The organism is Brevibacillus fortis, assembly GCF_046196545.1.
GTDB classification, from domain to species: Bacteria; Bacillota; Bacilli; order Brevibacillales; family Brevibacillaceae; genus Brevibacillus; species Brevibacillus fortis_A.
The window spans coordinates 6,060,515-6,118,185 of record NZ_CP176370.1 but is presented as its reverse complement, the minus strand read 5'-3'; the positions used below and the strand labels follow the sequence as shown (position 1 = coordinate 6,118,185).

Sequence of the window (57,671 nt, the reverse complement as noted above, 5' to 3'; positions counted from 1 at the left end):
GAAGAATTAAAAGCAAAATTTATGTAGGGGGAGACCATATCATGCAGAACGAGAATAAGAACAAGTTAGATTTGATCTTTCATGGGGCAGTGAATGCTACGGGTGGCGTATACAACAAAGTAGATGTGCAGGGTTACGGCAAGATTAATGGCGACGTAGAGTGCGAGTCGCTTCATTGTGCGGGACATGTCAGTATCACGGGAAATCTCACTGGCTCTTCGGCAAGAGTAGAAGGCAACGCGTCGATTAAAGGCAAAGTGAAAATGGATACGTTATCTGTATACGGTCAGCTTGATGTTGCGGACGATTTGAATTTTACGAGTCTAAAAGTCGGTGGCAATGTCAAAGTACAGGGCAATATGGCAGGAGAGGATGTAAAGGTTCACGGATCATTGAAAACCGCAGGCGATTGCGAAGCCGAAGTGTTCCGGGCAAACGGCGCGTTTAGTATCGGAGGACTGCTGAATGCGGGGCGAATCGAGGTACTTCTGCATGGCAGCTGTGAAGCAAAAGAAATGGGTGGAGAGCACATCGAGGTGCGTCGAACTGGAAATAGCACTTTGGGCAAGTTGTTGAAGCATTTTCTCAACAATACCTTGTCTGTAGAGACGATTGAAGGAGACGAAATCTATCTGGAAAACACAAAGGCCAAGGTCGTTCGCGGCAACAAGATCGAGATTGGGCCCGACTGCGAAATCGACCTGGTCGAATACCGCACAGAATGCAAGCAAGACCAAAGCTCGCAGATCAAGACGATGACACAACGGTAAGGCTGACAAGAAAAAATTCACATTCAGAACTGCATGCAAGTATTTACATGCATGCAGTTCCTATATATAATGAGCTTGGAAAAAAATGAAAATGCAAGTAATTGCTTGCTTGGCACGGAGGTGCTTTATGGATCACCCAGATATAGAACAAAAGCTGGGGGGGAGAGGCGAAGAGGAACAGGAGACCCGTGAGCGAATTTTATCAGCCGCACGTCAGCTAATGGCACAAAAGGGATACAAAGGAGCGACTACACGCAAGATTTCTGAGCTAGCAGGGGTTAATGAGGTGACGGTATTTCGTCACTTCAAGAACAAGGTAGGCATCTTGAAAGAGCTCCTGAAAGAAATCATGGATGTCCGAGAGCAGCTGGAGCAAGGGTTGCAAGGCGAGTTTTCTGATCTCAAGCAAATGCTAGTCAGCTACGCACGTACATATTACGGCTTATTGGTCGAGCGCAAAGAAATTTTCATGATCTGCATGATTGAAGCGGATAACCACCCGGAAGTCGTGCAGATGTTCAGCAGCCTACCGATGACCGCAGTCGAGGTATTGTCCACCAAGCTCCTAGCGTTTCAGGAGCAAGGGCATTTGCCAAAGGCAGATCCGTTCACGGCAGCTCTTATGTTCGTCTCCACTTTCTTCTATGCCTTTATGGCGAAGTATCGGGTCAATCTCGATCTCGAAATGGTAGAAGAAGAGCTTTTTGAAAATGCTTCTGAAATCTTGCTACAAGGCATCAAGGGACTCAAATAAACAGCATAGCTACATAGGGCGGGGGAAGTCATGAAGAGAAGATGGCTTGTATCTGTAATGATGATTGGACTACTGGCAACGACGGCTTGCAGCGAGCAACAGCCTGCTGCGGCACCCCAGAAGGAAGTGAAGCATGTCGTCGTTGCACAAGTGAAGAGGGAGCAGGCTGTGACAGTCACGGAGTTGTCTGGTACGCTGGCTCCTTTGGAGGAAGCACTCGTCTCTTTTGAAGTAGGCGGTCGTATCGTGGAGATGAACCGTAAAGAAGGAGACACGGTCAAAGCGGGAGATGTGCTCGCCCGGGTGAACGCCACAGATTACTCGCTCCAGGTTGCTTCGTCCAACGCTGCAGTGCAGCAGAGTGCAGCAAATCTTAGCAAGGTAAACAATGGCGCGAGAGAGCAAGAGGTGACGCAGGCGCGTTTGCTTGTGGAGAAGGCAACAGTAGGACTGCAAAAAATGCAGGATGATTTCCATCGGATTGAAAAGCTCTACCAGCAAAACGCCATTTCCAAAAGCGAGTATGAAAGTGCACAAAATGGACTGACGATTGCACAAAAGGATTTGCAAAACGCACAGCAGTCTTACTCACTGGTTACTCAAGGGGCTCGTACGGAAGACAAACAGTTGACGCAGGCTGTCTACAATCAGACGATCATCGCCAAAGAAGTGGCAGCCAATACACTTGCCAAAACGCAGCTTCGTTCGCCGATTAACGGGACGATCATCGCCAAGCTCTCGTCTGCGGGCAATTTGATCGGTTCAGGTAGCCCTGTCTATCAAGTCGGCAACATCGACACATTAAAAGTCGTATTGCCCGTTCCTGACCGTGAAATTTCTGCATGGAAAGTAGGCGAGACGATCTCCTTAGACCTGTATGGACAAAAACGGGATGGCAAAGTGACAAAAATATTTCCTGCCACGAACCAAAATACCGGAACGATTGGCGTAGAGGTCCAAATCGCCAACCTAGCACGTGACTGGTTTGCTGGTCAGGTGGTGAAAGCGACCAAAACGGTAACGGGGCAGGAAGGTGTCTACGTACCAGTAGAAGCAGTCATCAGCAGAGGAAAAGATGAAGCTCATGTCTTCGTCAATACAGGCGGCAAGGCTGTCAAAACAAGCGTAGTCATCGGGCAGATTGTAAGTGACAAGCTCGAGATCAAGAGCGGACTAAAAGAAGGAGACCAACTGATCGTCAAAGGGGTGGACCGTTTGTTTGACGGTGACCCAATCGAGGCGGCAGGAGGTACACAACCGTGATCAAGTACATCGTACAAAAGCGCAAAATCACGCTCCTGTTTTTCAGCATGATTGTACTTGTAGGCTCCCTCAGCTTTTTTCAGCTGCCCAAGCAAGAGATGCCGGATATTATCGTGAACATGGCGACGATCACGACGGTTTACCCGGGAGCTTCGCCGGAAAAGGTCGAGCAGGCTGTTACGAAAAAGCTGGAAGAAAAAATCAATGAATTGCAGGGACTTAATTATATATCCTCCTCCTCTTCCCTCGGAGTCTCTTTTATCATGGTGGAAGCAAAGAGTGACGTAGACCCGAAGCAAAAATGGGATGAATTGCGGAAGAAGGTAAAGGACGCAGAGGCTGATCTGCCAGCCGATGCGAAACAACCGATCATCAATGATGATTTGAACCGTACGTTTGTCCAATCGTTTGCGGTCACCGCTGACACGCGTGAGGAATTGTACAGCATGCGTACCATGCTGAAATCGTGGAAAGAACAGCTGCGCACAATTCCGAACGTGGCGGATGTACTGGTGGAAGGTCTACCGGAGCAGGAAGTCCACATCGAGGTTGATACGCAAAAGCTGAGCGAGTACGGGATCACGTGGAGTCAGGTGATGATGGCTGTCAAAAAGGAAAATGAAAAAATCCCGCTTGGCGACCTGACCACAGAAAAACGGACCTACCAGCTCAAGCTGGCGGAAAATACAGATGTCGAAGAACTGAACAAAGTCATTATCTCCCGTTCAAAAGAGGGCTTCCCGATCTATCTGAAGGACATCGGATCGGTCAAAATGACGACGGAGACGGTGAAAACGACTTCGTATTTCAATGGAAAGCCTTCGATCACGATCAGCGTCAATGCAGAGACAGGAAGTGATGTGCCGTCCTTGCAGAAGCGCGTAGACGAGATGATGGTTACCTTGGATAAAACACTTCCGGCAGGGGCCGAGAGACACTCGATTTATAGTCAAAATGAACGAGTGGATGAGCTTTTTAGTGACCTGACCCGGGAAATGATGATTGCCATCATCGCAGTTTTGGTGGTGTGTGCGCTCGGATTGAACCTGATCACATCGTTGGTAGTAGCGATGGCGATTCCGATTTCCCTGGCTGTGGGGCTTATGTTCCTGCCATCTCTGGGTATTTCACTCAACATGATCTCGATCGTTTCCTTGATCATTGTGCTGGGGATCTTGGTCGATGACGCCGTAGTGGTCAATGACAATATCGAGCGGAGACTGTCTGTCCTGGGCGAAAAACCGATGGCTGCGGCGGTTAATGGTGCCAAGGAAGTATCGATTTCAATCACGACCGCTACGCTGGCAACGATTGCGTCGTTTGCTCCTTTGATGTTTTTGAGCGGCAACGTCGGGCAGTTCATTCGTCCAGTTCCCGTAATTATTTCGATGACGATGCTGGCGTCAATGGTCATGTCGCTGACGATCATCCCGATCTTTCGTCAATGGTATGAGCAACGTAGAAAGGCTGGCGTAGAAGGGTATCGTAAGCCCGCTGGACTGTTGGGGAAACAGTTGTTGCAGCTGACCAAGTGGTATGCGAGCAAGGTCATGCCGAAAATTTTGAAGCGACCGCTTTTGGCAGGAATGATTGGCGTATTGATTGGAACGGCAGCATATGGATTGATACCGTTCACTCCGGTGGAATTGTTCCCGAACGATGATCGCCCGCAGTTTCTCATCGATATCCGTCTCCCCGTGGGCAACAGTCTGGAGGAAACAGACCGAGTGGTGCGTGGGACGGCAGACTGGGTGTTGAAGCAGCCTGGCATCGAGACAGTATCTGCGTACGCGGGAGGCAGTGCACCGAAAATGTTCGGCGGAGATACAGCTGCCGGAAGCGGCATTACCGTCGGACAGCTAGTGGTTCGTTATAATGAAAAAGAGACCCATCTCGAGAACATGCTTGAGCCGTGGACGGAGGAATTCAAAAAGCTGTATCCGGAAGCGAGTATCTTGACGAAGCAGCTGGAGGCAGGTCCTCCGGTTGGAAAACCAGTCGTGATTCGTTTTTATGGAGAGGATATTGAGACGCTGCGCTCTCTTTCTGCACAAGCAAAAGAAAAGGTTGCTGGATTAGAGGGAACGTACAATGTCCAAGACGATTTCGGGGTAGAACGCTATACCTTGGAATTTGTCGTCAATAAAGAGCTGATGGAGCAAAAGCTCGTTAACTACACGGACTTGTCCACGACATTGCGTCTGGTGAGCGAAGGCATTACAGTCAGCGAGTTTGATACGGGCTCAGACCTGATAGATATGAAGCTGTTCTTGCAAAAAGGCGAGGAAGACCCTGCATTGCTGTTTCAACGACTCAGTATCGCCAATGCGCGTGGAGAGCTGATTCCGTTGTCACAGCTCGCGGAAGTAAAACCGACCTTCAGTACACAGACGATCCCACATCGCGATTTGTCGCGGAGTGTGACAGTTACCAGTGACCTGAAAGGTAGAACGGCGACAGAAGTAATGGCAGAGATCAAGCCGATGCTCGATAGTATGTCCTTGCCTGAAGGATACCGCTATGAGATTGGTGGCGAGACTTCCGAGCAGACTGATATTTTTATCGATATGGGCAAACTCTCGATTCTTGTCGTTTTCCTGATCCTGATTTTGATCGCGATGCAATTCTATTCCTTGACCATTCCTGTACTGGTTACCAGTACGATTTACCTCGCTGTATCAGGGAGCTTGATTGGCTTGTTCGTGACCCAGACACCACTTGGCTTTATGACAATGATGGGGGTTATTGCTTTGGCGGGCATCGTGGTGCGTAACGGGATTGTTTTGATCGAGTTCATCGAGGAGGCACGCCATACAGGCATGGAGCTGAAGCAGGCGGTTATTTCTGCGTGTGAGGCACGACTACGGCCTATTCTTTTAACCTCGCTTACAGCGATTGCAGGTATGATGCCCCTAGCCATTTCGGGTGACGTTTTGTTCAAACCGCTTGCAGTCACCATTATTTCCGGCTTGGCGTTCTCGACACTTTTGACCTTGATCGTCGTACCGTCCTTCTATACGGTTTTGACGCAGCACAAGATCAAAAAGCTGGCGAAAAAAGCCGCGAAGCGCCCGGATTTGTATGGGCCTGAGGCAGAAATGTTGTAGGTTTGAGAGCAGCGACGACCTTTTGGGAGGTTCGTCGCTGTTACTTTTTTCTCTCTATGCTGTCGTATGATATGATAGAATCAAAATTCACTGTCAGTAATAGATAGAAAGCAGTACAGGAAGGGAGTGTCCAGGATGCAACAGCCACAGCTTCTTCATGAAGAAAAGGTATTCAAAGACCCTGTCCACCGCTACGTCCACGTGCGTGACAAGTTCATTTGGGATTTGATCAACTCGGCAGAATTCCAACGTTTGCGCAGAGTCAAGCAACTGGGCACCAGCTTTTTTACGTTTCACGGTGGAGAGCATAGCCGCTTTAACCACTCGCTTGGCGTGTATGAACTGATGCGCAGGATTTTGGAGACGTTCGAAGGCCGTATTCAGTTGACGTACGAGGAAAAGCTGCTGTGTCTATGTGCGGCTTTGCTCCACGATGTGGGCCACGGTCCGTTTTCCCATTCGTTTGAAAAGGTGTTCAAGTATCACCACGAGGATTGGACGCGAGCCATTTTGCTTGGAGATACACAAATCAACCGAATTCTTCGCCGGTTTGATGATAGCTTCCCTAAGAAATTGGCAGAAGTGATTAATAAGACATATGACAATAAACTGATCGTAAGCCTCATTTCCAGCCAGCTCGATGCCGATCGGATGGATTACTTGCTGCGTGATGCCTACTATACGGGCGTCAATTACGGCAATTTCGAGATTGAGCGAATCTTGCGTGTCATGCGGCCGCAGGAGGATGGCATTGTCTTTAAATTCAGCGGGATGCATGCTGTCGAAGACTACATCATGTCTCGCTATCAAATGTATTGGCAGGTCTATTTCCATCCCGTCACACGAAGTGCGGAAGTCATCTTGTGCAAGATTTTTCAACGGGCAAAGCTCTTGTTCTCCCAAGGCTATCCGTTCATGCAGGAGCCTGTCATGTTGTTGCCTTTCTTGCAGGAAAAGGTAGAGCTCGCTGACTATTTGGCGCTCGATGAGTCCATTATTCTTTTCTATATGCAGCTCTGGCGCAGAGAGCAAGACCCTGTGTTGAAAGATTTGTGCGCCCGTTTTTTGGACAGGAATCTCTTTAAATATGTCGAATATAATCCGAGGGATTTCCGCTTGCTGTCTGAGCTGAAAGAACTATTTCAATCTGCCGGAATTGATCCGATGTATTATTTGGAGGTAGACACGACCTCCGATCTTCCGTATGATTTTTACCGTGCCGGAGAAGAAGAGGAGCGCATTCCGATTATGCTCCAAATGCCTTCAGGCGAACTGGTCGAGCTGTCACAGAAGTCAGAAATTGTACAGGCCATTAGTGGAAAGCGGCGCTTTGATTACAAGCTGTACTTTCCATTGGATAAAGTCATGGCTTTGCCGGGGGATCTCTCCCGTAAGATTCGAGAACGTCTGGGAGTGATGGAGGATGCTTAATCGTCACGCCAAGATCATACGCCTGATTGAGATAGTCGGCGAAGTGAGCGGGCGAAAAAAATTACAAAAGATGGTGTACATAGGAAAACATCTGGAGATGGATTTCGATGAGCGCTACGAGTTTCACATGTACGGTCCATATTCGGAGGAACTGACGCTCAGAGTAGATGAGCTGTGCAACATGGGGCTTCTGGATGAGCAAATGGAGAGTAAAGGTGCCATTCATATGTATCGTTACTCTTTGAACGAAACCGGTCATGATTTTCTCAAGTTTCATGAGGTTGACTTCGGTAGTGGAGAACGTGCGATTTTGCGTATGAACGAGGAGAATTCTCGTTTTCTCGAGCTGGTTTCTACGATTCTGTATTTCAACCACCTGCCGTATGAGGAAATGAAGGGCAAAATCTTTACGTTTAAGAGCAAGCAACGCTACACCGAAGAAGAGATTCAAAAAGGGCAGGCGTTTATTGAAGAACTGCGTGCGCTGATGAAGGAAGACGGCGGCACTGCAATTATGTAATAGGGAACATCATACGAGGACAAGCACGGCGTACGAACTTGCAAGAGTTGTGGTACGTCTTTTTTTTATACATGGTCAGCCAGTCCAATGGGGCTGGCTTTTTTTGTCTCAGTTCGGAGCTGCATAATACGGGCATCGTTCTTTGACAAGTGCATAGGTATGAAACATTTTGATTAGCGAGAGGGAGATGGACGTGAGTAGAAGCATGCGATGGTGGCTGTGGATCGCGCTCGGTGTTGTTATGCTTGCTGTCGGTATAAGTGCGTGGGGGACAGCCAGTGCACATGAAGTAAGAGTCGTGTACGTCTATAGTGATAGCTGCGGATATTGTAAGGAATTCGGCCCGACATTCGAGAAAGTTGTGAAGGCGTATCCACCGGAAATGATCCAACGACTGGATATTCATAAGCAGAAAGAGCTGGATGAAGCATCGCGCCTCGGGGCAAAGGCAACCCCCACTGTTTTTGTCGTCGAAAAAGGTAAGGTAGTCGATAAGCTGGAAGGAGCGGTACCCGAGAATGCGTTGCGAAGCTTTTTGCAAAGGAACCTAAATCAGACTCTTTCTAAAAATGGATAATATAGGTAAAATATCCGGTGAAGAGGGGGTCATTCCATGAACGAACGTGCAATGATGTCGTACCTACTAGCATCTGTCCTTGTAATGGCAGGGGTTACTGGAGTTGCTGACAGTCCTACCGTACAAGCTCAAGCGTCAGCGAAGGATTATGCTTCACATACAGCAAAGGCAGCTATTGATTTCGGTGTACAGAAGAAATACTTATGGCTGGATAGCAAGGGGAACTTTTATCCGAATAGTCAAATCACGCAGGGGCAGTTTATCGCGAGTTTAGTAGCCATTCGCGGGTTGAAGGAAGTGGCACCCGTACCGCAGCTCCCGGCAGGGCACTGGGCGAAGATGAGTTATGAGAAGGCGCAGAAAGCGGGGATTTTGGATAATTTGAAGATTGATCCAAACCGTTTTCTGACTAAAGAAGAAACAGCATTGCTTGTTTTTAATACGTGGAAGCCATATAGAGGTGAAAAAAGCCCAAATCTAACTAATACTGGTGCGTTGATTACTTGGGGATGGATGAAGCCAGCACCAAATGGTCAACCAAGATTCCGCGAGGATTTGCCAGTGCTTCGAAGTGATGCTGCTGAAATTTTACAATTTATGTGGCTAGATAAATGGCAGCTTGAGCAAGGTAAAAAATATGCAGATGAATTCCATAAAAGCTTGAAATTGGCCAATGGGAAGATTACCGGAAAAGTCCCGAAAGGGGACGGTAACTTTAAAATTAGAGCAATGTTTATCACTAACAATGATGGAAGAAGTGGTTTTTTAAATAACGAATCATTCTCAGTTCCTGTCAATACAGTGAATTCCCTTTCTTTTGAAGTAATCAACTCGAAAGACTCCGGAATGGCAGGAGGTTATTGGTATCCCAAACTTCCTAAGTTTGATCGGGAAAATCGCACAAAAAGATTCTATCGCTAGTTGAGGTACTAATATGAATAATAAAATTTACAAGCATAGTAAGGTACTATATCCTGTGCTTTCTTTCTGCCTTTTGATAGGATTGGTCGGTGTGCATCCACAGATTACTGAGGCTGCTCCCAATTTACATGGAATCAAAGTCGCGAGTATTGATTCCTACAAGAGACTTTCGCCTGAGAACGGATTTGATTCAATGTCTATCGAAACGATTCCTGCAACTCTGGGGACGACAATAGCACAAATCGAGATTGATAGAAGTATTGATGGACAGCGAGTTTTGTTATTTGCAGATGAAGATGAAAAAGCGGATAAAGGATGGTACTTCGTAGATGGTGAGGAGGCTTCTTATTGGATCAATCGTTTTGGTGGAAATTCCAACTTTATTCTCGGTGGTTCTGCTAATGCCTATAGTAAAGAAGTTGCCAATCTAACGAATCATAATAATCCACCATACCAAGCCTACAACCTCGCAGAACTAGCCACCGCCTCAGGTGGCGCAGGCTACACCAAAGGAGACAACCTCGTCCCAGACGGCAAAGGCGGATACATCTCAGTAGGCCACTTCCGAACAACCCCACAACCCAGCGGCAGCATAACCACCGACAAAACCAAATACAACCTCAACGAAACAGTTGAGATCCATGCAAATGCCACGGACTTTTCTTACTATGACCGCGGCATTTTTGTATGGTCTTTAAATGTGATCAACAAGACGACAGGGCGTGGATACAAAAGCCTCTTGTCTAATCGACCATTCAACGATCCCAGTACCGCCGTTCCCACGGTAAACGAGACAAGTAGTCCCCCAGGCTACAAGTGGACTTATAAAAATACCGAATATAAGCCTACCGAGCCAGGGGTGTATGAAGTATCGCTAATAATCACTGACCTGCACCAAAGAAGCCGCCAAGGATCAAGTAGCATAAGCGTTTCGACACCTTACACAGCACAATTCACAGTAGGTGATGTAACCCCACCGGAAAAACCCGATCCCGAAAAGCCTGATCCAGGTCCAGCCTGTTCAATCGGATCAACAAAAACCAAACTGAACATTCAAGTCGTTGGCGACAAGGGTATAAAAGACCACAATGCTGTTGCCAGCGGTGGTTCAGATATCGCTGTTGAAAAAAATGCCGATATCACCCTTTACGCCAATAAACCAGGAAAATACACGATGAATGGTTATGACATGAAGCCTGGAGCAAATGGGAATCGGAAGGTCGCAACAGGTAGAATGGGTAGCTCTGGACGGGTAAAAGTCGTCTACGTCAGTGATGATGGAACAGAATGCTGGGAGAAATATTTGAGAGTCGAGTCGCCAGACGGCGAAGACTCATGCCCCATCGTTACGCTGTCGGCATCTGCAGTAAGAAATGGTGAAACGATTGAGATTATGCCGTTCGATACGCTTACGTTCCGAGCCAAATACACGACCAAATACGGAGATAGCTCGGAGGCATCGCTCAAGTGGGATGTATCACTTCCAAACGGAAAAATCTATACCTTGCCAGTCAAGGAAAAGGACAACGGCAGATGGGGACCCTATGATTCCTCCAGTTTAAAGCTTCCGTACGAAAATGCTTATAACCCGTACTATTTTCCATTCGAACGAGGAAAAACGTACAAATTGAAGCTAAACTTCGATGGGACAAAGTGGAGGGAGCGACCTGAATGCAATTGGGAAATAACGATCGTCGTAAAAGATGCTTTCTGCTCAATCGCTGATCAAAAAAAGGTTGCGTTTTTAGTGCATAGCGAACCACCTCTGCCATTTTCTCCGGAAGGGGAAAGCATGAATGGATCAGTCAGCTCAGGCTTTACATTGAAAGATCCCGTATATATCAAGTACTTTACGGAGGCTGGAGATCAATACGATACCAATCTATCGTTTTCCTCGAAGGTATCTGGTACTTGGTATTGGAAGACCCCTGGAGGAAAAACAGCGTTAACCGACAAGCTTGCGGCGGACGAGCCATTCAGGCTCTTGTTGCCGGCAAGCGTAGATGTTGGCGATGAAATCGTACTGCTGTTCGAGTCCGAGACGGGCTGTACGGGTGAGGTGCGATTCACCATTGAATCTGACCAAAAATGCTGGGATATTCTAGCGTCAGTAGAAATTGATCGAAACAACCAAAAGTGGAGCAAGGATATTCAACGTGGAGAAACCATTGAAATAGCAACAGATGAGATGCCAGACAAGTATCGGTTTCGTATGTTTTTGTCGGATAATAGTCACTTTTCTATGAGATGGTTCGATCCTGCGTCAGGCTCCTGGGAAAGAAAGCGAAACGGAGAGGCACTCGATAGCTCAAACACCTCCACAAATAGCCACTGGGTGTATTTCCTAAGGGACGAAAATGGTCTTCTTTTAGAAGGGCTGTACAAGGTGCAATTTTATTCAACCCAGAGTGATGGCTGCGACGGTCATTTTTTTGTGCAAATCGGCAAAGGTGTTCCCACACCGGATGGAGAGAATTTACTTATTGTGAAATCGAGCTTTCAAATTGATCCGAAGAGCCCTCAAGCCGCAGGAACCAATGCGACGATTACTTTCAACGTGAAGAATGCCGGGAAATTAACGCATGATACGAAATTGGCTGTACGCTGGGCTAGCTCAGAAAAGGAAACCAGCTTGGATGTGAAGGAATTCAAGCCGGGTGAGGTGCGTAAGATCACGGTTCCGACGAAGTATCCACAAAAATCCGAGGATTTCATTGCCCATATCAACCCTGCGAAATCCATGCCGGAAAATGAGACGATCTGGACGGACAATCGTGCGGCTTGGCCAGTGAAGATAGTCGGCGGAGAAGTTCCTGAGCCGCCTGGTGGTGGAGACGATTTTGATGGCGGTGAAATTGGTTTAGAGATTTATGACAGTGATGGTCGACAGCTACAAAAACTGCCGCTACATGCAGATGGCGTGTGGGAACGTGAGCCTGCTACGATTCGCGTGGTCATTGATCAGACGAAAATAAACCAAGGCTTCCAAAAAACAGAGCAGGAGATCAATCAGAAAATCACGCAATTTAAAGCACAAATGGAGAGTTCAGTCAGCGGGGACAATATCAAAAACGTAACCGTCACTGCGAATCCCGGGTGGATTTCAGATGCCAAGAGCCTGGCAGTCTATACACCAGCGCAGCTTGATCTGAAGCTGACAGGCCCCGGAGCGCCGATGCAATGGCAGGTAAGCAGTGCATCTACAGGCACAGAGGTTGTGTACACAGGAACCACTGTCCCGACGCAGACGACTTGGCGCCAAGTACTCCAATCGCAAAAGTACAAAGCAGAAATCAACGGCTTTGTCATTGGGATGGATTATCAGGTCGAATTTGAACTGTCCTACGAGAGCTGCGCTATGAACGACGAAGATGAAGAGGTGTGTGAACCACAGAATATATCCAAAACAATGACAGGCCGCTATACCATTACGGTAAAAGGGGGGGAGCGCTCCTTTGAAGTATTTGAGCCAAATGCAACAGGCTCGATTCGCCATACAGACGAATGGGCAGCGTATCATGCCAGAGACCGATATCCAAACAGCCAGCCAAATGATTACTATGCGGGGGAGCGCATCTTGACACAAGTGGAGCTGCAGGAACGACACCGCCATCCCGTGAGCAACCAGTTTCCTGTCGTGACATCTGCGCGGGCGTGGATTTCAGAAACTGGCTTACGCCAAACGCCGTTACAGTCGTTGTTAGCCTTGCAACAAGCGACTCCCCAGTTCTGGAGAGGACCCTCCTATTCCGCTTCCAAGCTAGGAACTCGTGAAGTGGGAGTAGATAAGCCTTTGATGGGGGATAAACAGTTTGGCTTCAAAAAGGATGCGAGCTACGCTGTCTATTACTTCGTTTCCTTTCGTTTTGACGTGAACAAGGGCTTCCCCTATCAAAATAAAACCTCCGGGCAAGGGCACGAGCTAAAAGATTATCAACTACCCTTCCGTATCATTGCAAACGCATGGGAACGACAAGGAATCCGCAACCATACGACTCAGTAAAAATATTTGCACCCCCTCTCTGTCTTTTTCTACTGTAAAGCTAGAAAAAGGATGAGGGGGATTTTTGTGGGAATAATCACGCAGCGCTTGCTATGTGTACTTCTCCTATTCGCTTTATGCTTGGGAAATACAGTGGAACAGGGCTGGGCGAAAGAACGGGAGATATTTGTAGAGGAGGCGTGGGCATGGATCGACGAGGGCGAGGTGCGTTTTCAGGCACAATTATCGGGTACTCCAGATAAAGTCGCGCTGTCTGTCAATCAGGACAGCGACAGCAAAACCCGTTCATTTCACGAGGAGTTTCAGATTTCTCTCGCTGTAATGCCTATGGATGATAGCCCTATCCAGATAAATATGTTCATAGATGATTCAGAAGAGCCGTTACGTAGATGGGAGCTATCATTGCCTGAACAGATAGAGCCGACTGTAGAAAAAATAAAAATCAAAAAGGCGCATTGGGATGAAATGGCTGCCGATCAGGAAGAACCGTTAGAGTTGGTCGAACTAGAGATCGAAGACCAAAACGAAGCTCCGTCAGAAGAGGAAGAACAAGAACAGGAGCAGGATGCCACCGATGAAGAGCTTTCGCGGCTGGCAGAGGAATTTTATGCGCATTTTTCAGGCGAGAATAAGCCAGGAGAAGCAGAATTGCGCAATAGAGAAGCTCGCTTTGAGGTAGAACCGAATGATACTTTGGGCAGCAAATCGGATTGGCTCTTTGATGGAAAAGACAGCCATGGAAAGATTAGCAGCAAGGATGATGTGGATTTTTGGAAAATTAGAGGAACAACAAATGGTCAGATGAATATATCCCTCACAGATATTCGGACAAACGAAGACTACGATTTGTATGTATATGATGAGGAGGAGCGGGAGCTTGCCCGTTCAGAGCAGCATGGAAATGAGCCAGAGCGAATCGAGGGACTGACACTGGAAAAAGACAAATGGTACTACATCAAGGTCGTTGGAAAGCAGGGCTCGTTTTCGAAAGATTACTACTACCGCTTGCGTGCTGATTTTTTCGCGGATCAAGGAGGGGGCAAGGCAGATGGATACGAGCCGAATGACTCATTGGAAGAGGCCTACGAGCTAGATGATTATAAACGAAATATCGTAGGTAATCTTCATTCAAAGACGGATGTTGATTTTTACAGCTTATCCGTTAAGCTCTCCTCTACTGTGGAGGTCTCCCTCAAGGATATCCCTTCTGGAATGGATATGGACGTATTTCTGCTTGACGAGGCTGGAAAAGTCGTCGCCAGATCCGAGAAAGCGAAGAATTCGGATGAACATATTCTCTTCAATGCTTATCCTGGAACCTACAAAGTCAAGGTCATGGCCAGCAAACGCTCGGGATTTACCTCTAACTCGTACAGTCTTTACATTGGAGACAGAACGATCCCAGTTATCTTAATCCCGGGAGTAGGTGGATCGCGACTCGAAGTCGAGCAGAATGGAAAGAGATCGGAAATATGGTTGGGACTTGGCGATAGTCTCATTGGTATTAATGATCCCAAACACCGCAGGCTACTCTCTTTGGAGCCGATCAAGCCAAATAGTGTAGATGTACAGCCAGTCGTCCGTGATGCGACAATCCACCCGGAAAAAGATGATTTTTACGCCATCGAATATCTTTCCTATGCGCCGTTTCTAAAAGAACTTACCGAGCAGTATTACAGCATGGTAAAGGAACTGGAGAAAGCGGGATACAAGAAGCATCGCACCTTATTTGCACTGCCGTACGATTGGCGATATAGCAGTACCATAAATGCCAAGCTTCTAAAAGAAGAAATCGATGCTGCATTGAAGGCAAGTGGGGCAAATCAGGTGCATTTGGTGGCACATAGCATGGGTGGACTCTTGGTAAAAGAAACACTTCTATCCAATGTGTCCTACCAGCGCAAAGTGAATCGTGTCGTGTATATGGGCACACCCTTCCTTGGCTCTCCACGGGCATATCAGGCTCTTAAGCACGGATACAATTTTTCGATCCCTTGGCTGGATGAGGAAACAGGGAAGGTGATTTCCTCTTATGCACCTGCCGTTTACGAGCTGTTACCCTCCAAAAAGTACTTTGAAACGGTTGGCTTCCTGAAAAAGAGTAACATTCAGTACTACACCTACGACGAATTTTTAAAGGACAAAAATATTCGGCTCGACTATGCGCCGCTCGTCCGACATGGCGGCAAGATGCATGAAAAGTGGGATAACAAAACGATCAATGTTCCACAGTATTCCATCGTGGGTACAGGCCAAGTAACACTGCTCGGTTACTTTTATGATTCTTTTTATAACGAATGGTCCCCGATTCTCGATCCTGGCGTTGGGGACGGTACCGTTCCGTATATGAGTGCCAATTACGCCCAGAAGGATATGAAAAAACGATACTACGTGAAAGGCGAACACGCCAAGCTGCCGACCATACCAGAAGTCATCGACCAAGTAACCCGATTGTTACAGGGGGATGAGGAATTACAACCAGGGTTGCGCAGTGCTCCGGATCAAAATGCTGACTATCTGTATTACATCATTGCACAAGATGACAAAAGCTTTCCTGAAGTGACGATACACAAATCCGGCCAGACCTTTACACTCGACGCCAATAAAAAAGAAGTACGGGAAGACCTGTCTATTGAATACCACGATCGCATCGTTGTCATCCATGTTCGAGATGGTGAAGACCTGGAATTCCAGTCGCCTATAGCTGTAGAGGGAGAGGAGCCAGTGCGCTTTCTGATCAAACGTTTCTCGTCAGATGATTCGGAGCGTTACAAAGAAACAGGCAGACATTACGTGCTCGATGAGCGTGGACTGGCACAGGTAGAAGAATCTACGGATTCCTATGATGAGTAGTCATCAAAAGCAAGGGGAGTAAGAAAATGGATGATAACTGGTTTGTCTGGTTCATACTCGGTCCTTTCGTATTCTCATTGATGTTTGCGGGGCCTTTGATCGGTTTGCTCATCGCCGCTTTCATTCGCTTCACGTTAGGCTTTCGTGGCTGGTTGATTTTTCTAAGTGTTCTTTTTATCAGCTTTGTGTACTACCTGTTTATTGTTCCCTCTGACACGATGCTAGGTGAACTTTTAGTCATGAAGGTTGCCATGGCGGTCCATACAGCCATCGTAACGATCCTGATTATGTCGGGCATCGAAAAAATCATCCAGCTCGTAAACAAAAAACGAAACACCCAAAAGCTCATGGATAAATAAAGGGCACATAGGCAAATTGCGTCATCGCACGTCTTTCGAGTAGAATAAAAGGAAGGAGAATGATTGTCTGGAGGTTATTCATATGGATATTTTTGATAATAAAAAAGGCGGTTTTACCATCATGAGTGGAAAAACCGATGTACACGGAGGTTTTGGTCAAGGTGTACTCGACCTGAATGCTGTGTCCTCTGTCATTATCGATGGGGACGAAGCGTACATTGACATGGGTGCCTTGCATGCTAAAAGTTCTGTGGAAAAGGGCATCAAATGGACGATGAATAAAGAAGAAGTACCAAATGGAAAGCCTTATTGGCTCGTTTGGGTAACAGTTGATCGAAATGAAGCTGGTCCTTACTATGCAGGGGCAACAGCGTGCTACATGGAAATCGATAGGGAGGCGCGTAGAGGCTACAAAATTTTGGCAGATCACGTGAATCGCATGGATTACTCCATGAAGAGACGTATTATGCTGTCCGATCTATCCGAGAAGGAAAAAGCCGCTCTGAAAAAGCTTTTGATTGATAATAACGCGGATATGTATGAGAATTCCACAGAGGAATTAAAGCAAAATTTGTCCTAAAGTTGGAAATCGTGAACGGTCTGTGAACAAATCGTGAAATCAATTGTTCACACAATTGAAGTCAGGTAAACTTATTTCCATATCTGTGTAACATGTACACTAGGTCAACAAACAGGGAGAGAGCCGTCACTCTTTCCCTGTTTGTGTATATAATTTCTTTAATTGATCATAGTTTTTGGGATATCGCGGAACACTAATGGGGATTGAACCAAACTGTTTGACGGAAGGGGCGGTACCCATGGGAGAAGATCTCCGTGGTAATGAACAATCGCATGATCATTTTGTGAAGCACGGTGGCGTCCATTTCCGTACACACGTGACTCCGACCGAGATAAACAACTTTGTGCGCAAGCTACCAGCTGGAAAAAGGGACAGCTTGTTTGAAGTATTGGAACAGCTCGATAATGCCGGTCTGATTACGATCGTAAACGACCATGTTTTTGCCGATGGAGATGGAATCGTGGGCGGCGGGGACAATCAGAGCACGCAAGGTTAATAGTCATACCAAAAAGGACGTACTCGATGAAGAGAAACGTCCTTTTTTCTTTAGTTATTCGGTTTCCACCAACTGCCCATGCGTTGCCAGAAGGTCGAAGAATCTGGCGGCTTTAAAGGTGTCGGTGTCTCATTTGTCGGGATGTGATCCGTGCAATAATCTTGAGGCTCTGTTCCGCTGGCGAAATAAAAGAGCTGTGGATTCGGACAATGCTCGGTCGCCAGTTTTCCAGAAGCGGGATCGATATAGACAGAAACAACACCAGCTGGCATGTCAAAGAGTGCAGGGGGTTGACCTTTGAGCGCACTCTCCATAAACTGGGCCCAGATTTTTTTGGACAGGTAGCCTTCCTTTACATCATCGACCTTTTGGTTTTTGTCGTAACCTACCCATACGGTCGAAACCAGCTGCGGAGTGAATCCGCTCAGCCAAGCGTCATAATCTGTTGATCCTGTTTTCCCTGCTACCGGTCGGTTCATTTCACCAGCAACGCGATATCCGGTACCACCTTGTTCAAATACACTTTGCATCATATTCACTAAGAGAGCAGACGCGACCGGATCGGCTACCTGTGTTTTCTCCGGTTTTTCTTCGACCAAAATGTTGCCCTCGCTGTCCTCGATGGAGGTGATGGCAATGGGCTTCACTGCTTGTCCCTTGTTGACGATTGCAGCATAAGCAGCGTTTAACTCCAAGGGAGAGACGGGTGAAGTTCCCAGTGCCAGAGAGGGAACGGCTTGCATCGAGCTGGAGATACCTAATTGCTTTGCTTGATCAACCACTTTTTGCGGCCCGAGAAAATCAATGGTCTTGACGGCATAAATGTTGTCGGAGGTTTTGATTGCTTCACGCATGTTGATCATTGCGTTTGCATATTTTCCACCAAAATTGCCGGGAATGTACTGCTTATTGTTATCGTAGGTAAAAACGGTCGGTTCGCTTTTCATCAACGTGAGCGGTGTATAGCCGTTTTGCAAGGCGGACAAATACATGATCGGCTTGAAGGAGGAACCGGGCTGCCGCTTGCCAAGCACGCGATTGAACTGACTCACCTTGTAGTCACGTCCACCTACCATCGCTTTGATATAGCCGGTAGTTGGGTCCATGGCGACGAGGGCTACCTGCAAATTCGGATTATTCTTCGGTAAGACGGAGGCGACAATATCCTCGGCCTTTTTTTGTGCGACTGGATCAAGGGTCGTATGGATTTTTAGGCCGCCATGAATAAATTTTTCTTCGTCAATGCCATATTTGTTTTTTACCAAATTGGCGATGTAATCACGGAAATAAGGAGCTGGCTCGGTTACATTCTCGTTTGTTCGCTGTTTCAGCTTGATTGGTTCTGCGTAGGCTTGCTCTACTTCCTTCGATGTCAGTAGATTGTCGCGCTCCATAGCATTCAAAATGAGCTTTTGTCTGGCTTTGGCGCGTTCTAAATCGACAAATGGTGAATAATAAGTAGGACCCTTAGGGATGCCTGCCAGCATGGCGCTTTCTGCAATGGTCAAATCTTTGGCATCCTTGCCAAAATAGGTTTGGGCAGCAGCTTGTACGCCATAAGCTGAATGACCATAATAAATCTGATTCACGTACATTTCTAATATTTCATCCTTGCTGTAATTCAGCTCAAGCTGAATCGCAAGCAAAGCTTCTTTGATTTTTCGCTCCCATGTCTTGTCCAAGCTGAGGTACAGATTTCTTGCCAATTGTTGAGTGATGGTGCTGGCACCCTGACGCTTGTCCATGTTAATGACATCGACATAAGCGGCCATGGCTAATCGTTTCCAATCAAAACCAAAATGTTCGCGGAACGAACGGTCCTCGATAGCAATGGTCGCATCAAGCAATGCGGGTGAAATCTCTGCAAGTGGCACAGAAATCCGGTTCTCGCCACGGTGCATCGTATCCAAAACCTCTCCACTGGAAGCGTAAATCGTCGTGGTTTGCTTCACAAACGTTTCCGGTAGTGGTTGTGAGCGTAAGTACAAAATGAGTAGCAAGATGGCAAAAGAGAAACATAATAGGGCGAGAATGGTAAATTTTACAAATTTCTTAGCCCAACGCAAATAGCGCAGCAATGGGGCTTCGCGAATGACTTCCATGTGTGCCTCTCCTCCTTTCTGCGGTTGAATCAATAAAATAGGACATACTACGTTACTAGTAGTATGTATCGCTTGCAAGCTGGTTAAACTTTCCTTGCTAGAAAAATATCTTGCAATTTGGAAGACAGCTACTATAATTTTCTTGTTATATTGTATTTTCATGCGGTTAATTGAAGGAGGTTACATAGCCATGAACATGGAATTGTGGTACACCGAAAAACAGACGGAAAATCACGGGATAACAACGAAAATTACAGAGACCCTATACAGTGAGAAATCCGAGTTTCAACAAATCGACGTAATTAATACGAAGCAGTTTGGTCGCATGTTAGTGCTCGACGGCATGGTTATGACTACCGATGTCGATGAGTTTGTCTACCATGAAATGATTTCTCATATCGCGTTGAATACGCATCCAAACCCGAAAAAGGTTTTGGTTGTAGGCGGCGGCGATGGCGGTGCTATTCGTGAAATCGTAAAGCACGCGTCTGTAGAAAAAGCAGTTCTGGCTGAAATCGACGGTGGCGTCATTGAATCTTGCAAAAAATATTTCCCTGAGATCGCGAGTGCATTGACAGGCAATCCACGTGTAGATGTACAAGTCATCGATGGTATTAAACATATTCATGACCACAAAGGTGAGTATGATGTGATCATGGTAGACTCTACAGAGCCAGTAGGACCTGCTGTAGGTCTGTTCGAAAAAGGTTTCTACCAAGGCATTCACGATGCTTTGAAACCAGACGGTATCATGGTTGCTCAAACAGAATCTCCTTGGTTCAACCGTGATCTGATCAAGCGCGTGTTCAAAGACCTGAAATCGATCTTCCCGGTTACTCGTCTCTACACTTGCAGCATCCCTACTTATCCATCCGGACTGTGGAGCTTCACCATCGCTTCCAAGCAACACGATCCGTTGGAAGTAGATCCAGCGAAAATCAAAGATTTGGGCACCAAATACTACAATGCGGAAGTTCACCACGCTGCCTTTAAACTGCCTAACTTTGTGGCTGAGCTGACCCGCGACTAATCGGGGGAGAATTACACCTATGCGTTTTGACGAAGCATACTCTGGAAATGTCTTTATCCGTAGTCACGGGAATTACGAAGAAAGCCAAGCGGTTATTTACGGTATGCCGATGGACTGGACAGTGAGCTTCCGTCCGGGCTCTCGTTTTGGCCCTTCCCGTATTCGTGAGGTTTCCATCGGTCTGGAAGAGTACAGCCCGTACTTGGACAGGCTGTTGGAAGACATCAAATACTTTGATGCTGGCGATATTCCCCTTCCTTTTGGAAACGTGGAAGGTAGCTTGGATGCGATCCGTACATTTGTGGCAAAAGTATTGGCAGATGGCAAATTCCCATTGGGTCTGGGCGGAGAACACTTGGTTTCCTGGCCAGTATTCCAAGCGGTTTATGAAAAGTACAAGGATATGGTCGTATTCCACTTTGACGCGCATACGGACCTGCGCGATAACTACGAGGGATACGAATACTCCCACTCCACCCCGATCAAAAAGGTATGTAACCTGATCGGCGGCAAAAATGTTTACTCTTTCGGTATACGTAGCGGTATGAAAGATGAGTTCGAGTGGGCAAAAGAAAACATGCATCTGTACAAATACGATGTACTGGAGCCAGTGAAGCAAGTGCTGCCTACTATTGGCAACCGTCCGATCTACCTGTCGATTGACATCGATGTATTGGACCCTGCGCACGCTCCAGGAACAGGTACCACAGAAGCAGGCGGCATCACGTCTCGTGAGCTGCTCGATACCATTCACTTCATGGCAAACAACGGTGCGAATGTAATCGGTTGTGACCTGGTGGAGGTTGCTCCTGTGTATGACCACAGTGAAATGACACAAATCGCGGCATCCAAAATCGTACGCGAGCTGCTCTTGAGCTTTGTAAAATAAGATATCTGTGTAAATAAGCCTCCGGTTTTGCATAAGAACCGGGGGCTTTTCCTATTGGTGGTAGGACGTTCAGTTAAATTAATAAACATTTTTGTTTACAAAGTATAAAATCGTCAGTACAATCATAATAGTGAAATGATTGAATAGTTGACAGAGGTTTTCTATACAAAGGAGTTGTCTGCATGAGAGAAGTATTTGCCTACGCACCATTTCGAAAGCTGTTCTTTTCCAATCTGTTCTCCGGCTTTGGGCAAGGTATGACGATGATCGGGATTGCCTGGTTCCTCGTGGAAACGACAGGCTCTGCTCAACTTTTGGGCTCCACCATGTTTACTTCTGCGGTATTGATGTTTTTCATTGGGCCGTATATCGGGACGCTCATCGATCGTTATTCCCGCAAAAAAATGCTGCTGGTAGAAAACTTGATCGGATTTGGCGTACTTGGCATGCTCGCGATCTGGGGATTTTTCGGAGAGTACAGCGAGTGGATGCTGATTGTGATCTATTTGACGACCACCTTTATGTACCAAATTCATTATCCGACGCAGTCCGCACTGGTTCAGGAGACGTTTGAGCCCAAGCATTACAATAGCATCAATAGTCTACTCGAGATCGAAGGACAGACTGCATCCGTTCTAGCAGGTGCGTTTGCGGGGATTTTGCTTAGCTCCTACGGGCTGCATGTGGTGATTATTTTCAATGCGATTACCTACTTGTTCGCCTTTACCTTGCTGTCTACCATGACGTATACCTTCACGCTGGAAAAAGAAGCGAAGCAAAACCAGGGCGTCGCGTGGACGGAGCAGCTGATGGAAAGCTGGCGGTACATTCGGCAAAAGAAAGGATTCCTGCTGTTTGGCATATCCGCACTCATGCCCTTCATTGCTGTTATGGCTACGAACTTATTGAAGCCTGTTTACATAAGCCAAACGCTGCAGGCGGGTGTCTCGGTTTATTCGCTAGGAGAGGTCACGTATGCACTGGGTGCCGTGGCGGCAGGTTTACTCGTTGCGATCGTCGTTCGCAAGATGGGGCAGCTGGCAGCCATGATCGGCAATACGTTGTTGTTCGCGATTGCCATTGTCGTCATGATTGCTTTGCCGTATGGCTGGGCGCTGATTGCGGCGTACACGTTTTACGGGTGGAGTAACGCTTCTGTGCGCTTGATTCGGCAATCGCTCTATATGACAGTTGTGCCGAAGCATCAGATGGGGCGGGTTATGAGCTTTTTCAACTCAATCGGCATGATGATGCGTTTGGTCCTGATCGGTTTGTTTACGGCTATGATCGATTATACGGGGGCAGGAGTCGGGTACTTGGTGTTGGCGGGTCTGCTGTTGCTTGCGGCGATCGGGATTGCTGCTACCATGAAATACCTGCTGGCGGATGCCAAAGCGGAGGCGGCGGTTGCCACGCCAGAGCGATGAAGGGTAGAATGTAGGGATAAATGGGAAGCAAAGAAAGTGGAGTGTGGAAGCAGCATGCAAGACATACAAGTGAAATTGACGGCACGGCATCGTGTCGAAGGCAACTGGGAAGAAACGACCCACAGCTATGAAGGCAAGCGCGTACAAAAAGCATCCGCGTGGTACTTGACCTACAAAGAGCAGATGGAAGGCGTAGGCGAAGTAAGCACGACAATGAAGCTGACAGATACGTCCATTACGCTGGTTCGTCAGGGCGGGGTTTCAACCAGACAGCAATTCGAAAAAGGAGCCAGCACCCATTCTACCTATCAAAGTCCCTATGGTCCGTTTGCAATGGAGACGCATACGAACAAACTGCGTATCCGCTACGAAGATGAGGTTCCTGTACAGGTAGAAATCGCGTACCAGCTATGGATGAATGAGCAGTACGCTGGTGAGCATGAGCTGAAAATAGAGCTAGGAAAATAAGCCGCCCTTTGCAAGGGCGGTTTTTTGCACGTACAATAGGATTACTTGCGGCTGAAGTGAAAGGGGGATACAGCATGTTTGTACTCACAAATGGACTAATAGCCGGTCTGGGTCTTGCTGCTTTTTTGGCGCTCGGAGATGGTTTGTTTGATACCAATACCTTTCCCGTTTTAATTGATGTCAGCTATGTACCGGGTATGGAAAACCTGCCCTCTATTGTAGAACTATTGATTCATCTGCTGATTAGTGTGATCATCGCCTTTTTTCTCATGCACTTTTACCCGCGGGAACGAAAAGCCCGATCGGTACGATACTTGCTGTACTGGATGCTCGGTTTTTCTGTCGCGTTTTTCCCATTTAGCCTGTTGAGTCAATCCGTGATGAGTTTGACAGCGTTTTTCATCTGGGTATTGGGACATTTACTGTATACCGCAATGCTTGCCATTCAGGTAGCGCGTAATCGATAACATTGTAAAAGTGCCGAATATTCGGCGAAGTGATGGTTTTTTGGCAGTATGGATGGAAGGAAGGAGTGAAGGCCAGGATGCCGTTGTCAGATACGGTAGAAATGTTGCAGGCGATCTTGGGTGCTATCGATGAAGGAATTCACGTTGTGGACGCAAATGGCATTACGATTTTCTACAATCACGTCGCAGCCAAGCTCGATGGACTGACCTCAGAAGAGGTGTTGGGGAAGCCATTGTTGGAGGTTTTTCCTTCGCTTGATCGGCAGTCGAGTACCCTGCTTCGTGTCATCGATAGTGGCGAATCAATTTACAACCAGACACAGACATATAAGAACTGGAAGGGAATGCGTGTGGAGACAATCAACACGACACTTCCGGTGAGAGTAGGCAAGCGGTTAGTCGGGGCAGTCGAGGTGGCGAAGGATATTGGCAAGCTAAAAGAACTGTCGGAGCGCTTGGTTGATCTTCAGGCCAAGATTAGCAAGCCGAAACGGACAAAACGCTCGGTGGACGAAACGACTTTCCATTTCGAAGACATTTTGACGATGAGTGAAAAAATGAAACGCCTCAAAGAACGCGCTCGAAAGGCTGCGCGAACAACTTCTCCCGTGTTGATATACGGCGAAACCGGGACGGGTAAAGAACTGTTTGTCCAATCTATTCACCACGCGTCTGTCCGCAGCAGTAAGCCATTCATCGCGCAAAACTGTGCCGCGCTGCCGGCCGCGCTGCTCGAAAGCTTGCTGTTTGGCACGACAAAAGGAAGCTTCACAGGAGCCGATGATCGGCCAGGGTTATTCGAGCTGGCGGACGGCGGAACTCTATTTCTGGATGAACTGAACAGCATGCCGCTCGATTTGCAGGCAAAGCTGCTGCGAGTCCTCCAGGACGGTCAGATCAGACGGATCGGCGGGAGCCAATCGACCAAAGTGGATGTACGGGTAATCGCCGCAGTCAACGAAGCACCTCTGTCACTCGTGGAGCGAAGAATCATGCGAACCGACCTGTACTACCGGATCAATGTCGTCTCTTTTGAACTGCCGCCATTGCGCGAGCGCAGAGAAGATGTGGATATGCTGATCGATCATTTCTTGCAAAAGTTTAACCGGGTCTTCGATATGAATGTGCGTGGAATCAGCAGTGAAGTGGCTAGTTTGTTTGCCGCATATGATTGGCCGGGGAACGTACGTGAACTGGAACATGTCATAGAAGCAGCCATGAATATGGTGGAGTCGGACATCATTTTGTTGGATCATCTGCCTGCTCATTTGCTCGAACGCTCGCAGTCTGAGGGAAAAGAAGTGCCTATTTCGGCACAACTCCTGTCAAAGGAAGGCTGTACGCTGCCCGAGATTTTGCGTGAGGTAGAGGAAAAAGTGATCAAAGATGCGATGCAGCAAACGGACGGCAATGTCCTTCGTGCTGCCAAGCTCCTGGGTATCCCAAGACAGACGCTGCAATACAAGCTCTCGCAGCGGATGATCCCTCCCTGTTGATTGCCGAAAATTCGGCAGACTCGTGAAGGTTCAAAAGGGAAGGAAGCGCCCACGGAACGCTCTATTCCTTATTTTCTAAATCTTTTGATTTGTTGGCATGGCACTTGCATCTCTTGTTGGTTGAGTGAAACGAAGAGGTTCACCATAAGACGAGAGGAGACGGGATGCACATGACAGTAGCGACAAAACGCGATTGGCGTTCAATAGAACTTTGGAAGGATGTCACGGACGAGCAATGGAATGACTGGATGTGGCAGCTTACGCACACCATCAAGACGGTCGATGATTTGAAACAGGTAATCAACCTGACACCGGAAGAGGAAGAGGGCGTACGCATTTCTACGCAAACCATTCCACTCAACATCACACCGTACTATGCTCATCTGATGGATCCAGACGATCCAAGCGATCCGGTTCGCATGCAGTCTGTACCTTTGTCCTCTGAGATGGTTCGTACCAAATACGACATGGAAGACCCACTTCATGAGGATACCGATTCTCCTGTACCTGGTCTGACGCATCGTTATCCAGATCGCGTGCTTTTCCTGGTAACGAACCAATGCTCCATGTATTGCCGTTACTGTACGCGCCGTCGCTTTTCCGGCCAGATCGGCATGGGGGTGCCAAAGAAACAGCTGGATGCCTGTATCGATTACATCCGCAGCAGACCAGAAGTCCGCGATGTACTGCTCTCCGGTGGAGACGGTCTGTTGATCAATGACCGTGTACTGGAGTATATCATCAGCAGCCTGCGCGACATCCCGCATGTTGAAATTATTCGGATCGGTACGCGTGCACCTGTTGTATTCCCGCAGCGCATTACCGAAAACCTGTGCAATATCCTGAAAAAATACCATCCAGTTTGGCTCAATACACACTTTAACCATCCAAAAGAAATTACACCGGAAGCGAAGCTAGCTTGCGAAATGCTCGCCAACGCTGGTGTTCCGCTCGGCAACCAGGCAGTTATTTTGGCCGGTATCAACGATTGTGCGAATACGATGAAAAAGCTGGTGCAGGACCTGGTGAAAATCCGCGTTCGCCCGTACTACATCTATCAATGCGACCTGTCAGAGGGGATCGGACACTTCCGCGCGCCAGTTAGCAAAGGTATCGAAATCATTGAGCACCTGCGCGGCCATACTTCCGGCTATGCAGTGCCGACCTTTGTAGTAGACGCTCCACATGGTGGAGGCAAAATTCCTGTCAGCCCGAACTACATCATTTCGCAAGCATCCGATAAAGTCGTCCTGCGTAATTTTGAAGGCGTTATCACGTCCTATCCAGAGCCGAAGCAATACCACGAGCATGACGAAGAAAACTGCGAGTACTGCATTGCTGCAAAAGGCAAAGCGGTTGGTATCGCAGCACTCATGCAAGACGAGGTAGACAATCTGGAGCCGACTGATCTGCCGCGCAACAAGCGCATCAAAGCAACCAAGGTCAAATCACTCGCAGATGTACGGACGGAGCAAAAGGCCAAGAAAGAACAGACCACAGCGGAGACGAAGGAAGCCTCAGGAAAATAAGCATGATCAACAGCTACCCGTATGAAGGTAGCTGTCTTTTTTTTCGTAAGAATATTTCCAACTCTTCGAAGAGGATGGATGATTCGCAACTTGTGTGTTAAGATCGAGTTGTACCCATTATGAGCGGTCGCTCAGTATCGTTTCATTTTTCGAAAAAAATAAACAAACTGACTGAATACTCATTCATTTATTTCCATGATTCTGATAAGATAGAAAAAACGATTTCCACGTCCAAAGACAAACTCGCAATAGAGGGGAGTAGAAAACATGCTGGCACTCATTAATTTGATCGCCTTTTTCCTGGTTCTCGCTTACGGGCTTTATTTAGCAGGGCATGTCGTGTACAGCAGATACTTGTTTATCAAGCTGGGGAAAAAGCCGGATGTGAAAAATGACTTTGGGGCACGCATCAATCTGATGCTGGACAACGTCATTTTCCACAAGAAGCTGCTGAAGGACAAAAAGAGCGGCGTGATGCACGTCGTAATGTTTTACGGCTTTATCACCCTGCAATTCGGAGCGATCGAGCTGGTTATCAAAGGGCTTTCGAAAGGCTACGAGCTTCCTTTTGGTAGCGCTCACAAATACTTCTCCGTCATGCAGGAGATCACCACGTTTCTCATTTTGGCTGCGGTCGGCTACGCTTTTTACCGCCGCTATATCGAAAAGCTCAAGCGTCTGAAGCGCGGCTTCAAATCAGGGATCGTCCTCTTGCTGATTTCCTCCCTGATGGCGACTGTGTTGCTCTCGCTCGCTTTTGAACAAATTTGGCTCGGACATGAGCCATCGGCGTTCGCTCCAATCTCATCTGTTTTCGCGATCGTCTTCTCTGCGATTGGGGTAGGGACAACGGGTGCAGCGGTAGGCTTTTACGTTTTCTGGTGGCTCCATCTAATCATCTTGCTCGGCTTCGCGGTGTATGTGCCGCAGTCCAAGCACGCGCATTTGCTGTTTGCGCCTGTCAACGTGTGGTTCAAGAAGCTGGACCCGCCAGGCAAGCTGACCAGCATTAACTTCGAGGACGAGACGCAGGAAGAATTCGGTGTCGGCAAAATCGAGGATTTTACACAAACGCAGCTCATCGACCTGTACGCTTGTGTGGAGTGCGGTCGCTGCACGAATATGTGCCCGGCCTCTGGAACGGGAAAAATGCTCTCCCCGATGGATCTGATTACGAAAATGCGCGACCATTTGACCGAAAAAGGTGCTTCGGTAACATCGCGTACGCCATGGATGCCGAGCTTCGCTTTTTCGCAGACGACTGCCAACCAGATTGCGTTCCATGCATCTGAAGTAGCGGCGACAGCGGAAGGAGCAACTGCGGTCTATGAGAAAAGCTTGATCGGCGATGTCATTACCGAGCAGGAGCTATGGGCTTGTACGACCTGTCGCAACTGTGAAGACCAATGCCCGGTGATGAACGAGCACGTAGATAAAATCATCGACATGCGCCGCTACCTGGTCATGACAGAAGGCAGCATGCCAGCAGAAGCGCAGCGCGCCTTGAACAATATCGAGCGTCAGGGTAACCCGTGGGGAATTAACCGCAAAGACCGGACGAAATGGATTGAAGGTCTGAACGGTGAGTACGAGGTGCCAACTGTGAAGCAGGTCGAGGAATTCGAGTACTTGTTTTGGGTAGGCTCGATGGGATCGTTTGACTTGCGCAGTCAAAAAATTTCACAGGCATTTGTGAAGCTCATGCACGAAGCAGGCGTGAAGTTCGCTATTTTGGGCAACGAGGAAAAGAACTCTGGCGATACAGCTCGCCGCATTGGTAACGAGTTCTTGTTCCAGCAGCTCGCCCAAGAAAATATCGCCTTGTTTGAAGCGTATGAAGTCAAAAAAATCGTCACCTGCGATCCGCATGCGTTCAATACGTTTAAGAACGAGTATCCGGAGTTTGGGTTGAATGCAGAGGTGTACCACCACTCTGAGCTGTTGGCGGAGTGGGTGAAGGAAGGCAAGTTGAAGCCAACCAAGGAAGTCAAGGAGCGCATCACCTACCACGATTCCTGCTACCTGGGCCGCTACAACGAAATTTACGACAAGCCACGCGTAATTCTCGAAGCCATCCCTGGCGTAGAGGTGGTTGAGATGAAGCGCAGCGGCTGCGACAGTATGTGCTGCGGAGCGGGCGGCGGCTTGATGTGGATGGAGGAACATGAGGGCTCTCGTGTCAACGTCACACGTACGGAGCAAGCTCTGGAGGTCAACCCAACGGAAATCGCCAGTGCATGCCCGTATTGCCTGACGATGATGAACGACGGAATCAAGACCAAAGAGCAGGAAGATCACGTTAAAACACGCGACGTCGCGGAAATTCTCGCAGACGCTATCTAGGTTCATACCATGCGCAAGCCTCGGAGCTGATCAAGCGACGAGGCTTGCGCATTATTTTTTTGCAAAAAACTGTAAGATAGAGGAGCCAGCTGAATCTAAAGGAGTGGGAAGGGAGTGAGGAAGCTGGAGCTTACAGAGAGAAGCTTAACCAAAACAAAAGAAGCATTATTTGATGAATTGATCCGGCACTATTTGAAAAAGGTGTTGCGACTCGTGTATTTGATGGTCAAGGACCGCAGTCTGGCAGAGGATATCACACAAGAAGTGTTCTTGTTAGCTTACAAAAATTTGGCGAAATTCCGCCAAGAGAGCTCGATGCAAACATGGGTGTACCGAATCGCCGTCAACGAAACGAAAAAACACCTGCGCTCGTGGTCGTTCCGTCACCTGTTTTTCAAACCGGAAGTGGACATAGAGGTAGTCGAAGGAGCAGAGTCGGCCGTTTTGCAAAATGACCTTCGCGCCCGTTTTGCCCATCTCGTCATGAAGCTGCCGCATAGCTATCGTCAATTGATTGTCCTTCACTACTACGAGGAGTTGTCCGTAGAGGAGATCGCGGTCATTTTGGACACATCCGCAGGAGCGATTTATACGAAAATGCACCGCGCACGCCAGAAGCTCAAAGCGCTCCTGGAAAAGGAGGGGATCGAATGAACCTGGATAAATTGCTGGCGGAATTCAAGGAAACGGCTGACCGGACGCTACTAGGCGGAATCGAAGATACAACTGGCTTGGAGGAGCGGATTCGCATGAATGTGGAGAAGAAAAGCAAGAGAAGGTTTCGGTTCACCTACTCCGTAAGCGCTGCGCTTGTTGCCATTGTGCTTGTCATCGGGTTCACTCCTTATTGGCTGCAAAAGGAAAACGCGAGTACAAACACCATCAAGGGAACGACAGCTCAACCAAGTCCGAATCAAATCCTCGATCCAAAGGCGACTGCTCTTGATTTTGACGATGAGGAGATTATGAGAACGGTAGATGAGATCGTCGGTTTCTTGCGTGTTGGACTGACACAAGACCAAATGAAAGAGGCTATATCCGTCCCTTACACAGCCATGGACGATTATGGTGGAGGCGGGGATGATGGCGCAGAAGAGTACTGGGGCTATTCTATTTTCGCAAAAGAAGGATATCAGCGAAAAGACTGGGCGATGTTCGAGGGAGAAGGTCTGTTAAAAAGAGAGGTGGGCTTGGAGCTATTAGTGGGATGGAAGGATAAAAAGCTATATTGGTATTCCTTGAGCTATGTCCAAGGCAAAGACGTTTATCTTTTCAAATTGAACAGCAACGGAACTGTCCAAGAAGATATCGTGGATGTTAATCAAGATGGTACCGAGACACCTGCTCCTCCGTCTATATTCGATTTAAAGCCGGGGGAAGAAGATCGTTACTACAATTACATGTATGAAAAAAAGGATGAGCTATTGCGTGGGCTGTCTCCGATTGACATCGTGAAGCTTTATGTAAGAGCAGTGCAAGATGGGCAGCTCGAAATGCAGTACGCCTTGCGTATCGTGGATGAAGGCGTGATGAAGCCGACATTGGAGCAATATTTGGAAGAAGTGAAGAAAAATCCGGCTAGAGAACGAAGTATCTGGAGAGGCAGTAAAAAAATGATTGAGATGGGGAGCAAAATTTGGGTTGAATATAATGACGACGAAACCATTGTCTGGACTGAGTACAAGAATAAAAGCCACGAGACAACGGGATATATCATGCGGCAAGACGACCAGGGTATCTGGAAAATAAGATGGAGACCGTAGCAGTAGCAACAACAGCCTGGCTCTCCCAAAAGTCAGGCTGTCTTTTTTTCATTATTGATTGACTATTCGTACGGAAGACGGCAAAATAAAAGTATGCAAAATGAACGAACGCTCGATCAATTTAGTTTTTGTTGATGTGAAACATCATCCGAATGGAGGTCATTCGATGAAAACGGTCATTGTAGGGGCAGCACGTACCCCGTTTGGTAAGTTTGGCGGAGCTTTGAAAGCGCTGTCGGCAGTGGAACTCGGCTCCATTGTAATCAAGGAAGCAGTAGAACGCGCTGGCATTTCCGGCGAACAGGTGGACGAAGTGATCATGGGTATGGTCTTGCAGGCAGGTGCGGGTCAGGTGCCCTCACGCCAGGCGGCTCGCAAGGCTGGTTTGCCGTGGAATGTAGCGAGTGAGACGATCAACAAAGTATGTGCGTCCGGAATGCGTGCAGTGACGATGGGGGACCAGATCATTCGCGCAGGGGACGGAGAAATCATCGTCGCGGGCGGCATGGAGAGCATGAGCAACACACCGTATGCATTGCCGGATGCACGTTTCGGAATGCGGATGGGGGACTCGACCGTTCGCGATCTCATGATGTACGACGGCCTCACTTGCCCGTTTCATCAAGTGGCGATGGCTGTTCACGGCAGCAATGTGGCGGAAGAGAACGGGATTACGCGAGAAGAGCAGGATGCGTGGGCGCTGCGCAGCCAGCAGAGAGCCGCACAAGCGATGGAAAAAGGACTTTTTGCCGACGAGCTTGTCTCGGTTTCCATTCCGCAAAGAAAAGGGGAGCCGCTGCAAGTAACCGTCGATGAAGGACCACGTCCGGATACCACCGAGGAAGGATTAGCGAAGCTGCCACCCGTGTACAAAAAGGACGGAACAATCACGGCAGGCAATGCACCGGGAATCAACGACGGAGCGGCAGCAATGGTGCTGATGTCAGACGCGAAAGCACAACAGCTGGGCATCAAGCCGCTTGCGACGATACTGGGACATGCCGCGGTTGGCGCAGATGCTCCTTATATCGCGACAACTCCGGGGCTTGCGATCAATAAGCTCTTGGAAAAGACAGGTGTCTCGCTTTCGGAGATCGATCTATTTGAGGTAAACGAAGCATTTGCCGCAGTGATTTTGACCAGTGGCAAAATCGTTGGCTGGGACGCAGAGAAAGTGAATGTAAACGGGGGAGCGATTGCGTTCGGACACCCGATTGGCGCGAGTGGGGCTCGGATCATTATGCACCTTGCGTATGAATTGAAAAGACGAGGTGGCGGCTTAGGGATCGCGGCAATTTGCAGCGGTGCCGCACAGGGTGACGCGATCTTGATTAAAGTAGAGTAAGGGAGGCCTTTTTACATGAACGTACAAACGATTATGGTCATCGGGGCAGGACAGATGGGCAGCGGGATTGCCCAAGTTGCGGCGCAGGCTGGCTTTCGCGTTTTTCTGAACGACGTCCAGCAAGCATTTGTGGAGCGCGGTCTTGCCACGATTACGAAAAACTTGTCGCGAAACGTGGAAAAAGGCAAGCTCAGCGAAGCGGAAAAAGAAGCGATTCTCGGTCGTTTGACGCTGTCTACTGATCTGGCAGATGCGTCTGAAGCAGATTTTGTGGTAGAAGCCGTGACGGAAAACATGACGGTGAAAACACAAATCTTTTCCAAGCTGGACGAGGTATGTCCGCCGCATACGGTGCTTGCGAGCAATACATCCTCCCTGCCGATTACCGAGATCGCGGCAGTTACGAAGCGCCCGGAAAAAGTAATCGGCATGCATTTCATGAACCCTGTCCCCGTGATGAAGCTGGTTGAGATCATCCGCGGACTGCAAACATCCGATGAGGTTTATCAGCTGACAGAAGATTTGTCCAAACAAATGAGCAAGGTGCCCGTGAGTGTAAACGATTTTCCTGGGTTTGTGTCCAATCGGGTACTGATGCCCATGCTGAATGAAGCGATTTATTGTGTGTACGAAGGAGTTGCAACACCGGAAGCGATCGATGAAGTGATGAAGCTGGGCATGAACCATCCGATGGGACCGCTTCAACTGGCTGATTTCATCGGGCTGGACACCTGCCTCTACATTATGGAGGTACTGCACGAAGGGTTCGGTGATTCGAAATACCGCCCATGCCCGTTGCTGCGCAAGTACGTCAAAGCAGGATGGCTAGGCAAAAAATCCGGTCGTGGTTTCTACGTATACAGCTAAGATAGACTTTTCGCAGAAAGGTAGGACGGACATGGATTTCCGATTGAACGAAGAGCAAGAGATGATGCGCCGCATGGTGCGAGACTTTGCCCAGAAAGAGATCGCACCTTTCGTTCCAGTGATGGAAGAGACGGACCAGTTCCCGCGCCAGATCCTGAAAAAGATGGGCGAGATGGGGCTCATGGGCATTCCGATCGCCGAAGAGTGGGGGGGAGCAGGGGCGGACTTTATTTCCTACATTTTGGCCATTCACGAGATTTCGAAGGTGAGTGCGACAGTAGGCGTCATTTTGTCCGTGCATACCTCCGTCGGGACGAACCCGATTCTCTACTTCGGTACTGAGGAGCAAAAACGCAAATACGTGACCAAGCTTGCGAGTGGGGAATACCTCGGGGCTTTTGCCTTGACTGAGCCACATGCAGGTTCTGATGCGAGCAGTATCCGAACCACAGCCGTGAAAAAAGACGATGAATACATCTTAAACGGAAATAAGGTGTTCATCACAAACGGTGGGGAGGCAGATACGTATATCGCATTTGCCGTAACCGACTCCACAAAAGGAACTAAGGGAATATCGGCCTTTATCGTAGACAAGGATACGCCGGGCTTCGCGGTTGGGAAAAAGGAAAAGAAGATGGGACTGCACGGTTCCTACACGACAGAGCTCGTATTCGACAATGCGCGTGTACCGGCTGCCAACCTGCTGGGGCAGGAAGGGGAAGGCTTCTGTATCGCGATGGCGAATCTGGATTCTGGTCGAATCGGGATTGCTGCACAAGCCCTTGGTATTGCCGAGGCCGCAGTCCAGTACGCGACAGAGTACGCGCGGGAACGCAAGCAGTTCGGACAACCGATTGGCAAGCAGCAAGCCATCGCCTTCAAGCTGGCTGACATGGCGACGAAAGCAGAAGTTGCCCGATTGCTAGTATACCGAGCGGCGTGGCTGCGCAGTCAAGGTATTTCTTGTGGGATGGAAGCCTCGATGGCAAAGCGTTTTGCCACAGACTCCGCGATGGAGCTCGCCACAGAAGCCGTGCAAATCTTTGGTGGCTATGGCTACACCAGAGAATATCCGGTAGAGCGCTTGTTCCGGGATGCCAAGGTAACGCAAATCTACGAGGGCACCAACGAAATTCAACGAATCGTTATCGCCAAGCATTTGCTTGCTGATTAAATAGACAGATGAAAAAGACATGGGGGAGTGATCCATATGAATTTCCAACTGACGGAAGAACATGACATGATGCGCAAAATGATCCGCGACTTTGCAGAGAATCAAGTAGCCCCGACAGCAGCTGAGCGCGACGAAGAAGAGTGCTTTGATCGTTCCATTTTTGAGCAAATGGCTGAGCTTGGATTGACAGGCATTCCTTGGCCGGAACAATACGGCGGAGCAGGTGCAGATTACCTGAGCTACGTCATTGCAGTGGAAGAACTCTCCCGTGTGGATGCCTCCATCGGTGTGACACTGTCCGCACATGTTTCCTTGGCAAGCTGGCCGATTTACAAATTCGGGACAGAGGAGCAAAAGCAAAAGTTTTTGCGTCCATTGGCAGAAGGTAAGAAGATGGGTGCGTACTGTTTGACCGAGGCGGGATCTGGCTCCGATTCTGCTGGAATGCGCACGACAGCCGTACGCGATGGTGATCACTACATTTTAAATGGAAACAAAATTTTCATTACCAACGCAGGCGAAGCCGAAATCTATATCGTATTCGCGGTCACCCAACCAGAGCTGAAGCATAAAGGCATCACGGCTTTTATCGTTGAAAAAGGCACGGATGGCTTCACGATGGGGAAAAAGGAGAAAAAGCTGGGTATCCGTTCCTCGCCAACACTTGCGGTCAATTTTGAAGATGTGCGCGTGCCGGTAGAAAATAGGCTGGGTGAAGAAGGCCAAGGCTTCAAGATCGCGATGATGACATTGGACGGTGGAAGAAACGGTATCGCCGCTCAAGCATTGGGCATTGCACAAGGTGCATACGAGCATGCGCGGAACTATGCCAAAGAACGCAATCAGTTCGGCAAACCAATCGCTTCCTTGCAGGCAATCCAGTTCAAGTTGGCAGACATGGCAACCAAGATCGAGGCATCCCGTTTGCTCACTTACCAAGCAGCGTGGTTGGAGGATCAAGGCCTACCATATGGCAAAGCATCTGCGATGTCTAAAGTATTTGCAGGAGATACCGCAATGGAAGTGACAACCGAGGCTGTTCAAGTTTTCGGTGGTTATGGCTATACACGGGAGTATCCTGTGGAGCGCTTTATGCGTGATGCCAAAATTACACAAATCTATGAAGGAACAAATGAAATCCAACGTGTCGTGATCAGCAATTTCCTGCTAAAAGAGTAGGAAGCTGTCCAGTCTTCCAACACGATTGAAAACATAGAAAAGAAAAGTTTGGCTTTGTGCTCTTACTCGCGTATAATGATCAGCGAATGATACAAAAGTAGAGTGTTTGCGCCTTCTTTTCTATGAGGCGTCTGACCAAACGCTCAGTCGGTTGGAAAGGTGGATTTTGGAGTGTCTGACAAGAGAAAAACGATACCGTCCCTGGTAAAGGACCCAAAACTGATCGAGAGAAGACGAGAGCAGATTATTGAGGCTGCCGTTCATCTCTTCATTAATAAAGGTTTTCATAAAACGACGACAAGGGAGATTGCCCGGGCGTCTGGATTTAGTATTGGTACGTTGTACGAGTATATCGAGTCAAAAGAAGACGTGCTCTATCTTGTTTGTGATGCCATTCATGCGGAGATGGAGACGCGCTTGCGTGAAGCGATCAACTTCAACGGAACTGGCTTGAAAACATTAAAGATAGCACTAAAGAGCCTGATCCGCGTAATGGATCAGATGAGCGACCGCGTTTTGCTTATTTATCAAGAAGCCAAATCATTGCCAAAAGAAACACTCCGCTACGTGTTGGGGCGTGAAGAAGCCATTTCGCATATATTCGTCGAAATCCTGGAAAAAGGGATTGCCGATGGTTCGCTGCGCATTGACGAAAAGAACGTCAAGCTGATGGCGGACAATATCATGGTGCTGGGCGAAATGTGGGTGTTCCGCCGTTGGGCATTGAAAAAACACTATACCATTGAGGAGTACACAGAGAAGCAAATTGCGCTTCTGCTTCGCGATATCAGTGTCTCCGATTAAGAGGAAAGTTTAAAAAGTCTGGGAAACATGGAGTGCCAAGCATACCTCGCGTCTACCGCGCCTTGATCTGCTTGGCCCTGTTTTTCCTCCTTTTTAAACTTATGAAAAGGAGAGTGGAACGATGGAAACAGAAGTGTATCGTCCGCAAAACAAGGTTCGCTTTGTGACCGCAGCCAGTCTGTATGATGGTCACGACGCCTCGATTAATATCATGCGCCGTATTTTACAATCGTCGGGAGTAGAGGTCATCCATCTCGGACACAACCGCTCTGTTGACGATATTGTAACAGCCGCTGTGCAAGAGGATGTGCAAGGGATTGCCATCAGTTCCTACCAAGGCGGTCATGTGGAGTATTTCAAATACGTAATTGATCTATTACGCGAGCGGGGAGCAGAGCATATCCGTGTTTTTGGCGGAGGTGGCGGCGTTATCGTTCCACGCGAGATTCGGGAATTGGAAGAGTACGGAGTCTGTAAAATTTATTCGCCAGATGACGGCAGACGATTGGGCTTGCAGGGCATGATCAATGACATGATCAGACGTAGCGATTTTCCAACCGTTAAGCAGCTGGAAGAAGAAGTAGCAGGCTTGCGCGAGCAAAACCACCAGGCGATTGCCCGGCTTATTTCCGTTGCAGAGTATGCGGTGGACCAGCCCGAATGGACAGAACCTCTCCAAGCAAGTTTAAGGGAAGCCGATTCAACCATTCCGGTATTAGGGATTACAGGTACGGGTGGAGCAGGAAAAAGCTCATTGACTGATGAGCTTGTTCGTCGATTTATTCGCACTTATCCCGAGAAGACGGTCGCGATCTTGTCTGTCGATCCATCCAAGCAAAAATCAGGTGGAGCGTTACTGGGTGACCGCATCCGCATGAATGCCAACTCGACACCGCGCGTTTACATGCGCAGTCTCGCTACCCGCAAATCGGGCATGGAGCTGTCTGCTGCCTTAAAAGACGCGATTCAAGTAACGCGTTCCGCCCATTTTGATCTGATTATTGTAGAAACGAGCGGGATTGGTCAGGGGGATGCGCAGGTCACAGAAGTGTGCGATGTCTCCATGTACGTTATGACCAGTGAATTCGGGGCACCATCTCAGTTGGAAAAGATTGATATGCTTGATTTTGCTGATGTGATCGCGATCAACAAATTTGAGCGCAAAGGCTCGGAGGACGCTCTTCGCGAGGTTCGCAAGCAATATCGACGCAATCACCAGCTTTTTGAGCTGCCGGATGAGAAGGTTCCTGTGTATGGTACGATTGCGAGCCAGTTTAATGATCCGGGAACAAATGTGTTGTTTGCTGCTCTGATGCATCGAATGGTAGAAAAGACTGGCATTGACTGGTCTGTGGAGCACTTGGATACGACTCCTGTAAAAATTCATAAAACTTCGTTGATTCCGACAGAGAGAATCAATTATTTGCAAGACATTGCCAACACCGTCCGCCAATACCGTGCCTATGCCGAAGAGCAGTCGGCGATTGCCCGCAAGCTGTTCCAGTTGCAGGGCGCAAAGGAGACGGTGCTTGCCTCGGGAGATTCTGCAGCTGCCGAGCTGGCAGCGGTACTCGATAAACAAATCGTTCTCTTTGAAGAAAAGCTGCATCCGGAGTGCCGACGTATCCTCGAAAATTGGCCCAAGCTGAAGGAAGCGTATCGGAAGGATCAGTTCGTCACGAAAATTCGCGACAAGGAATTGGTTACCAAGCTGTTCAGCGAATCGTTGTCGGGTACACGTATTTCAAAAGTAGCCGTCCCTGATTATGAGGATTGGGGCGAAATTTTAAAGTGGTCATTAAAAGAAAATGTTCCAGGTGAATTCCCGTATACCGCAGGAGTATTTCCGTTTAAACGCGAGGGAGAAGACCCCAAGCGACAATTTGCAGGCGAAGGTACTCCAGAACGGACGAACAGACGCTTTCACTTCCTGTCTCAAAATGATGAAGCGAAGCGACTCAGTACGGCTTTTGACTCGGTTACGCTGTATGGTGAGGACCCTGACTACCGCCCGGATATTTACGGAAAAATCGGTACGAGTGGTGTTAGCATTTGCACCCTGGATGACATGAAAAAGCTGTACGCCGGCTTTGATCTTTGTGCACCTAGCACTTCTGTGTCGATGACGATCAACGGTCCTGCGCCCATGATTTTGGCCATGTTCATGAATACGGCGATTGAACAGCAACTGGATGCTTTTGTCCAAAAAGAAGGGCGTCAGCCTACCGAGGACGAAGCGAAGCAAATTAGAGCGTACACGCTGTCGACTGTTCGTGGAACCGTTCAGGCAGATATTTTGAAAGAGGATCAGGGGCAAAACACGTGTATCTTCTCGACAGAATTTGCTTTGCGGATGATGGGGGATATCCAGCAGTATTTTATCGACCAGAAAGTGCGGAACTACTACTCTGTGTCCATTTCCGGCTATCATATTGCGGAGGCGGGGGCGAATCCGATTACGCAGCTTGCGTTTACGCTGTCTAACGGATTTACCTATGTCGAGTACTATTTAAGCCGCGGCATGAACATCGATGACTTTGCACCTAACCTGTCCTTTTTCTTCTCCAATGGCCTCGATCCGGAATACACCGTGATTGGACGTGTGGCTCGCCGGATTTGGGCAACCGTGATGAAGAATCGTTATGGTGCAAATGACCGTAGCCAAAAGCTGAAGTACCACATCCAGACATCCGGCCGTTCCCTGCACGCGCAGGAGATGGATTTCAACGATATCAGAACGACCTTGCAGGCCTTGATTGCCATTTACGACAACTGTAATTCTCTCCATACGAATGCATACGACGAAGCCATTACGACCCCGACAGAGAACTCTGTGCGCCGCGCGATGGCCATTCAGATGATCATCAACAAGGAGATGGGCCTCGCGAAAAATGAGAACCCGCTTCAAGGGGCATTCATCATCGATGAGCTGACTGATCTGGTAGAAGAGGCAGTTATGCAAGAGTTCGAGCGGATCAGTTCTCGCGGAGGCGTTCTGGGGGCGATGGAGACTCAATACCAGCGCGGCAAAATTCAAGACGAGTCCATGTATTACGAAATGAAAAAGCATACGGGCGAGCTGCCAATTATTGGGGTAAATACGTTCATTAATCCGAATGCATCTGAGGACGATTACGAGATTGAATTGGCTCGGGCAACCGAAGAGGAAAAAGAACAGCAAATCATAAATCTCCGTGCATTCCAGGAGCGCCACAAGGATGTGTCTGCGACTGCGCTACGGCGCCTGCAGGAAGTGGCCATGGCGGGAGAGAACATCTTTGCCGAGCTGATGGAGACGGTAAAAGTAGCATCGCTTGGACAAATCAGTGCTGCTCTGTATGAAGTGGGCGGCCAATACCGCAGAAATATGTAAGACAAATCCCTCGGTAGCGATTGCCGAGGGATGTCTTTGGTTTTGATGTCGATAAGAATTAGTTAGCCCCTGTTTGAAAGCCTTGCATTTTCGTCTAAAATAAGGAATACTGTATGATAGCCTTCGTATGTTGTACGATGTACAATCGAAGAAATCGATATCATTTATGAATGACTTATACAAGCCTGCGTCCCCCGAACAGGGCACCGGGTCAGTATTCAAATCAATCGTTTTCATATGGAAAGGACGTGCCCTGAGTGAGTCAATTGTTTGCTCATATTGATTCCGAGAAACTGAGTGAGATGGCGTTAGTTGACATTGCGTATGAAATTTTGCGTGAAACTAACCGCACTTACAACTTCCGCGAGCTGATGAATGAACTGGTTGCAGTGCGCAAGCTGACAGATGAACAACTCATGGCAATCATCGCGCAAGTATACACAGAAATTAACATTGATGGCCGTTTTGTTTGCCTCGGTGACAATGTATGGGGATTGAAACGCTGGTACCCAACCGACACCGTGGAAGAAACCCAAGAGGGTGGCGGAACGAAGAAGAAGAAAATCGTCACGGAAGACGACTTCGACGATTACGATTCCGAAGACGAAGGTGTCGAAGAATACGAAGAAGACGATGTTGTCATCTTTGAGGACGAAGAAGAATTCGTCGACGAGGATTCTGAGATCGAAGAAGAAGAAATCGATGGAGAAATCGACGAGGAAGAACTCGAAGAAGAAGATGATGAGATGTTCGAAGAGGACGAAGAGCTTGCGGAAGAGGAATCTGACGACGAGCTCGACGAAGAAGACGACAAATAGGTCCTTGACTTCCGCTTAAGGGACAGATAAAATACTCCTTGGGCTTCACATGAAGAAGGATCAAATATGGGAAACTATAAAACAAAAGTGCCCCTACCCCATTTCTTTACGGGATAGGACTCGCTTTTGTTTTTCTTTTTTTTTGGAGCCGTCTTCATTCGATTTTTATAACAACTTAAGGGTGAGGGAAAGAGGGGACGTAACGATGACGAAGTATATTTTTGTGACAGGCGGGGTTGTATCCTCGTTGGGAAAAGGAATTACAGCGGCTTCTCTGGGCCGACTCTTGAAAAATAGGGGTCTGAAGGTAACTATCCAGAAGTGTGACCCATACATCAACGTTGACCCGGGAACGATGAGTCCGTATCAACACGGGGAAGTTTTCGTAACGGACGATGGTGCGGAAACAGACCTGGACTTGGGCCACTATGAGCGCTTTATCGATATCAACCTGAGCGCTAACTCCAATATGACGACTGGTAGAATTTACTCGACTGTCATCGCCAAAGAACGCCGTGGCGACTATTTGGGAGGAACCGTTCAAGTTATTCCACACATCACGAACGAAATCAAAGATCGCATTTTCCGTGCAGGTCGCGAAACCGGGGCAGATGTAGTGATTACCGAGATCGGTGGAACTGTTGGGGATATCGAGAGCTTGCCATTCCTTGAATCCATCCGCCAGATCAAAAGTGACATCGGTCGTGAAAACGTCATGTACATTCACGTAACCCTGGTACCATATATCAAGGCAGCAGGTGAAATGAAAACCAAGCCTACGCAACACAGCGTGAAAGAACTGCGCAGCTTGGGTATTCAACCAAATGTGATCGTGACACGTACGGAGCAACCGATGACGCAAGAAATGAAAGACAAGTTGGCTCTGTTCTGTGATATCGATAAAAATGCGGTAGTGGAATGTGTAGACGCGGATAGCCTTTACGATGTACCACTGCAATTGCAAGCACAAGGATTGGACGATTACGTATGCCGCCACTTGGGTCTGACTTGCCAAGAAGCTGATATGACAGAGTGGAAATCGCTCGTATCGAAAATCAAAAACCTGTCCAAAACGACTACCATTGCAATCGTTGGTAAATATGTAGAATTGCATGATGCGTACTTGTCCGTAGCAGAAGCGCTGTACCATGGTGGCTATGCGAACGACTCCAAAGTAGAAATCAAATGGGTACACGCGGAAGAAGTTACGCCAGAAAATGTTGGCGAACTGCTCGGTGATGTAAATGGTATCCTCGTACCAGGCGGCTTTGGCGATCGTGGTATCGAAGGTAAAATCATCGCTACGCGCTATGCTCGTGAAAATAAAGTGCCATTCCTCGGAATTTGCTTGGGTATGCAAATCGCTGTGATCGAGTTCGCTCGCCACGTAGCGGGTATGGACGGCGCAAACAGCTCCGAGATCAACCCGAATACAGCATATCCGGTTATTGACCTCTTGCCAGAGCAAAAAGATATCGAGGACAAGGGCGGTACCATGCGTTTGGGTCTCGGTCCAACCAAAGTGGAAGAAGGCACGCTGACTGAGGCTGCATACGGAAGTACCTTGGTTTATGAGCGTCATCGTCATCGTTATGAAGTGAACAACGAATATCGTGATCAATTGGCGCAAATGGGCTTGCGTTTTGCGGGTACAACTCCAGATGGTCGTCTGGTTGAAATCGTGGAAGTTCCAGAACATCCATGGTATGTAGCGACACAGTTCCACCCAGAGTTCACATCCCGTCCGAACCGTCCACAGCCACTGTTCCGTGACTTCGTGAAGGCTTCCCTGAATAAATAACATAGGTCGATAAATAGAAAGACGCACCCGCGATGTATGGTCGCAGGTGCGTCTTGTGCTTTCAAAAGCAGATCAATGGAACAAGGGCGATAGCCAGGCTACCCAGTAGGCGGCGGGAATGAGCAGGAATTGAGCCAAAATCGTTCCGATAAAACGTGAGATCATCAGCCACAGGTACATGTCACGAATCGATTGCTGCGTGGTTTTCCCTTGCATTGCTTTTTCTGTCAAAAGGGCAATTTGCGGGTCTACCAGAATCGTCATGAAAATCGTGGCAAAACCGTTGATTAATCCAGATGACATCAAAACGGTTGCTTTGTAATCCGGGGCTAGTAATGTCGCGTACAACACAGACAGTACGCTGCTTGTGTAGATAGCTGTCCCCAATGCATTTAATAACAGTAATCGTTTGGGTACGCCTTTGATTCGAAACCGAGAGATGGCTTGCCAGCTAGGAATCCGGACATGATGATGGACACGTCGGATGGTTTCGACGGTAACTGCGGTGCGAATCATTTGCGGAATCGAGCCCGCTATCTCCAAGTGCGAGATCATTCGTTTCGATATTTGGACAAAAGTGGGGAACAGTACGATAGCCGCCAAGGTTCCGAGCGAGGACGCTGCAATAATCACGTGCAATTGCGTGCTAGGATCAAAGTGCTCGATCGCTGCTTGATCCATCAATCCCCCAGTGAATGGTCCTTGAATCAGGTTGGAAGTACGGGAGAGGAGCAATACGATCCCGACCAGAGACATCGCGACAGCTATCCTGCCCGTTTGTACCCCTGCAAAACGGATTCCGTAGGTAAGTGTCTCTGTCGTATGGATAATAAATGTTAACAAGCAAATCAGCCACAGAGCATCCATAGTAAGTATCTGGCTCCTTGTGTGTAGGGGAAATGGGTTTTTCCCATTATACTCGAAATAAGGCATGTGGGAAATTTTAAGCAGATGTTCAGCAAAAAAGGTGAAGGAGTTTCCTGATTTTAGGCGAACCCATAATAATTAAGAAAACGCATTCGTCAGGGGGGAATCAGAATGTTCGACAAACAAGATAAAAAGGTACTGGTTGTGGATGACCAGTATGGGATTCGCATTTTACTGTATGAGGTGCTGGGAAAAGAAGGGTACAAGACCTTTCAGGCAGCAAACGGGAAAATGGCATTGGAAATCGTGGAAAAAGAATCGCCAGATTTGGTTATCCTCGACATGAAGATCCCTGGGATGGATGGTATTGAGATCTTGAAACACATCAAGAAGATCAATCAGGAAATCAAAGTCATCATGATGACAGCTTACGGAGAGCTGGACATGATCAAAGAAGCAACACAACTGGGAGCATTGACTCATTTTACAAAGCCGTTTGATATTGATGAACTACGAATGGCGGTGCATCAGCAATTAGCTTGTTAGGAACTGACTGCTAAGGTCAGGGTACAAGCGTCCCTGTTAACAAATGCTTGTCTGTGGTATAATAAGCCACATGACTGAAGTCTGCTAGAGGAGGATTTACAAAATGCCACTGGTACCTATGACCGCTTTTACCGAAGACGTCAAAAAGCATAAATACGCCGTCGGACAATTTAACCTGAACAATCTGGAGTTTACTCAAGCGATTACGGAAGCCGCGATGGAAGAAAAATCGCCTGTGATCTTTGGTGTTTCTGAGGGTGCACTGAAATATATGGGGATCGATTATACAGTAGCGATTGCAAAAGTGGCTGCTGAACGCGCAGGAGTTCCTGTTGCTTTGCATCTTGACCATGGTAGCAATTTCGACATGGTAATGAAGTGCATTCGCGCTGGGTTCTCTTCTGTTATGTTCGATGGTTCCCATCATTCGTTTGAAGATAACCTTCGCCTGACCAAACAGGTTGTAGAGGCTGCTCACGCTGTTGGCGTATCGGTAGAAGGTGAACTCGGTACCATCGGCGGGGTGGAAGATGACTTGTCTGTTGACGAGGAAGATGCTACCTTGGCAAATCCTGAGGAAGCAATCCGCTTCTGGGAAGAAACAAAAGTAGACTACGTAGCGATTGCTGTAGGTACAGCACACGGTATGTACAAAGGAGTTCCAAAAATCCGCTACGACATTATCGAAAAAGTAGCGAGCAACATTGGAGCACCGATCGTTCTTCACGGTGGTTCCGGCGTACCAGACGAAGCGATTATCGAATCCATCCGTTTGGGCGTAGGAAAAATCAATGTAAATACAGAAAGCCAAGTCGCATGCACGGAAACAGTTCGCAAAGTGCTGGCTGCCAAGCCGAATGAAATCGACCCACGCAAATACCTGAGCCCTGCTCGCGATGCGATCAAGGAAGTAGTAAAAGGAAAAATGCGCTTGTTCGGAAGCAGCAACCGCGCGTAACTGGGAGGATAATCATGCGTTTTTTGATTGATACAGCAAACGTTGAAGAAATCCGCGAGATTCACGAATGGGGAGTTCTGGCGGGCGTAACGACAAATCCGTCTCTGGTTGCTAAAGAAGGACGCGATTTTGTAGAAACCCTGAAAGAAATTCTCGATATTGTTGACGGTCCGATCAGTGCCGAAGTTATCAGTACAGATGCAAAAGGCATGATCGAAGAGGGAGAGAAGCTCGCTGCTCTTTCGAAAAACATCGTCATCAAGCTGCCGATGACCGCAGAAGGTTTGAAGGCAACCAAGTATTTTGCTAAACGCAAAATCAGAACAAACGTAACACTGGTGTTTTCCGCGAACCAGGCACTTTTGGCTGCGCGCGCAGGTGCGAGCTTCGTGTCTCCGTTCTTGGGACGCCTGGATGATATCGGTCAAGATGGCATGCAATTGATCGAAGATATTGCTGAAATCTTTTCTGTTCACGGTATCGACACCGAAATCATTGCGGCATCTGTGCGCCACCCCGTTCACGTAACGGAGGCAGCTCGCCGTGGTTCTCACTTCGCTACCATTCCAGCGAAAGTATTTAAACAACTCATTGCCCATCCACTGACAGACAGTGGCTTGGAGAAATTCCTCGCTGACTGGGCAAGCATGCAAAAATAAGGACACGTGTTTGAAAGTCCAAGCACCTTTTCCATTGGGGAAGGTGCTTCTTTCCCGATTACGCCTGAGGAGAGCAAAGCATGGATAAGCTGATCATCAACGGTGGAAAACCGCTCGCGGGGACGGTGACCATCAGCGGAGCAAAAAACAGCGCAGTCGCACTCATCCCAGCAGCGTTGCTGGCAGATGGACCCGTTGTTATTGAGAATCTCCCCCGTATTCAGGATGTAGGGATCTATCACGAGCTCTTGCAGGAAATGGGAGCTGACGTGCTGTTCGAAGAAGATTGGATGGAAATCGACGGACGTAGTATGAGGCTGATGCTCATGCCAAATGGTCGCATCAAAAAGCTTCGCGCCTCGTACTATTTGTGGGGAGCCTTGCTCGCCAAGTTCGGTGAAGCGCAGGTTGGCTTGCCAGGTGGCTGTGATTTGGGCCCGCGTCCAGTAGATTTGCATATCAAGGGCTTTGAAGCGATGGGCGCCGAGGTGGAGAACAAAAACGGCGTTATGACCATTCGTGCCCAAAATGGACGTTTGCAGGGTGCGCGAATTTATCTCGATCTGGTCAGTGTTGGTGCTACCATTAACATCATGCTGGCTGCTGCCAAAGCAGACGGTGTGACAATTATTGAAAACGCTGCCCGCGAGCCTGAGATCGTCGATGTAGCGACCTTGCTCAACAATATGGGAGCAAACATCAAAGGCGCCGGAACGGACATGATCCGCATTAAAGGCGTAGAACGCTTGCGCGGATGCCGTCATACGATCATCCCCGATCGGATCGAAGCGGGGACGTACATGATTGCGGCAGCGGCTACAAACGGCAATGTGATGGTGGAGAATGTCATTCCAAAGCATTTGGAGTCTGTAACGGCCAAGCTGCGCGAAATCGGTGCGCAAGTGGTAGAACAGGATGACAGTATCCAAGTCATTGGACTTGATTCTTATCGATCAATCGACGTGAAAACGAGTCCGTATCCGGGTTTTCCAACGGATCTCCAGCAGCCGATTACGACCTTGCTGACTCTTGCCAAAGGCTCAAGCATCGTGACGGACAATATTTACAGCTCGCGTTTTCGACATGTAGATGAACTGCGCCGTATGGGAGCTTCCTTGAAGATTGAAGGAAGATCCGCTGTCATCGAAGGCGGAAGCAAACTGAATGGTGCCAAAGTGGTAGCTTCGGATTTGCGTGCGGGAGCAGCTCTGTTCATTGCTGGCTTGGCAACGAACGGCACGACAGAATTAGAAGGACTCGAACATATAGATCGTGGCTACGAAAACTTGGTGGGCAAGCTGCAATCCTTAGGGGCCGATATTACTCGGGTAGGTCTGCAGAGCATGGAAAACCACCAGCGTTAACCAATCACCAGGAGAGGAGTCTTCCAGAATGGAACGCAGTTTAACACTTGAACTGGTACGTGTGACTGAAGCTGCTGCTTTGGCTTCTGCCAGTTGGATGGGTCTCGGAAAAAAAGATGAGGCTGATGATGCGGCAACGACCGCAATGCGCAATGAATTTATGAAAGTGCCGATGGATGGCATCGTAGTAATTGGCGAGGGAGAAATGGACGAAGCGCCAATGCTGTACATCGGTGAGCGTCTGGGCCAGGGAGTGGCTCCGGCAGTCGATGTGGCTGTTGACCCTTTGGAGGGAACAAATATCCTCGCAAAAGGTACGTGGGGAGCGATTTCGGTCATTGCCATTGCAGACCGTGGAAATTTGTTGCATGCTCCGGACATGTATATGGAGAAAATGGCAGTAGGGCCTAAAGCAGTCGGTAAAGTCGATATCAATGCACCAGTTCGTGATAACCTGAAAGCAGTAGCGCAGGCACAGGGGAAAGATATCAGCGATTTGGTCGCTATCGTGCTTGACCGTGATCGTCACTCTAAGGTGATCCACGAAATTCGTGAGGCAGGCGCGCGTATTCGCCTCATCTCAGACGGAGACGTAGCCGCTGCGATCAACACTGCATTCCCTGATACAGGTGTAGACATTTTGTTCGGTTCTGGAGGAGCTCCTGAAGGTGTTCTGGCAGCAGTTGCCTTGAAATGCCTCGGGGGAGAAATTCAGGGTAAGCTCTTGCCGCAAAATGAAGAAGAGATTAAACGCTGTGTCAAAATGGGATTGACTAACCCTCATCAAGTCCTGTTCATGGACGACTTGGTGAAAGGTGATGACGCCATTTTTGCTGCGACAGGTGTGACGGATGGCGAGTTGCTCAAAGGAGTTCGCTTCCAAGGAACTCGTGCGACGACCAATTCCGTTGTTATGCGTGCCAAAACAGGAACGGTACGTTTCATTGAAGGGAACCACCGCTTAGAACGAAGCCGATGAACGGTTTGTAAGAAAACAATTTTCGCATTAATATGTTGAGCTAGGTTTTTTTCAAGAGTAAATAAAGAGTGGTGGATGTATGTTACTTTCTGAACTAGAAGAAAAGAAGCTGACCGATCTCTATAAGCTGGCCAAGGAATACCATATTCCGTACTACTCCCAGCTGAAGAAGAAGGAATTGATTTTCGCGATTCTTCGAGCACGGGCGGAGCGGGATGGTCTCATGTTTATGGAGGGGGTTCTCGAAATATTGCCGGAGGGATACGGCTTCCTCCGCCCCATTAACTATCTCCCTAGCTCGGAAGATATCTACATCTCCCAATCGCAGATTCGTCGTTTTGATCTGCGGATGGGGGATGTGGTATCAGGAAAAGCAAGACCACCGAAGGAGAATGAACGTTATTTTGGGCTCCTTCAAGTAGAGGCAGTGAACGGAGAAGACCCTGAGACAGCCGCAGAGCGTCTTCATTTCCCCGCATTGACACCGTTGTATCCTCAAACCAAGCTAGTACTGGAGACAGCCCCTGAACGCGTTTCCACTCGCCTGATGGATCTTCTCTCTCCTGTTGGACTGGGTCAGCGTGGATTGATTGTGGCTCCGCCAAAAGCGGGGAAAACCATGCTGATCAAAGAGATTGCCAACAGCATTACCGAAAGCCGCCCGGATATCCACTTGTTTGTCTTGCTCATTGATGAGCGTCCGGAAGAGGTGACGGATATGCAGCGATCTGTCAAAGGAGAGGTAGTTGCCTCGACTTTTGACGAGTTGCCTGAGAATCACATCAAAGTTGCTGAGCTTGTCTTGGAGCGTGCGAAGCGACTGGTTGAGCACAAAAAAGACGTGGTGATCCTGCTGGATTCCATTACGCGTCTCGCGCGTGCCTACAACTTGGTTATTCCTCCAAGTGGTCGAACATTGTCCGGTGGTATTGATCCGGCGGCCTTCCATCGTCCGAAGCGCTTTTTTGGTTCGGCGCGGAACATTGAAGAAGGCGGTAGCTTGACCATTTTGGCGACTGCTTTGGTTGAGACGGGCTCCCGCATGGACGATGTGATCTATGAGGAGTTCAAAGGAACCGGAAACATGGAGCTTCATTTGGATCGCAAGCTGGCAGAGCGCAGAATTTTCCCGGCGATCGATATCCGCCGTTCGGGTACGCGTCGCGAAGAGCTTCTGCTAACCAAAGAAGAGCTGGATAAGCTGTGGATGATCCGGAAGAACATGAATGAAACAAATGAGTTTGTAGACTCCTTTATTAAAAAGTTGGCAGATACAAAAACAAACGAAGAATTTTTGCAAACCCTTGAGTCTAAGCAACAGGGCAGAGGGAAAGCAGCTAGCACGACGGTGAGTTCATAATGACTCACCGTCATTTTTTTTGTGGCGTTGGCATACCGTTAGGAAGGGAGCTGGAAAAGAAGGAGGAGATGCTTCGTGGAGTACGTGCAAGTTAGCGCTCCGGTGGAGTCACAGATGGAAGCGAAAAAAGCAGTCGTGGAGCAGGCGCTATTTCAAGCGTTTAATCCCTATGCCAGTCTGGCTTCGCCTGCACCAGCAACGAAAGGAAATTCAGTGGTGTACGCTGTTCGGCAAGGAGATACGCTATCCAGTATTGCCCAGCGCTACGGTCTTTCTTTAAAAAATCTGGTAGAGGCTAATAGCATTACGAATCCCCATCTGGTAAGTGTGGGCATGAAGCTAATCATCAAGCGTGATGAAGTCGGACATATGGTAAAACGGGGAGAAACACTGGATTACATAGCAAGGCGGTACGGTGTAAGTCGGGAATCGTTAATCGAACGAAATCCGCTGCTAAAATGGCTGTCGGACAACCTGTATGTAGGACAGGTGGTGTATGTCCCCATCGCTAAAGGCAATCCGATGTTGGGCAACGATCCGGAGCAGAAGCGAAGTGCCGTTCAAGCGGCAAGCCGGCAAGTCATCACGAGGATTCGCGGCGGTCTAAATTGGCCTGTCAGGGAAGCTACGATTACAAGCGGATTTGGAGCGCGTTGGGGAAAAACACACAAGGGTGTGGATTTGTGGAATGAACAGGAATCAAAGACCCCGATCTTGGCAGCGAGGGCAGGAGTTGTTGTGGAGGCAGGCGCCAACCGGTCAGGGTACGGGCGGATGGTCGTGATTGATCACGGAGATGGCTTGCAAACCTTTTATGCCCATATGCGTCTCTTGCTGGTGTCACCGGGTCAAACCGTAGAAGAGGGTGAGATATTGGGATACATGGGTCAAACGGGTAACTCTACGGGCTACCATTTGCACTTTGAAGTGCGGCAGGATGATGTGCCGATCAATCCACTTCCCTATCTTGGCAGGTAACCCTATACAATTTACATTGCTTTTTCAATGCGATACAATGGGCAAAGCAAAGAAGCGAGGCGATTTTCCCATGTATTTAGTTTACGCAGATGAAAAAGGCAATGTATACGACCACCCAGGTCTTTTTGCAGTGGCTCGTAACGGAGATATATTGACAGAAATTCTGGAAGAAGAACTAATCCCGCTTTCGGAAGGATCGACGTTGGTCAGTTTGCCGGACACCGAGCCGATCGGAATGGACCCTGACACAGGGGAAATGGTCAAGTTGGATGGCTGTACAGCAGTAGGCGCACTTGTGCCACAAGGAATTACAAGGCTCTTGCTGCCAGGCTACGTGAAAACGAACAAGGAAAGCAAGCTGCCATTGTTCGGCTACTCCGCAGTCGTCTGGAAGGATAACCGTTTCTGGGTAACAGGTCGGGCGAGTGACGATATTTACAAATGGGACCCGTTGAACTTCCCGATGGATGAACTGCGCCAGCGAGTGGCAAAGACGTTGGAGACGTTTCCACAAAACCGCATTTTGAACCACTTGTCCCACTGTGCGTTGGAGTACGAATGCTTAACGGCCTCCAATAACTTTTTCAACCGCTGGGAAGGCAGCTTGCCTGTTTCCTATACCTGTAATGCCGGTTGCTACGGCTGTATTTCCGAGCAACCAGATGATAGTGGTTTCCCTTCTCCACAGACGCGGATGAACTTCAAGCCTACAGAGGACGAGCTGGTAGAAGTCATGCTGCACCACCTGAAGACACCGGAGAGCATCATCAGCTTCGGACAGGGGTGTGAGGGTGAGCCTTCTACGATGGCTTCCATCATTGTTCCTGCTATGCGTCGTGTACGGGAAACGACAGATATGGGCTTTATCAACATCAATACGAATGCAGGCTTGACGGATCATATCAAAGGCATTGTCGATGCTGGCCTAGATCTGATGCGCGTGAGTATTATCAGTGCGATTGACGAACACTATAATGCATACTACCGCCCGCGCAACTACACGTTGGAAAATGTAGCGCGTTCTGCTGAGTACGCTGCATCCAAGGGTGTTTATACGTCCATTAACTATTTGTGCTTCCCTGGCGTGTTTGACCGCGAAGAGGAAATGGAAGCGATGATCGAGTTCATCCGCAGAACAGGTATTAAGCTGATTCAGCTGCGGAATCTGAATATCGATCCAGAGAGTTATCTGGCGATGATTCCAAAAGCGCAAGGCGAAGTATTCGGCATGAAGCAAGCTATTGAAATTTATCAGCAGGAGTTGCCAGATGTCGTAATCGGTTCGTTTACACATATTCCTCCAGATCAACTCCAGCGTAGGAAAAACATGGCGTAATCGGCCAACCAGTTGCATTTCGGCAGTGTTTCATGCTACTATCTGATATGTGTTTATATAACTCTGTTTCGGCAAACGATTCAGGGCGGAAAGAGGTGTAGAAGAGATGAAACAAAACATTCATCCTAAGTACAACGTAGTAACAGTTAGCTGCGCATGCGGTAACGAATTTGAATCCGGTTCCGTGAAACAAGCGTTGAAAGTGGAGATCTGCTCCAACTGCCATCCTTTCTTCACAGGAAAACAAAAATTCGTTGATGCAGGCGGCCGTGTAGACCGTTTCAAACGCAAATACAATCTGTAATAATCAGAATGTATGGGAGCAACCAGGTAGAGCAATCTGCCTGGTTTTGTCTTTTTCTGGCACTGATTTTTTTCGGGAGGACAAACGATGACTGCTATAGTCTGGTTCCGTCGGGATCTGCGTTTGCACGACCATGCTGCTCTGCACGCAGCTATGCTCACAGGTGATCCGATTATTCCTGTTTATATAGTGGAGGATTCGCTTTGTCGTTCTGCGGCTGTAGGAGATAAGCGACTGCATGCGCATTTTGCCGCAATAGCTGCACTCAGCGACGGTTTGGCTCAACTGGGAGGATGCCTCTTGATTCGCCACGGCAACCCACAGCAAGTGTTCTGTCAATTAGCACATGAAACGGGTGCAGATAAGTTGTTTTTCAATCGGGATTATACGCCAGAGGCTCGCAAGCGAGACGAGCTCGTGTCAGAAGTGTTGAGCAGTCATGGCGTGTTTGTACATACATGCAAAGATCTGGTTCTGCATGAGCCCGGGGAAATTATGACGAAGCAGCGGACACCGTATGCCGTTTTTACACCTTATCGCCGCGTTTGGCAGACGATCCCCAAAGATAGACCGTTCTCTCAGCCGACAAGATGGAATTTATTTGATCGGTTGAAGGAGTTGGCGAGTGAGCCAGTTCCTACTGTGGAAGCATTTGGACGGAAACGAACGATCGGCCCCGAGTGGGAAGTGGAACAGTTCGGGGAGCTGTCGGCACGTAAACGATTGCAGCAATTTATAGATAGAGACATTTATACGTATAAAGAACAACGCGACGTGCCAGGGGTGAATGCGACCTCCCGGCTGTCTTTTGCCCTAAACACAGGTACTCTGTCTATACGGACGGTGTATCATAGCGTACAGGAATTGCTTGCTTCCGCGCGGGGTGAGCAGGTTACCTCGATCGAAGCTTTTCTTACGGAACTTATTTGGAGAGAATTTTATCAGCAGGTGCTTTATTTCCATCCGCACACGACTGACCATGCCTACCTGCCGCAATTTGAAACGGTTGCTTGGGAAAACAGGAAGGACCTATTTACCCGTTGGTGTCATGGGGAGACGGGCTACCCGATTGTCGACGCTGCCATGAAGCAGTTGAAGGAGACGGGATGGATGCACAATCGGCTGCGGATGATTACTGCATCTTTTTTGACAAAGGATTTGCTTGTGGATTGGCGTTGGGGAATGGCTTATTTCGCACAGCAGTTGATCGATTTCGATGAAGCGGCAAACATCGGGGGCTGGCAATGGAGTGCTTCGACTGGTACCGATGCGCAACCGTATTTTCGGATCTTTAATCCTGTCACACAAGGGGAAAAGTTTGATCCAGACGGCGTTTTCGTCAAAAAATATCTTCCCGTATTGCGTGAAGTACCTCTACAATATATTCATAAACCGTGGTACATGCCAGAGCATATCCAAGAGCAAGCAGGCTGTAAGATTGGCTTCGACTATCCGATTCCTTGTGTGGACCATGCACAAAGAAGAAAGCTGGCCATGGCCTTGTTTCAGGAGGCAAAAGACCGCCATGCAAAGACTGAGTAACAACTTTTAGGCAAAGGGAGATAGAGACGTGGCACAACTATATTTTCGGTATGGAGCGATGAATGCTTCCAAATCCATTCAATTATTGACCGTTGCCCACAACTATGAGCAATCGGGGAAAAAAGTAGTAGTGTTTACTCCAGCAGTGGATGATCGCTATGGCGTGGGAAAAGTTGCTTCGCGTGTTGGGATTAGCCGAGAAGCAGTACCGATTAGCGAAGAGACCGATTTGTATAAAATCGTAGAGGCAGAATCAGTCAAGCCACATTGTGTGTTGGTTGACGAGGCTCAGTTTATCAGCCGCCACCATGTGGATCAGCTCGTCAGGATCGTAGACAAGCTGGGGATCCCTGTAATCGTCTATGGCTTGTTGAAAAACTTCAAGAATGAGCTTTTCCCCGGCAGTGCCGCCCTGTTGTGCGAGGCTGACAAGGTAGAGGAGATTAAAACCGTTTGTGTTTACTGCAATAAAAAGGCGACGCATATTCTCAAGTTCAAAAATGGACAACCCGTCTACTCCGGGGAGACGATTGAAATTGCTGGAAATGATACATACAGCAGCGTCTGTCGCAAGCATTACTATACGCCTCCAGTTACCGAATAAAAGAAAGCATAAGCCACCCCCTGTTTGTCCCGTGCATGAGCCCAAGAGGCGATGCGCAGACTAAGCAAAACAGGAGGTGGCTTTTTCATGCGGACACAGCCTAATTGGCTTTTGCGCAGCTCGCGTGTCGTTCTGGGCTTGGTTGTACTTACGACTGTCCTCACTGTCGGATGCGGAGGAAATACGGCTAAACAACAGGGCTATAGTACGGATATGAGGAATACGCAGCACAATATGAAGATCAGAGGGGATCAAAGCGGCAATACGCTGCAAGGCCGTGCGCCTGTCGCTGCAGATCGTGATCCGTTAATGGGGCGCAATCAAAATCCAAATATGGTTATCGGCCACTGGAACTCACGTAATACCCAAGTCGACGTGACCAATATGGAGAGGATCGCCATGTCGGTAAAAGGTGTGGAAAATGCGCGCATCACACTCACCGATGCCAATGCATATGTTACTCTTGACCTTGTGCATAACATTACTGCGAATCAAGCGCGTACCATCGAGCAGCAGGTGATTTCACTTTTACGGGAAAGAATCCCGCGTTACGATTTTCACTTAACCTCGCATGACGGTTACCATCGCTGACAGGTGAGCAGGACGTTTGTAGCAAGGCTCGGCATAGCCGGGCCTGTTTGGCATCGGTAAAACATTTCCAGTTATAATGCACTTTGACTTCTTGCGCCATTCCTCCTATAATTTATCTGTTATAACCGTTTTTATGGTAGATAGCATTTTTATCGCAATTCATATCTAACATACATGCTACCAAGGCTTCGCCTGCGCCAAAAGGCTATTATTCTTTGCGATGGGGTGAAATAAAAATGTTTACACGCTTATCTGCAGTCGAAGAGCGTTTTGAAGAAGTAACCAACCTCCTATGTGACCCCGACGTCATTAGTGATACAAAACGCTTGCGTGAACTGTCTAAGGAACAATCTTCGTTGGAAGAGACGGTAACGACATACCGTGAATATAAATCAGTGGTGAGTCAAATCGATGACGCGAAAGCGATGCTGGAAGAGAAATTGGATGACGAGATGCGTGAAATGGTCAAGCTCGAGCTCAATGAATTGTCAGCACGCAAGGAACAACTGGAAGATCGTTTGAAGATCCTGTTGCTTCCAAAAGACCCGAACGATGAGAAAAACGTCATTGTGGAAATCCGCGGTGCTGCGGGCGGCGATGAAGCTGCACTGTTTGCAGCGGTGCTTTTCCGTATGTACACGCGTTTTGCGGAGCGCAACGCATTTAAAATTGAAGTGCTGGAGGCAAGCCCAACCGATATCGGCGGATACAAGGAAATTGTCTTCTCGCTGTCTGGCCGCGGTGCTTACAGCAAAATGAAATTCGAAAGCGGCGCGCATCGCGTGCAACGCATCCCGGCTACTGAGTCCGGTGGACGCATCCATACTTCTACTGCGACTGTACTGGTTCTGCCAGAAGCAGAAGACGTGGAAGTGGAAGTACACGAAAAAGATATCCGCATCGATACGTTCTGCTCTAGTGGTGCGGGCGGTCAGAGCGTTAACACGACCAAGTCTGCGGTTCGCGTAACGCATATTCCTACAGGGATCATGGTTTCTTGTCAGGACGAGAAATCCCAGCATTCCAACAAAGACAAGGCGCTGCGCGTATTGCGCGCACGTCTGTATGATTTCTACATGCAACAACAAAATGCGGAAGCAGATGCTACGCGCAAAAGCTTGGTGGGTACTGGTGACCGAAGCGAGCGCATCCGCACGTACAACTATCCACAAAGCCGCGTGACCGACCACCGCATCGGTCTGACCCTGCACCGACTGGAATCGGTATTGGAAGGCGAATTGGATGAAGTGATCGACAACCTGATCCTGCATGAACAAACGGAGCTTTTGAAAAGCCATGCACACTCAGCTTGATTGGTCTGATGTCACGACGATTCGAGAAGCCCTATTACGGGCTTCTTCCTTTTTGCGGGAAAAAGGGACAAAGGATCCTTTGTTCGAAGCGGAGCTAATGATTCGTCATTGTCTCGACTGGGATCGCACGCGCTTTTTAATGGCGATGACGGATTTAATCGATGCAGGAACATTGGAGAAGCTGGACGGACTGTGCGTGCGTAGGGCGAATAACGAGCCCTTGCAATACATGTTTGGCGAACAGGAGTTTTACGGGCGTCCTTTTATGGTGCGACCAGGTGTGCTGATCCCAAGACCGGAAACGGAAATACTGGTGGAGCAAGTGATGGCTGCTGCAGCAAAGCTCTGGCCTGAGCGGGAAGAGCTTGCGGTGGTGGATATCGGCACAGGGAGCGGAGCCATCTGCATTACGCTCGCCTTAGAAAAAACGCAATGGCGCGTGACTACGGTGGACCTGTCTCCTGAGGCAACGGCAATCGCTCGGGAAAATGCAAGTCGTCTTGGTGCAGATGTCCGCTTTTTACAAGGGGATTTGGTGCAGCCGCTTTTGGAAGCAGGCGAAAAGGTAGACATCCTCGTGTCCAATCCACCTTATATCCCGAGTCGCGATGTCGAGGAGTTGGACGATGAAGTACGCGTACATGAACCTCGCTTGGCTTTGGATGGCGGCGAAGATGGTCTGGATTGCTACCGTCGACTGTGTGAGGCGCTGCCGAATCTATTGAAAGAAAGAGCAGTCGTAGCGTTTGAGGTAGGCATTTATCAGGCTGGGGATGTAGCGGCATTGATGAAAGCATCCGGTGTCATGGATGAGGTAGAGATTGTTCCAGATTTGGCGGGGATCGAGCGGGTTGTTATCGGAGTGAGACGATAGCGCTAACTCGTCTCGCCTTTTTTACATAGGGAATGAATGTTTGAAATCGTGTGAATCCGTCCATACTGATTGCTAAAGAGAGAAGATTAGTATAGAGGGAGACGGATAACGATGAAACGGATGTTGTTAATGGCATTTAGCCTGTTTATGCTTATGATGAGCTGGGAGGGGCAGCTTACTTCGGCCAATGTGTTGGATAATGGGCCGATCCCTCAGGAATCCGTTCGCTTGCGCATTATTGCGAACAGCGATTCTGTCCAAGATCAATGGTTAAAGCGCGAAGTCAGAGATGCGATTATTGCTCAAATGAATACGTGGGCGGACGATATCGAGACTTTGGAGGAAGCAGAGCAAGTGATTCAATCACAGTTGCCTGTCCTTCAACAAGTCGTAGACAAGACGATCAAGGAACGCGGTTTTTCGTACAAAGCTGTAGTGGATTTTGGCCAAGTCCCTTTTCCGACGAAGCTGTACGGCTCCTATGTGTATCCTGCGGGTAATTACCGAGCAGTCCGTGTACAAATTGGAGAGGCAAAAGGCCAAAACTGGTGGTGTGTCCTGTTCCCGCCGCTCTGCTTTATTGACATGTCTAATGGCGACGCTGTACAAGCTGAGCCAACTCCAGAGCTTGAAGAATCTGAGCAAACGACAGCAGCTGTACCCGAGGAAAATGAAGACTACGATCGATTTGATAGAAAGCAAGTAGCGGTCTTACCCCTAGAAGAGAACGAAGTAGGGCTAAATTCCGAATCAATGAAAGTGGACGCTGAGCAAACAAAAGTAGAGGTAGAAGAGTCCGAAGAGGTAGAAAAAGTAGAAGAAGCAACTGCCTCTGCTCCTGAAGTAGAAGTGAGATTTTACTTATGGGAAAAAATCGAGAGCTGGCT

The 57,671-nt window shown here is 48.4% G+C and carries 49 protein-coding genes (2 of these 49 running past the window's edge); 47 read left to right on the top strand and 2 right to left on the bottom strand.

Annotated features, from left to right (window positions below; translation table 11 throughout):
* From ACKKE8_RS29675 to ACKKE8_RS29610, 14 genes are all read left to right on the top strand, one after another.
* A protein-coding gene (locus tag ACKKE8_RS29675; RefSeq protein ID WP_409176146.1) for a YhbD family protein crosses the window boundary here: on the top strand, positions 1-27 show its 3' portion. 597 nt of this gene lie to the left of the window's left edge; 27 of the gene's 624 nt are visible here — the last part of the coding sequence; its start codon lies off the left edge, out of view; it ends in the stop codon at positions 25-27.
* A gap of 14 nt (positions 28-41) precedes the next feature.
* Entirely contained in the window at positions 42-770 is a 729-nt protein-coding gene (locus ACKKE8_RS29670; protein ID WP_409176145.1) for a polymer-forming cytoskeletal protein, read from the top strand.
* Positions 771-897: 127 nt separating this feature from the next.
* Positions 898-1,524, top strand: coding sequence for a TetR/AcrR family transcriptional regulator (locus tag ACKKE8_RS29665; RefSeq protein ID WP_409176144.1), 627 nt, complete (start codon positions 898-900; stop codon positions 1,522-1,524).
* Between the two features lie 30 nt (positions 1,525-1,554).
* Positions 1,555-2,787 carry an efflux RND transporter periplasmic adaptor subunit gene (locus tag ACKKE8_RS29660; RefSeq protein ID WP_409176143.1) on the top strand — a complete coding sequence of 411 codons (1,233 nt, stop codon included), beginning with the start codon at positions 1,555-1,557 and terminating at the stop codon, positions 2,785-2,787.
* Entirely contained in the window at positions 2,784-5,894 is a 3,111-nt protein-coding gene (locus ACKKE8_RS29655; RefSeq protein WP_409176142.1) for an efflux RND transporter permease subunit, read from the top strand. Before ACKKE8_RS29660 ends, ACKKE8_RS29655 begins: the two co-directional genes overlap by 4 nt.
* Positions 5,895-6,029: 135 nt before the next feature.
* On the top strand, positions 6,030-7,325 hold the full coding sequence (locus ACKKE8_RS29650; RefSeq protein ID WP_007724798.1) for an HD domain-containing protein: 1,296 nt from the start codon (positions 6,030-6,032) through the stop codon (positions 7,323-7,325).
* Positions 7,318-7,845, top strand: a complete 528-nt coding sequence (locus ACKKE8_RS29645) for a YwgA family protein (protein WP_409176141.1) — start codon at positions 7,318-7,320, stop codon at positions 7,843-7,845. The genes ACKKE8_RS29650 and ACKKE8_RS29645 overlap by 8 nt, the downstream gene beginning before the upstream one ends.
* Positions 7,846-8,032: 187 nt before the next feature.
* Positions 8,033-8,422, top strand: coding sequence for a thioredoxin family protein (locus ACKKE8_RS29640; protein ID WP_409176140.1), 390 nt, complete (start codon positions 8,033-8,035; stop codon positions 8,420-8,422).
* Between the two features lie 36 nt (positions 8,423-8,458).
* Complete coding sequence (locus ACKKE8_RS29635; protein ID WP_409176139.1) at positions 8,459-9,343, top strand: S-layer homology domain-containing protein; 885 nt, start codon at positions 8,459-8,461, stop codon at positions 9,341-9,343.
* A gap of 91 nt (positions 9,344-9,434) precedes the next feature.
* The gene (locus ACKKE8_RS29630) at positions 9,435-13,346 is read left to right on the top strand and encodes an ABC transporter permease (RefSeq protein WP_409176138.1); all 3,912 of its coding nucleotides are present in this window, start codon (positions 9,435-9,437) and stop codon (positions 13,344-13,346) included.
* Positions 13,347-13,412: 66 nt separating this feature from the next.
* Positions 13,413-16,199, top strand: a complete 2,787-nt coding sequence (locus tag ACKKE8_RS29625; protein WP_409176137.1) for a lipase/acyltransferase domain-containing protein — start codon at positions 13,413-13,415, stop codon at positions 16,197-16,199.
* 26 nt (positions 16,200-16,225) lie between these two features.
* A complete protein-coding gene (locus ACKKE8_RS29620) occupies positions 16,226-16,558 on the top strand; it encodes a hypothetical protein (protein WP_409176136.1) in 333 nt (110 codons plus the stop codon).
* Positions 16,559-16,640: 82 nt separating this feature from the next.
* Positions 16,641-17,138, top strand: a complete 498-nt coding sequence (locus tag ACKKE8_RS29615; protein WP_409176135.1) for a YwhD family protein — start codon at positions 16,641-16,643, stop codon at positions 17,136-17,138.
* 238 nt (positions 17,139-17,376) lie between these two features.
* Positions 17,377-17,634, top strand: coding sequence for a hypothetical protein (locus ACKKE8_RS29610; RefSeq protein ID WP_409176134.1), 258 nt, complete (start codon positions 17,377-17,379; stop codon positions 17,632-17,634).
* A 50-nt stretch (positions 17,635-17,684) separates the two neighbouring features.
* On the opposite strand, the gene ACKKE8_RS29605 is transcribed toward ACKKE8_RS29610, so the two are convergent.
* Positions 17,685-19,736: a transglycosylase domain-containing protein gene (locus ACKKE8_RS29605; protein WP_409176133.1), complete on the bottom strand. Its 2,052-nt coding sequence runs from the start codon at positions 19,734-19,736 to the stop codon at positions 17,685-17,687.
* A gap of 196 nt (positions 19,737-19,932) precedes the next feature.
* Between ACKKE8_RS29605 and speE the strand changes: the two genes are divergently transcribed.
* The 18 genes from speE to ACKKE8_RS29515 all read left to right on the top strand — a co-directional run bounded on the left by speE (position 19,933) and on the right by ACKKE8_RS29515 (position 42,509).
* Positions 19,933-20,766: a polyamine aminopropyltransferase gene (gene speE, locus ACKKE8_RS29600; RefSeq protein ID WP_088911020.1), complete on the top strand. Its 834-nt coding sequence runs from the start codon at positions 19,933-19,935 to the stop codon at positions 20,764-20,766.
* A gap of 19 nt (positions 20,767-20,785) precedes the next feature.
* Positions 20,786-21,655 carry an agmatinase gene (speB, locus tag ACKKE8_RS29595; RefSeq protein WP_048035131.1) on the top strand — a complete coding sequence of 290 codons (870 nt, stop codon included), beginning with the start codon at positions 20,786-20,788 and terminating at the stop codon, positions 21,653-21,655.
* Positions 21,656-21,837: 182 nt separating this feature from the next.
* Complete coding sequence (locus ACKKE8_RS29590; RefSeq protein ID WP_409176132.1) at positions 21,838-23,082, top strand: MFS transporter; 1,245 nt, start codon at positions 21,838-21,840, stop codon at positions 23,080-23,082.
* A gap of 54 nt (positions 23,083-23,136) precedes the next feature.
* Positions 23,137-23,550: a DUF1934 domain-containing protein gene (locus ACKKE8_RS29585; RefSeq protein WP_409176131.1), complete on the top strand. Its 414-nt coding sequence runs from the start codon at positions 23,137-23,139 to the stop codon at positions 23,548-23,550.
* 74 nt (positions 23,551-23,624) lie between these two features.
* A complete protein-coding gene (locus tag ACKKE8_RS29580) occupies positions 23,625-24,017 on the top strand; it encodes a hypothetical protein (RefSeq protein ID WP_409176130.1) in 393 nt (130 codons plus the stop codon).
* 77 nt (positions 24,018-24,094) lie between these two features.
* On the top strand, positions 24,095-25,513 hold the full coding sequence (locus tag ACKKE8_RS29575; RefSeq protein ID WP_409176129.1) for a sigma-54 interaction domain-containing protein: 1,419 nt from the start codon (positions 24,095-24,097) through the stop codon (positions 25,511-25,513).
* Between the two features lie 164 nt (positions 25,514-25,677).
* Complete coding sequence (gene ablA, locus ACKKE8_RS29570) at positions 25,678-27,042, top strand: lysine 2,3-aminomutase (RefSeq protein ID WP_409176128.1); 1,365 nt, start codon at positions 25,678-25,680, stop codon at positions 27,040-27,042.
* Positions 27,043-27,309: 267 nt separating this feature from the next.
* Positions 27,310-29,385, top strand: a complete 2,076-nt coding sequence (locus ACKKE8_RS29565; RefSeq protein WP_409176127.1) for a heterodisulfide reductase-related iron-sulfur binding cluster — start codon at positions 27,310-27,312, stop codon at positions 29,383-29,385.
* A 114-nt stretch (positions 29,386-29,499) separates the two neighbouring features.
* Positions 29,500-30,039: a sigma-70 family RNA polymerase sigma factor gene (locus ACKKE8_RS29560; RefSeq protein WP_409176126.1), complete on the top strand. Its 540-nt coding sequence runs from the start codon at positions 29,500-29,502 to the stop codon at positions 30,037-30,039.
* Entirely contained in the window at positions 30,036-31,148 is a 1,113-nt protein-coding gene (locus ACKKE8_RS29555; protein ID WP_409176125.1) for a hypothetical protein, read from the top strand. Before ACKKE8_RS29560 ends, ACKKE8_RS29555 begins: the two co-directional genes overlap by 4 nt.
* A gap of 166 nt (positions 31,149-31,314) precedes the next feature.
* A complete protein-coding gene (locus ACKKE8_RS29550; RefSeq protein ID WP_409176124.1) occupies positions 31,315-32,493 on the top strand; it encodes an acetyl-CoA C-acetyltransferase in 1,179 nt (392 codons plus the stop codon).
* 15 nt (positions 32,494-32,508) lie between these two features.
* Positions 32,509-33,360, top strand: a complete 852-nt coding sequence (locus ACKKE8_RS29545; RefSeq protein WP_409176123.1) for a 3-hydroxybutyryl-CoA dehydrogenase — start codon at positions 32,509-32,511, stop codon at positions 33,358-33,360.
* A 31-nt stretch (positions 33,361-33,391) separates the two neighbouring features.
* On the top strand, positions 33,392-34,534 hold the full coding sequence (locus ACKKE8_RS29540; RefSeq protein WP_409176122.1) for an acyl-CoA dehydrogenase: 1,143 nt from the start codon (positions 33,392-33,394) through the stop codon (positions 34,532-34,534).
* 36 nt (positions 34,535-34,570) lie between these two features.
* Entirely contained in the window at positions 34,571-35,713 is a 1,143-nt protein-coding gene (locus ACKKE8_RS29535) for an acyl-CoA dehydrogenase (RefSeq protein WP_409176121.1), read from the top strand.
* Positions 35,714-35,884: 171 nt separating this feature from the next.
* Positions 35,885-36,517, top strand: coding sequence for a TetR/AcrR family transcriptional regulator (locus ACKKE8_RS29530; RefSeq protein WP_106654799.1), 633 nt, complete (start codon positions 35,885-35,887; stop codon positions 36,515-36,517).
* 121 nt (positions 36,518-36,638) lie between these two features.
* On the top strand, positions 36,639-39,890 hold the full coding sequence (icmF, locus tag ACKKE8_RS29525; protein WP_409176120.1) for a fused isobutyryl-CoA mutase/GTPase IcmF: 3,252 nt from the start codon (positions 36,639-36,641) through the stop codon (positions 39,888-39,890).
* 257 nt (positions 39,891-40,147) lie between these two features.
* Positions 40,148-40,708, top strand: a complete 561-nt coding sequence (gene rpoE, locus ACKKE8_RS29520) for a DNA-directed RNA polymerase subunit delta (protein WP_409176119.1) — start codon at positions 40,148-40,150, stop codon at positions 40,706-40,708.
* 205 nt (positions 40,709-40,913) lie between these two features.
* Positions 40,914-42,509, top strand: coding sequence for a CTP synthase (locus ACKKE8_RS29515; RefSeq protein WP_409176118.1), 1,596 nt, complete (start codon positions 40,914-40,916; stop codon positions 42,507-42,509).
* A gap of 72 nt (positions 42,510-42,581) precedes the next feature.
* On the opposite strand, the gene ACKKE8_RS29510 is transcribed toward ACKKE8_RS29515, so the two are convergent.
* A complete protein-coding gene (locus ACKKE8_RS29510) occupies positions 42,582-43,376 on the bottom strand; it encodes a lipid II flippase Amj family protein (RefSeq protein WP_409176117.1) in 795 nt (264 codons plus the stop codon).
* A 171-nt stretch (positions 43,377-43,547) separates the two neighbouring features.
* On the opposite strand from ACKKE8_RS29510, the gene ACKKE8_RS29505 reads away from it, so the two are divergent.
* The 15 genes from ACKKE8_RS29505 to spoIIR all read left to right on the top strand — a co-directional run.
* Positions 43,548-43,922, top strand: coding sequence for a response regulator (locus ACKKE8_RS29505; RefSeq protein WP_007725537.1), 375 nt, complete (start codon positions 43,548-43,550; stop codon positions 43,920-43,922).
* 103 nt (positions 43,923-44,025) lie between these two features.
* Positions 44,026-44,880: a class II fructose-1,6-bisphosphate aldolase gene (gene fba / locus ACKKE8_RS29500; protein ID WP_048035114.1), complete on the top strand. Its 855-nt coding sequence runs from the start codon at positions 44,026-44,028 to the stop codon at positions 44,878-44,880.
* Positions 44,881-44,894: 14 nt separating this feature from the next.
* Positions 44,895-45,539: a fructose-6-phosphate aldolase gene (gene fsa / locus ACKKE8_RS29495; RefSeq protein ID WP_015893657.1), complete on the top strand. Its 645-nt coding sequence runs from the start codon at positions 44,895-44,897 to the stop codon at positions 45,537-45,539.
* A gap of 80 nt (positions 45,540-45,619) precedes the next feature.
* Positions 45,620-46,903 carry a UDP-N-acetylglucosamine 1-carboxyvinyltransferase gene (locus ACKKE8_RS29490; RefSeq protein ID WP_409176116.1) on the top strand — a complete coding sequence of 428 codons (1,284 nt, stop codon included), beginning with the start codon at positions 45,620-45,622 and terminating at the stop codon, positions 46,901-46,903.
* A gap of 28 nt (positions 46,904-46,931) precedes the next feature.
* A complete protein-coding gene (gene glpX, locus ACKKE8_RS29485; RefSeq protein ID WP_409176115.1) occupies positions 46,932-47,882 on the top strand; it encodes a class II fructose-bisphosphatase in 951 nt (316 codons plus the stop codon).
* A gap of 79 nt (positions 47,883-47,961) precedes the next feature.
* On the top strand, positions 47,962-49,242 hold the full coding sequence (gene rho / locus ACKKE8_RS29480; protein ID WP_015893654.1) for a transcription termination factor Rho: 1,281 nt from the start codon (positions 47,962-47,964) through the stop codon (positions 49,240-49,242).
* 75 nt (positions 49,243-49,317) lie between these two features.
* Positions 49,318-50,220: a peptidoglycan DD-metalloendopeptidase family protein gene (locus ACKKE8_RS29475; RefSeq protein WP_409176114.1), complete on the top strand. Its 903-nt coding sequence runs from the start codon at positions 49,318-49,320 to the stop codon at positions 50,218-50,220.
* A gap of 70 nt (positions 50,221-50,290) precedes the next feature.
* Complete coding sequence (locus ACKKE8_RS29470) at positions 50,291-51,556, top strand: radical SAM protein (RefSeq protein ID WP_409176113.1); 1,266 nt, start codon at positions 50,291-50,293, stop codon at positions 51,554-51,556.
* Positions 51,557-51,662: 106 nt separating this feature from the next.
* On the top strand, positions 51,663-51,860 hold the full coding sequence (gene rpmE / locus ACKKE8_RS29465; protein ID WP_017252381.1) for a 50S ribosomal protein L31: 198 nt from the start codon (positions 51,663-51,665) through the stop codon (positions 51,858-51,860).
* Between the two features lie 87 nt (positions 51,861-51,947).
* Positions 51,948-53,402 carry a cryptochrome/photolyase family protein gene (locus tag ACKKE8_RS29460; RefSeq protein ID WP_409176112.1) on the top strand — a complete coding sequence of 485 codons (1,455 nt, stop codon included), beginning with the start codon at positions 51,948-51,950 and terminating at the stop codon, positions 53,400-53,402.
* Between the two features lie 28 nt (positions 53,403-53,430).
* Complete coding sequence (locus ACKKE8_RS29455) at positions 53,431-54,006, top strand: thymidine kinase (protein ID WP_409176111.1); 576 nt, start codon at positions 53,431-53,433, stop codon at positions 54,004-54,006.
* 87 nt (positions 54,007-54,093) lie between these two features.
* Entirely contained in the window at positions 54,094-54,597 is a 504-nt protein-coding gene (locus ACKKE8_RS29450; RefSeq protein WP_409176110.1) for a sporulation protein, read from the top strand.
* A gap of 236 nt (positions 54,598-54,833) precedes the next feature.
* On the top strand, positions 54,834-55,910 hold the full coding sequence (gene prfA / locus ACKKE8_RS29445; RefSeq protein ID WP_047069834.1) for a peptide chain release factor 1: 1,077 nt from the start codon (positions 54,834-54,836) through the stop codon (positions 55,908-55,910).
* Positions 55,894-56,784, top strand: coding sequence for a peptide chain release factor N(5)-glutamine methyltransferase (prmC, locus tag ACKKE8_RS29440; RefSeq protein ID WP_409176109.1), 891 nt, complete (start codon positions 55,894-55,896; stop codon positions 56,782-56,784). The genes prfA and prmC overlap by 17 nt, the downstream gene beginning before the upstream one ends.
* A gap of 111 nt (positions 56,785-56,895) precedes the next feature.
* Positions 56,896-57,671, top strand: partial view of a stage II sporulation protein R gene (spoIIR, locus tag ACKKE8_RS29435; protein ID WP_409176108.1) — the 5' portion only. It continues 7 nt past the right edge of the window; 776 of the gene's 783 nt are visible here — the first part of the coding sequence; its start codon is at positions 56,896-56,898; its stop codon lies beyond the right edge, outside the window.

What these genes read in the sequence shown, in the direction of transcription:
- ACKKE8_RS29670 (WP_409176145.1), top strand. Translation starts at nt 42, where the DNA reads ATGCAGAACGAGAATAAGAACAAGTTAGATTTGATCTTTCATGGGGCA.
- ACKKE8_RS29665 (WP_409176144.1), top strand. Translation starts at nt 898, where the DNA reads ATGGATCACCCAGATATAGAACAAAAGCTGGGGGGGAGAGGCGAAGAG.
- ACKKE8_RS29660 (WP_409176143.1), top strand. Translation starts at nt 1,555, where the DNA reads ATGAAGAGAAGATGGCTTGTATCTGTAATGATGATTGGACTACTGGCA.
- ACKKE8_RS29650 (WP_007724798.1), top strand. Translation starts at nt 6,030, where the DNA reads ATGCAACAGCCACAGCTTCTTCATGAAGAAAAGGTATTCAAAGACCCT.
- ACKKE8_RS29645 (WP_409176141.1), top strand. Translation starts at nt 7,318, where the DNA reads ATGCTTAATCGTCACGCCAAGATCATACGCCTGATTGAGATAGTCGGC.
- ACKKE8_RS29640 (WP_409176140.1), top strand. Translation starts at nt 8,033, where the DNA reads ATGGACGTGAGTAGAAGCATGCGATGGTGGCTGTGGATCGCGCTCGGT.
- ACKKE8_RS29635 (WP_409176139.1), top strand. Translation starts at nt 8,459, where the DNA reads ATGAACGAACGTGCAATGATGTCGTACCTACTAGCATCTGTCCTTGTA.
- ACKKE8_RS29620 (WP_409176136.1), top strand. Translation starts at nt 16,226, where the DNA reads ATGGATGATAACTGGTTTGTCTGGTTCATACTCGGTCCTTTCGTATTC.
- ACKKE8_RS29615 (WP_409176135.1), top strand. Translation starts at nt 16,641, where the DNA reads ATGGATATTTTTGATAATAAAAAAGGCGGTTTTACCATCATGAGTGGA.
- ACKKE8_RS29610 (WP_409176134.1), top strand. Translation starts at nt 17,377, where the DNA reads ATGGGAGAAGATCTCCGTGGTAATGAACAATCGCATGATCATTTTGTG.
- ACKKE8_RS29605 (WP_409176133.1), bottom strand. Translation starts at nt 19,736, where the DNA reads ATGGAAGTCATTCGCGAAGCCCCATTGCTGCGCTATTTGCGTTGGGCT.
- speE (WP_088911020.1), top strand. Translation starts at nt 19,933, where the DNA reads ATGGAATTGTGGTACACCGAAAAACAGACGGAAAATCACGGGATAACA.
- speB (WP_048035131.1), top strand. Translation starts at nt 20,786, where the DNA reads ATGCGTTTTGACGAAGCATACTCTGGAAATGTCTTTATCCGTAGTCAC.
- ACKKE8_RS29590 (WP_409176132.1), top strand. Translation starts at nt 21,838, where the DNA reads ATGAGAGAAGTATTTGCCTACGCACCATTTCGAAAGCTGTTCTTTTCC.
- ACKKE8_RS29585 (WP_409176131.1), top strand. Translation starts at nt 23,137, where the DNA reads ATGCAAGACATACAAGTGAAATTGACGGCACGGCATCGTGTCGAAGGC.
- ACKKE8_RS29580 (WP_409176130.1), top strand. Translation starts at nt 23,625, where the DNA reads ATGTTTGTACTCACAAATGGACTAATAGCCGGTCTGGGTCTTGCTGCT.
- ACKKE8_RS29575 (WP_409176129.1), top strand. Translation starts at nt 24,095, where the DNA reads ATGCCGTTGTCAGATACGGTAGAAATGTTGCAGGCGATCTTGGGTGCT.
- ablA (WP_409176128.1), top strand. Translation starts at nt 25,678, where the DNA reads ATGCACATGACAGTAGCGACAAAACGCGATTGGCGTTCAATAGAACTT.
- ACKKE8_RS29565 (WP_409176127.1), top strand. Translation starts at nt 27,310, where the DNA reads ATGCTGGCACTCATTAATTTGATCGCCTTTTTCCTGGTTCTCGCTTAC.
- ACKKE8_RS29555 (WP_409176125.1), top strand. Translation starts at nt 30,036, where the DNA reads ATGAACCTGGATAAATTGCTGGCGGAATTCAAGGAAACGGCTGACCGG.
- ACKKE8_RS29550 (WP_409176124.1), top strand. Translation starts at nt 31,315, where the DNA reads ATGAAAACGGTCATTGTAGGGGCAGCACGTACCCCGTTTGGTAAGTTT.
- ACKKE8_RS29545 (WP_409176123.1), top strand. Translation starts at nt 32,509, where the DNA reads ATGAACGTACAAACGATTATGGTCATCGGGGCAGGACAGATGGGCAGC.
- ACKKE8_RS29540 (WP_409176122.1), top strand. Translation starts at nt 33,392, where the DNA reads ATGGATTTCCGATTGAACGAAGAGCAAGAGATGATGCGCCGCATGGTG.
- ACKKE8_RS29535 (WP_409176121.1), top strand. Translation starts at nt 34,571, where the DNA reads ATGAATTTCCAACTGACGGAAGAACATGACATGATGCGCAAAATGATC.
- icmF (WP_409176120.1), top strand. Translation starts at nt 36,639, where the DNA reads ATGGAAACAGAAGTGTATCGTCCGCAAAACAAGGTTCGCTTTGTGACC.
- ACKKE8_RS29515 (WP_409176118.1), top strand. Translation starts at nt 40,914, where the DNA reads ATGACGAAGTATATTTTTGTGACAGGCGGGGTTGTATCCTCGTTGGGA.
- ACKKE8_RS29510 (WP_409176117.1), bottom strand. Translation starts at nt 43,376, where the DNA reads ATGGATGCTCTGTGGCTGATTTGCTTGTTAACATTTATTATCCATACG.
- ACKKE8_RS29505 (WP_007725537.1), top strand. Translation starts at nt 43,548, where the DNA reads ATGTTCGACAAACAAGATAAAAAGGTACTGGTTGTGGATGACCAGTAT.
- fba (WP_048035114.1), top strand. Translation starts at nt 44,026, where the DNA reads ATGCCACTGGTACCTATGACCGCTTTTACCGAAGACGTCAAAAAGCAT.
- fsa (WP_015893657.1), top strand. Translation starts at nt 44,895, where the DNA reads ATGCGTTTTTTGATTGATACAGCAAACGTTGAAGAAATCCGCGAGATT.
- ACKKE8_RS29490 (WP_409176116.1), top strand. Translation starts at nt 45,620, where the DNA reads ATGGATAAGCTGATCATCAACGGTGGAAAACCGCTCGCGGGGACGGTG.
- glpX (WP_409176115.1), top strand. Translation starts at nt 46,932, where the DNA reads ATGGAACGCAGTTTAACACTTGAACTGGTACGTGTGACTGAAGCTGCT.
- rho (WP_015893654.1), top strand. Translation starts at nt 47,962, where the DNA reads ATGTTACTTTCTGAACTAGAAGAAAAGAAGCTGACCGATCTCTATAAG.
- ACKKE8_RS29470 (WP_409176113.1), top strand. Translation starts at nt 50,291, where the DNA reads ATGTATTTAGTTTACGCAGATGAAAAAGGCAATGTATACGACCACCCA.
- rpmE (WP_017252381.1), top strand. Translation starts at nt 51,663, where the DNA reads ATGAAACAAAACATTCATCCTAAGTACAACGTAGTAACAGTTAGCTGC.
- ACKKE8_RS29460 (WP_409176112.1), top strand. Translation starts at nt 51,948, where the DNA reads ATGACTGCTATAGTCTGGTTCCGTCGGGATCTGCGTTTGCACGACCAT.
- ACKKE8_RS29450 (WP_409176110.1), top strand. Translation starts at nt 54,094, where the DNA reads ATGCGGACACAGCCTAATTGGCTTTTGCGCAGCTCGCGTGTCGTTCTG.
- prfA (WP_047069834.1), top strand. Translation starts at nt 54,834, where the DNA reads ATGTTTACACGCTTATCTGCAGTCGAAGAGCGTTTTGAAGAAGTAACC.
- prmC (WP_409176109.1), top strand. Translation starts at nt 55,894, where the DNA reads ATGCACACTCAGCTTGATTGGTCTGATGTCACGACGATTCGAGAAGCC.